Source organism: Zeimonas arvi (assembly GCF_008039575.1).
Classification (GTDB): Bacteria; Pseudomonadota; Gammaproteobacteria; order Burkholderiales; family Burkholderiaceae_E; genus Zeimonas; species Zeimonas arvi.
This window is the reverse complement of record NZ_VDUY01000002.1, coordinates 504,860-559,188: the sequence shown is the minus strand read 5'-3', so window position 1 is coordinate 559,188 and position 54,329 is coordinate 504,860. Positions and strand designations below refer to the sequence as shown.

Here is a 54,329-nt window from a genome sequence, read left to right as displayed (position 1 = left end):
ACTCCGTTGCGCGCCAGTTGCGTGGCGGCGCGCTTCGGCCAGCGGGCCGATGCGAACGGAAGCAGCGAAAGAGGATGCTCAGGTCGGCCGCGAGCGAACCGGCGCTACACGCGCCGGCAATCCACCGGTGAGCGCGCGCCGGAAAACGCCGGGCATGACCCGGGATCGTCGGACGTGGGGTGCGCAGACAAGGGTTCGGGAACCGTACTGGTCGGGGCGTCGGCGGTTGTGGCCGGCGCCCGCTGCTCTCTTTTCTGGATATTCCGCATCGTCCCGCGTTCCTCGCCCGGGGTGGGGCAGGGGAACCGCGGTTTCATGTTCGTTCCGTCGTGTCCGCGACCCGTGGGGTGCCGCTCGTGCCGGCATTCGACCGGTACAATCCGCTCGTTGAGCCGGGACCGTTTCGGTCCGGACCTGGAGAACCCCCGGTGCGTAGGAACTGCGCCCACGGCGGCGATCGGCAAGCCCGGACAGCCGGACGCCGAAAGACAGGACGCTGAAGCGGGCCTGGACAGGGCGCCGGAAGCGGAAGACCGGCTCGACGGCGCGGTTCCGGAAGACCCGGATCGCGCACGACCTTGCGAGTATACCAACGTGGACAGCCCCAGGAAAAGGGCGGACCGGCCCGGCGGGCCCGCGCCTGCCGTCAGGATCGTGGAAATCGACGCCGATCGCGCCGGCCAGCGACTGGACAATTTCGTCGTCGGCCAGTGCAAGGGCGTCCCCAAGAGCCACGTCTACCGGCTGATCCGCAGCGGGCAGCTGCGCGTCAACGGCGGGCGCCGAGGCGCCGATTACCGTCTGGAAACTGGCGACCTCGTCAGGATTCCCCCGGTCCGGGTCGCGGCGCCTGCCTCAGTCCCGCCCGAGGAACCGGATGCCGCCGGGCCCGGCCAGGCGCTGCGGACGCGCGCCGCGCTCGCCAGGCGCCTGCCGGTCCTCCACGAAGACAACTGGATGCTGGTCATCGACAAGCCCGAGGCGGTGGCGGTGCACGGCGGCAGCGGCGTGTCGAGCGGCGTCATCGAGCGGCTGCGCGCCGCGCGCCCCGAGGAACGCTTCCTGGAGCTCGCCCATCGGATCGACCGGGAGACCTCGGGGGTGCTGGTGATCGCCCGCCGGCGGGCCGCGCTGCTGGCGCTGCAGGCGCAGTGGCGCGAGCGCTCGCCGACCAAGCGCTACCTGGCGATCGTTTCGGGCAGCTGGCCGCTGCGCAGCAAGACCCTGGATGCGCCGCTGCGGCGGATGCCCGCGCCAGGCGGCGACCGCCGGGTGGCGGTCCACGCCGAAGGGCAGGACGCGATCACCCGGGTGCGTGGACTCGCGCGCTTCACGCTTGCGGGCCTGGGCGACTTCACGCTGGTCGAGGCCACGATCGAGACCGGCCGGACCCACCAGATCCGCGTGCACCTGAGCCACGCCGGCTATCCGATCGCGGGCGACGACAAGTACGGCGACTATCGCCTCAACCGGGCGCTGGCCGCGCAGGGCTTTCGGCGCATGTATCTTCATGCCGCGTCGCTGTCGCTGCGCCACCCGGAATCCGGCCGCCCGCTCACGCTCACGGCGCCAATGCCCGAGAGCTTCTCCGAGATGCTCAATGCGGGCGGAGTCGATTCCCTGCCCGAAATGGAACGCTGAACTCATGCCCTCTCGACGCTATCGTCTCGTGGTCTTCGACTGGGACGGCACGCTGGTCGACTCCACCGCCGCGATCGTCCATGCGATCCGCGCCTCGGCCGCCGACCTCGGGCTGCCGGTGCCCAGTCGCGAGCAGGCCTCGCACGTGATCGGGCTGGGGCTGCTCGACGCGATCCATCGCGCGGTGCCGTCGATCGCGCGCGAGCAGATGCCCCTGTACGTACAGCGCTACCGCTACCACTACCTGAAGGAAGACGCCGCCCTCGAGGCCTTCCAGGGCGTGCCGGCCCTGCTGGACGAGCTGGCCGGCGCGGGCGCCTGGCTGGCGGTCGCGACCGGCAAGTCGCGGGCCGGGCTGAACCGGGCGCTGGACCAGATGGGCTGGACCGGCCGCTTCCTCACCACTCGCTGCGCGGACGAGGGCATCCCGAAGCCGGATCCGTGGATGCTGCGCGACATCTGCGAGGAGCTCGGCCTGGAGGCCGCCGAGGCGTTGATGATCGGCGACACCACGCACGACCTGGGGATGGCCCGCGCGGCGGGCTCCGATGCGGTGGCGGTGACCTACGGCGCCCACCCGCGCGAGGAGCTGGTGCGCGAGCCCGCGCTCGCTGTCGTCGATTCGGTGGCCGAGCTGCGCGACGTGCTGCTCGGCTGGATACGGTGAGCCCGATGGCGGACCTCGACTCCGGAGCGTCGGCGCTGCCGAGGGCGTCCGGCGAACGCGATGCGCCCCTCGAGGGCTGGATCCGCGTCTGCGCGAGCGAAGCGCTCGCCGAAGGCGGCGATGGCGTGCGCTTCGAGCTGCCTGCTTCGCGCGCCGGGTCGCCCGCGCCGCAGGCCTTCGCGGTGCGCTACGATGGCCGTGTGCACGCGTGGCTGAACCGCTGCGCGCACGTGCCGGTCGAGCTCGACTGGATGCCGGGCAAGTTCTTCGACGAGAGCGGCCTGCTGCTGATCTGCGCCACCCACGGCGCCACCTACGAGCCCGACACCGGCCGTTGCGTCGGCGGACCCTGTCGCGGCAAGGCCCTCGAGCCGGTAACGGTATGCGAGCGCGATGGCATCATCTGGGCCGATCCGGGCCCGCAAGGCCGAAGCAGCTGACGAGCGAACGATGAGCAAGCCCTACGATTTCGACGATCCCGCCGACAACGACCCGTCCGCAGCGAGCGCGCGCCGCGCGCGCGCCGACGCCGAGCAGGCCTGGGAGCGCGGCGTGCTCGAGAAGCTGGTCCTGGAGACGCTGGCCGAGCGCAAGCGCGCGCGTCGCTGGACCATCTTCATGCGGCTGCTCACCCTGGCCTGGATCAGCGTGGTGCTGCTGGCCTTCGGCGGATGGTTCGCAGGCGACGTGGTCAAGACCGCGACCCGGCACACCGCGCTCATCGACGTCGACGGCGTGATCGACGCCGACGGCGAGAATTCGGCCGACAAGATCCTGCCGGCCCTGCAGGCGGCCTTCGAGGACGGCAAGACGGCCGGCGTGGTGCTGCGCATCAACAGCCCGGGCGGCAGCCCGGTGCAGTCGGGCCTGATCTTCGACGAGATCCGCAGGCTGCGCACCAAGCATGCGGACACGCCGCTGTACGCGGTCATCGAGGAGGTCGGCGCGTCGGGCGGCTACTACGTGGCGGCGGCCGCCGACCGGATCTACGTGGACAAGGCCAGCCTGGTGGGTTCCATCGGCGTGCTGATGGGCGGCTTCGGGTTCGTCGACGCCATGGACAAGGTCGGCGTCGAGCGCCGGCTGCTCACGGCGGGCGACAAGAAGGGTTTCCTGGACAGCTTCTCGCCGGTTTCCGAAGCGCAGCGCGCGCACGCGCAGCGGATGCTCGATCAGGTCCACGCCCAGTTCATCGCCAATGTGCGCGAGGGTCGGGCGGACCGGCTCGCCGACGATCCGGACCTCTTCAGCGGGCTCGTCTGGACCGGCGAGCGCAGCGTGGAACTGGGGCTGGCCGACGGCCTGGGTTCGGTCGCATCGGTCGCGCGCGACGTGATCAAGGCCGAGGACATCGTCGACTTCTCGCCGCGCCAGAACCTGGCCGAGAAGCTGGCCAGGCGGGTCGGCGCTAGCGCCGGCGAGACCCTCGCCCGGGTGCTGGGCGTCGAGGCGTCGGGCTGGTCGCTTCGCTGACGGCGCGTCCGGGCGTCCGTCGCGGACCCGTGCCCGGCGGGGCAAGCATCGCGAAAACCGTCGGCTCGCGCGGGAGCTCGGGCGGCGCCGTGCGCCAATCCTGGACCCGGCGGGTGGCTACCGCCTGCTCGCCGAGCGTGAGCTGCGACGCCACGGTGAGCCGCGTCTCCGGCGAAAGCACCGCCAGCGCGGCCTCGAAGACCTGCCGGTTGCGATACGGCGTCTCGATCCACAGGACCGTTTCGTCGCCGTCCCCCGACCGGCGCTCGAGCTCGCGCAGCCGTGCGACGCGGCCGCCCGGTTGCGCGGGCAGGTAGCCGGCGAAGGCAAATCGCTGCCCGTTCAGGCCGGAGGCCATCAGGGCGAGCAGCAGCGAGCTCGGCCCGACCAGCGGCACCACCTCGATGCCGGCCTCGTGGGCGGCTGCGACCAGGGCGGCGCCGGGGTCGGCGACCGCCGGGCAGCCGGCTTCGGAGAGCAGGCCCAGGTCGCGGCCGGCCAGGAGCGGGGCCAGCAGGCCCGGGATCGCCGCGGCCGGCGTGTGCTCGCTGAGCTCCGCCATCTCGAGCGCCTGCAGCGGCTTGTCGGTGCCTGCCGCCTTCAGGAAGGCGCGCGCGGTCTTCGCGTTCTCGACCACGAAGCAGTCCAGCCTCGCCACCGCGGCCAGCGTGTCGGCCGGCAGCACCCCCTGGGGCTCGCTCGCGGCGCCCAGCGGCGTGGGGATCAGGAAAAGGCGCCCGGGGCGCGCGGCGCTGCTCATCGCAGGCCGCCGATCGGGGGCAGGCCGGCCCGGCACAAGGCGCCGGTCAGCGCGATGAGCGGCAGTCCGATCAGCGCGGTCGGGTCGGGCCCGTCCAGCGACGCGAGCAGGGCGATGCCGAGCCCCTCGGCCTTCGCCGAACCGGCGCAGTCGTAGGGGCGCTCGGCCGTCAGGTAGGCCTCGATGGCGGTGTCGGACAGCTCGCGGAAGCGCACCCGGGTCTGCACGAGCTGCTCGTCGACGAGACCGTCCGAGCGGCGCAGCAGCGCCAGCGCCGTGTGGAAGACCATTTCGCGACCCGATGCGGCCCGCAACTGCGCCCGGGCCTGCTCGTGGCCGCCCGGCTTGCCGATGATCCGCCTGCCGTCGAGGGTGGCGGTCTGGTCGGAGCCGATGACGAGCGCGTCCGCCCGGGCGGCGGGCAGCGCCGCCGCCACCGCCTCGGCCTTGGCGCGCGCCAGGCGGCGCGCCGCGGCGGCGGGCGTCTCGCCGGCGATGGGAGTTTCGTCCACCTGCGGGGCCACGGTCTCGAAGGGCAGGCCGAGCCTTCCCAGCAGTTCGCGGCGATAGGGCGAGGTGGAGGCCAGGATCAATGCGGGCATCGGGGTCGACATGCTGAGGAAGGGCGGCCAAAAAGGGAGCGCGCCCATTATCATTGAAGCATGGAGAACACTTCGGACACGCACCGCCTGCCGCTTATCGTCGACAGTCGCGAGCTGGCCCGCACCGGCCGCACCCTCGACGGCGGCTTCGCCGTACGCAGCCTGGAGCGGCTCGCCTCGCTGCTCAGCCGCGACGAGGGGGGCCTCGTCTGGCGGGTCCGCGGCGAGCGCAGGCAGCGCGCCGACGGCGGGCACGACGACTTCCTGCATCTGGGCGTCGACGGCCGCGTGGCGATGCAGTGCGTGCGCTGCCTGGGCGATGCGTCGGTGGCGGTCCACGTCGATCGGGGCTTCCGGCTGGTGGGCAGCGAGGCGCAGGCGGCGCGCGAGGACACCGAGGAGTCGGAGCTCGACGTCCTGGTGGGCGGGGCGCGCTTCGACCTCGGCGAGCTGATCGAAGACGAGGCGATCATGTCGCTCCCGCCGATCGCGCGGCACGAAAACTGCTCGCTGCCGGTGGAGGCCGGCGATCCGGACCCGGGCCAGGCCGCGGTGCCGTCTCAGGACGAGGCGCGAGCCAATCCGTTCGCGGCGCTGACCGAGCTGAAGAAGCGGGACCGTTGACGCGAAGCCAGGCCGATCGAGCGGGGAGGCGCTTGCCCCGGATCCGGGCGCTGTCCGCGATTGCACGCACGCATCGCTTCGGGCCGCAATATGCTGATATAATTGAAGATTAGTCTTTTTCCACAGATTACCTTCTTCTCGGTACAGATCAGGGACCTATCATGGCCGTCCAGCAGAACAAGAAGTCGCCCTCCAAGCGTGGCATGCATCGCGCTCACGACTTCCTCAGCAATCCCCCCCTCGCGGTCGAGCCCACCACCGGCGAGGCTCACCTGCGTCACCACGTGAGCCCGAACGGCTTCTACCGCGGCAAGAAGGTCGTCAAGACCAAGGCCGACGAGTAAGCCCTCCGCATCCGGGTCGCCCGACCGGATCGCCTGAGAGCCGGATGAGCGTTCGCGTCGCGATCGACTGCATGGGGGGCGACCACGGCCTGCCGGTCACGATCCCGGCTGCCTTGTCGTTCCTGCGCCACGCGTCCGATGCAAGGCTCCTGCTGGTGGGCATGTCCGACCGGATCGAGCAGGCGCTGATCGAAGCCGGCGCCCCGGCCTCGTCGCCGCTGCGCAACCGGCTCGAGATCCGCCACGCCTCCGAGGTCGTCGAGATGGACGACTCGCTGCAGGTTGCACTGCGGGGCAAGCGCGACTCGTCGATGCGCGTGGCCGTTGGGCTGCTGCGCGAAGGCCAGGCGGACGTCTGCGTGAGCGCCGGCAACACCGGCGCGCTGATGGCGGTCTCGCGCTTCGTGCTGAAGACCCTCGAAGGGATCGACCGGCCGGCGATCGCCACCCAGATGCCCAACCGCACCGGCGGCACCACCACGGTGCTGGACCTCGGCGCCAACGTCGACTGCGAACCCGAGCACTACCTGCAGTTCGGCATCATGGGCTCGGCCCTGGTGTCCGCGCTGGGCGGCGCCGATCGGCCCACGGTGGGGCTGCTCAACATCGGCGAAGAACTGATCAAGGGCAACGACACGGTCAAGCAGGCGGCCGAGCTGCTGCGCGCCAGCACGCTCAATTTCCGCGGCAATGTCGAGGGCAACGACATCTACGAGGGCACGGTCGACGTCGTGGTCTGCGACGGCTTCGTCGGCAACGTGGCGCTCAAGACCTCCGAGGGCCTCGCGAAGATGCTCGGCGACTTCATCCGCGAGGAATACAAGCGTCACGTCTTCACCCGACTGATGGCGCTGCTGTCGTATCCGGTGCTGCGGCGCTTCCGCAAGCGCCTGGACCATCGCCGCTACAACGGCGCCAGCCTGGTCGGCCTGCGCGGCGTCGTCATCAAGAGTCATGGTTCGGCCGATGCCTACGCCTTCGAAGTTGCGCTGCAGCGCGGCTACGATGCTGCGCGCAACGGCCTGCTGCAGCGGATCGAAGAAACGCTCGCGCGCATGCGCGCCGGCGGGCCGTCCGCGCAGCTTCCCGATCCGGTCGCGGCCGCCGGGCAGAACTGAATGGGGGCCCATCGCTCCATGAAACCCCGCTACGCGAAGATCGTCGGCACCGGCAGCTGCCTGCCCGGCCAGCCGGTCACCAACGCAGAGCTCGTTCGCCGGCTCGCCGAGCGCGGCATCGAGACCTCCGACAGCTGGATCGTCGAGCGCACCGGCATCCGCCAGCGCTACCTGGCCGAAGCGCATGTCGGCAGCAGCCAGCTGGCCACCGAAGCCGCCCGTGCGGCGATCGCCGCAGCCGGAATCCCGGCTGCCGACATCGACCTGATCATCGTCGCCACGTCCACGCCCGACTGGGTGTTCCCGAGCACCGCCTGCCTGGTGCAGAAGGCGATCGGCGCCCCCGGCGGCGCGGCCTTCGACGTGCAGGCGGTCTGCACCGGGTTCGCCTACGCGATGTCGGTGGCCGATTCCATGATCCGCACCGGGGCCGCCAATCGCGCGCTGGTGATCGGCGCCGAGGTCTTCTCGCGCATCCTCGACTGGTCCGACCGGGGCACCTGCGTGCTCTTCGGCGACGGCGCCGGCGCGGTGGTGCTGGCGGCGTCCGAAGAGCCCGGCATTGTCGCCAGCAAGCTGCACGCCGACGGCCGCCACGAGAACATCCTGCGAACGGCCGGCCACGTCAGCGGCGGCGCGATCACCGGCCATCCCTTCCTCACGATGGACGGCCAGGCGGTCTTCAAGCTGGCCGTCTCGGTGCTGGATTCGGTCGCCCGCGAAACGGTCGAGGCCGCCGGCCTCACGCTGGCCGACATCGACTGGCTGATCCCGCACCAGGCCAACGTCCGCATCCTGCACGCCACCGCGCGCAAGCTGGGTCTCGACCCGGACAAGGTCGTGGTCACGGTCGACCGTCATGCCAACACCTCGGCCGCATCGGTGCCGCTCGCGCTCGACGTCGCGATCCGCGACGGGCGCATCTGGCCGGGCCAGAACGTGCTGATGGAAGGCGTGGGCGGCGGCTTCACCTGGGGCGCGGTGCTCGCCCGGATGTGATCCGGCCGCCCCCGCGGGCGGCGCGCTCCGGCGAACGCGCACGAACACCAACGACACATCACGAGAACACGATGACGCTTGCCTTCGTCTTCCCGGGCCAGGGTTCCCAGTCGGTCGGCATGCTCGACGGCTTCGCTGCGTCGCCGGCGGTGCGCGCGCTGCAGGCCGAGGCCGACGCCGCGCTCGGCGAGCCGCTGTCGACGCTGATCGCCGAGGGGCCGGCCGAGGCCTTGTCGCTCACCGTCAACACGCAGCCGGCAATGCTGGTCGCCGGTCTGGCCTGCTACCGGGCCTGGCGCGAGGCCGGCGGCCCTGAGCCCCAGGCGGTGGCCGGTCACAGCCTGGGCGAGTACACCGCGCTGGCCGCCGCCGGTTCGCTGGATGCGGCCGACGCGGTGCGCCTGGTGCGGCTGCGCGCGCAGGCCATGCAGGAGGCGGTGCCGGTCGGTCAGGGCGGCATGGCGGCCATCCTCGGCCTGGGCGACGCCGTGGTGGCGCAGGCCTGCCGCGAGGCGGTCGAAGGCCAGCCCGGCGAAGTGGTCGAGCCGGTCAACTTCAACGCCCCTTCGCAGGTGGTGATCGCCGGTCACAAGTCGGCAGTCGATCGCGCCTGCGAACGGGCCAAGGCCTTGGGCGCCAAGCGCGCGCTGCCGCTGCCGGTATCGGCGCCCTTCCATTCGTCGCTGCTCGAGCCGGCCGGCCGCCGCCTGGCCGATGCGCTGACCGGCATCGCGCTGCGCGCGCCGGCCTTCCAGCTGGTGAACAATGTCGACGTGGCCGTCGAAACCGATCCGGCCCGGATCCGCGACGCGCTGGTCAGGCAGGCTTCGCATGCGGTACGCTGGGTCGAGGTCGTGCAGAAGCTCAAGGCCATGGGCGTGACCCGGGTCATCGAGTTCGGGCCCGGCAAGGTCCTCGCCGGCCTGGTGTCGCGCATCGACAAGTCGCTGGCAGTCTCGGCGGTCCACGATCCCGCCTCGCTCGAAAGCGCGCTCAAGGAACTCGCATGAACGTTTCGACGCCCCCCCCGAACGCAAGCCGCCCGCTGGAAGGCCAGATCGCCCTCGTCACCGGCGCCTCGCGCGGCATCGGCCGCGCGATCGCGCTCGAGCTGGGCGGCCGTGGCGCCTTCGTGATCGGCACCGCCACCAGCGCTGCCGGCGCCGCGTCCATCTCCGAAGGGCTCGCTGCCGCCGGCGTGGCCGGGCGCGGCGAGGCCCTGGACGTGAACGACGCCGCCCGCTGCGAAGCGCTGGTCGAGGCCCTCCAGAAGGAAAAGGGCCCCGTCGCCATCCTGGTCAACAACGCTGGCATCACGCGCGACAACCTCGCGATGCGGATGAAGGACGAGGAATGGCAGTCGGTCATCGACACCAACCTGAGCGCCGTCTTCCGGATGTCGCGGCTGGTCATGCGCGCGATGATGAAGGCCAAGTATGGCCGCATCGTGAACATCACCTCGGTGGTCGGCGCCAGCGGCAATCCCGGCCAGGCCAACTATGCGGCGGCCAAGGCCGGCGTGGCCGGCATGACGCGGGCGCTGGCCCGCGAGCTCGGCAGCCGCAACATCACGGTCAACTGCGTGGCGCCCGGCTTCATCGACACCGACATGACGCGCGCGCTGAACGAGCAGCAGACCACCGCGCTGCTGCAGCAGATCCCGGCCGGCCGGCTCGGCCAGCCCGAGGACATCGCCGACGCGGTCGCCTTCCTGGCGGGCCCGCAGGCCGGTTACGTCACCGGGGTCACGCTGCACGTAAACGGCGGGATGTACATGGAATAAAGGACGTTCGCGGAAGATCGAGAGCGTTCGATCCGGGTTGCCGGGATTTTCCGGTTGCCCAGGATCACCCGGGGGCGCATCGAGCGGCCTAATGACCGACCGAAGTGCTATACAATCGCGCCGCGCCGGCGAGCCTGAAACCGAACAGACAGGCTCGTGACCGCGCGGCCAAAGGAGCAAGGAAATGGAAAACATCGAACAACGCGTCAAGAAGATCGTCGCCGAGCAGCTCGGCGTGAACGAAGCCGACATCAAGAACGAGTCGTCCTTCGTCGACGATCTGGGCGCAGACTCGCTCGACACCGTCGAGCTGGTGATGGCGCTCGAGGACGAGTTCGAGACCGAGATCCCCGACGAGGAAGCCGAGAAGATCACCACGGTCCAGCAGGCGATCGACTACGTGAAGTCGCACTCGAAGGCCTGAGGCCTCGCGAGAGCGTCGCGCGACCGCCGAGATCCCTCGGGTCGCGCCCCCGATTTTCCGGTTCCTCAACCCGATCTGGCCAGGAGCAATGACGTGAGTCGACGCCGAGTCGTGATCACCGGCCTGGGAGTCGTCTCCCCGGTCGGCAACGATGTCCAGTCCGCCTGGCAGAACCTGGTGGCCGGGAAGTCGGGCATCTCCCGGATCACCCGGTTCGACGCATCGGCCTTCCCGACGCAGATCGCGGGCGTGGTCAAGGATTTCGAGGTGTCCGAGTACATGCCTCCGAAGGAGGCGCGTCACTTCGACACCTTCGTGCACTACGGCATCGCCGCCGGCGTGCAGGCGCTGCGCGACAGCGGCCTGCAGGTCGACGAGTCGAACGCCGATCGCGTCGGGGTGATCATCGGCTCGGGCATCGGCGGCCTGCCGCTGATCGAGCACACCCACGACGAGCTGAAGAGCCGCGGCGTGCGCCGCCTGTCGCCGTTCTTCGTTCCCGGTTCGATCATCAACATGATCTCCGGGCAGATGTCGATCATGTACGGGCTCAAGGGCCCGAACTACGCGCTGGTCAGCGCCTGCACCACCGGGCTGCACTGCATCGGCGACGCGGCCCGGCTGATCCAGTACGGCGACGCCGACGCGATCCTGGCCGGGGGCGCCGAGTGCACCGTCTCGCCGCTGGGCCTGGGCGGCTTTTGCGCGGCGCGAGCGCTGTCGACCCGCAACGACGACCCCGAGACGGCCAGCCGGCCCTGGGACCGCGACCGCGACGGCTTCGTGCTGGGCGAGGGCGCCGGCGTGATGATGCTCGAGGAGTACGAGCACGCGAAGGCCCGCGGCGCGAAGATCTACGCCGAGGTCGTCGGTTTCGGGATGAGTGCCGACGCCCACCACATCACCGCTCCCGACATGGACGGCCCGCGCCGCTGCATGCTCAATGCGCTGCGCGACGCGAAGATCGGCACCGACCAGATCGACTACCTGAACGCGCACGGCACGTCCACGCCGCTGGGCGACAGGAACGAGACCGAGGCGATCAAGGCGGCGCTGGGCGTCGACAACGCCCGCAACCTGGTGGTGAACTCCACCAAGTCGATGACCGGTCACCTGCTCGGCGGGGCCGGCGGCATCGAAACGGTCTTCACCGCGCTGGCGATCCACCACCAGGTGTCGCCGCCCACCATCAACCTCTTCAACCAGGATCCGGAGTGCGATCTGGACTACTGCGCCAACGAAGCGCGGCAGCTCGAGATCGACTATGCGATGAAGAACTCGTTCGGCTTCGGCGGCACGAACGGCACGCTGGTTCTCAAGCGGGTGTGAGCGCCGAGCCGGTGCGCGACCCGGTCCGTTCACGGTGAACGACGCCCCGGCGAGCTTCGAAGTGCCGGTGACGCCCTCGCCGGCGGTGCGCGCACTGCGGGCGGCCGTGATCGGCCTGGGCGTGGCCGGCTTCGCGCTGGCCGCCTGGCTTTCCCGGGGCCGCGAGGACGGATGGATCCTGCTGGGCCTCGGCGCCCTGATGCTCTGGGCGGGCTGGCGGCATGCCGGTTTCGGGCTCTCCTGGGGTACCCTGCGGGTTGCAGCGGACGGGCGACCGGCCTGGCGCGGCGATTCGGGCCGCGAAACGGGCGAGTTCGTGGCGGTGGGCGTCGAACGCTGGCATGCCGGCGAGAACCTGGTCTGGTTGCGGCTTCGGAGCGGCGCCGGGCGGCGTCACGAGATCCTGATCGGCCGCGCCGGCCACGACGAGGAAACCTGGCGCAGGCTGGTGAGCTGGCTGGCCTGGCTGCGTCGCGGCCGGCAGGCGGCCGGCTGATCGGCAGCACTTGAATTCCGGCGTCCTGGCTCGCACCTGCTCGGGAATTGCGGGCCGCGGAGCCGGAAAGGTCGGCCGCCGCGGACCGACACCGTTTCGTTGCGCCGCTGCGGCGCCACTTCAACCCTGGACAACGACAGACCGATGAAGAAGCTGATCCTGGCGCTCGCGATGGCGAGCGCGAGCTGGTTCCTCGCTCCCGCCGCGCAGGCGCAGGCGCGGCAGCTGCCCGATTTCGCCGATCTGGTCGAGAAGGCCGGCCCGGCCGTGGTGAACATCCGGACCACGGCCCGCATCAATGGCGATCGCGCCGGCGCGCCGCCCGGCTTTCCCTTCCCGCTGCCCGAGGGCATGGACGAGAACGATCCGCTGTTCGAGTTCTTCCGCCGCTTCTTTCCGCCGCGTCAGCCTGGCCAGCCGAACCCGCAGGGACCGAACAACGGCCAGCGCGGGCCGGGGCAGGAAGTGCCGCGCGGCGTGGGCTCCGGCTTCGTCATCTCCCAGGACGGCTACATCCTGACCAACCACCACGTGGTCGACGGCGCCGACGACATCTACGTGACCCTCACCGACAAGCGCGAGCTGCGCGGCAAGGTGATCGGTTCGGACCGTCGCACCGACGTGGCGCTGGTCAAGATCGAGGCCGATCGCCTGCCCACGCTCAAGGTCGGCGATTCCACGAAGCTGCGGGTCGGCGAATGGGTGATCGCGATCGGCTCGCCCTTCGGGCTCGACAACACGGTGACCGCCGGCATCGTCTCGGCCAAGAGCCGCGACACCGGCGACTACCTCCCCTTCATCCAGACCGATGTGGCGGTGAACCCGGGCAACTCGGGCGGGCCGCTGCTGAACATGTCCGGCGAGGTGGTCGGCATCAACTCGCAGATCTACAGCCGGACCGGCGGGTTCATGGGCATCTCCTTCGCGATCCCGATCGACGAGGCGATGCGCGTGGCCGACCAGCTGCGCGAATCCGGCCGGGTGATCCGCGGCCGGATCGGCGTGGGCATCGCCGAGGTCACCCGCGACGTGGCCGAGCCGCTCGGCCTGCCGCGCGCGGCAGGCGCGCTGGTGCGCAGCGTCGAGCGCGGCGGCCCGGCCGAGAAGGCCGGCGTCGAAGTCGGTGACATCATCCTGCGCTTCGACGGCCGCCAGATCGACCGAGCCAGCGACCTGCCGCGCCTGGTCGGCGGCACCCGGCCCGGCACCAGCGTCACCTTGCAGGTCTGGCGCCGCGGCCAGCAGCGCGACCTGAGCATCACGGTCGACGAGCTCAAGCCCGAGGTCACGGCCCGCGCCGGCGGCCCGGGGCAGGGCGGCGCGCAGCCGCCGGCCCAGCCCGCGATGAACGCGCTGGGCCTGGCGGTCGTCGACGTGCCGGCCGACCGGCTCGCGCAACTGCGTATCAAGGGCGGCGCGCTGGTGCAGGGCGTGGAAGGCGCGGCGGCGCGTGCCGGGCTGCGGGCCGGCGACATCGTGCTGGGGGTGAACAACACCGAGGTGACCGGAGCGAGCCAGTTCAACGAACTGGTCAAGGGGCTGGACCGCTCCCGCACCGTGGTGCTGCTGGTGCGGCGCGGCGACAACGCGCAGTTCGTGCCGATCCGTCCGGAATGAAGCGGAGCGGCCCGGGCCGGCCGCGCTGCTAAAATCCCCGGTTTGTCCCGTGCCGGGCGCGGGGCCGCGTTTCGCGGCCGCGCGCCTGCCGTTCTGCAGTCCCCGCTGTTTTGCAGCCTTCGCCTCGCAGGGCCCGATGTCGTCCTCCATGCAGCACATCCGCAACTTCTCGATCATCGCGCACATCGACCACGGCAAGTCGACCCTGGCCGATCGCCTGATCCAGCGTTGCGGCGGCCTGTCCGACCGTGAAATGGAAGAGCAGGTGCTCGACTCGATGGACCTCGAACGCGAGCGCGGCATCACGATCAAGGCCCAGACCGCCGCGCTGCAGTACAAGGCGCAAGACGGCCAGGTCTACGCGCTGAACCTGATCGACACCCCGGGGCACGTCGACTTCTCCTACGAGGTCAGCCGCTCGCTGTCGGCCTGCGAGGGCGCGCTGCTGGTTGTCGACGCCTCGCAGGGCGTCGAAGCCCAGACGGTGGCCAACTGCTACACCGCGATCGAGCTCGGCGTCGAGGTGGTGCCGGTCCTGAACAAGATGGACCTGCCGCAGGCCGATCCGGACAACGCTGCCGCCGAGATCGAGGACGTGATCGGCATCGACGCCACCGACGCGATCCGCGCCAGCGCCAAGACCGGCGTGGGCATCGACGAGATCCTCGAGGCGGTCGTGGCGCGGATCCCGCCGCCCAAGGGCGATCCGTCCGCGCCGCTGCAGGCGCTCATCATCGACTCGTGGTTCGACAACTACGTCGGCGTGGTGATGCTGGTGCGCGTCTTCAACGGCGTGCTGCGCCCCAAGGACCGCATCCGCCTGATGGCCACCGGCGCGGTGCACGTCTGCGAGCAGGTCGGTTCGTTCACGCCCAAGGCGGTGCAGCGCACCGAGCTGGCCACCGGCATGGTCGGCTACGTGATCACCGGCATCAAGGAGCTGAAGGCGGCCAAGGTCGGCGACACCATCACGCTGGTCAATCCGGCGGCCGAGGCGCCGCTGCCCGGTTTTCGCGAGATCAAGCCGCAGGTCTTCGCCGGACTCTACCCGGTCGAGGCCAACCAGTTCGAGGCGATGCGCGAGGCGCTCGAGAAGCTGCAGCTGAACGACGCGTCGCTGCAGTTCGAGCCCGAGGTGTCGCAGGCGCTGGGCTTCGGCTTCCGCTGCGGCTTCCTGGGCCTGCTGCACATGGACATCGTGCAGGAGCGGCTCGAGCGCGAGTTCGACATGGACCTGATCACGACGGCGCCCACCGTCGTCTACGAGGTCCTGATGCGCGACGGCACCGTGCTGCAGGTCGAGAACCCCTCCAAGATGCCCGATCCGGCGAAGATCGAGGAGATCCGCGAGCCGATCGTCACCGTCACGATCTTCACGCCCCAGGAGTACGTGGGCAACGTGATCACGCTTTGCACCAACAAGCGCGGCGTGCAGACCAACATGAGCTATCACGGCAGGCAGGTGCACCTGACCTACGAGCTGCCGATGAACGAGATCGTGCTCGACTTCTTCGACAAGCTGAAGTCGACCTCGCGCGGCTATGCGTCCATGGACTACGAGTTCAAGGAGTACCGCGCGTCGGATGTCGTCAAGATGGACATCCTGGTCAACGGCGAGAAGGTCGACGCGCTGTCGCTGATCGTGCACCGTTCGGTCTCGCAGAGCCGCGGCCGCGACCTGGCAGCCAAGATGCGCGAACTGATCCCGCGGCAGATGTACGACGTGGCGATCCAGGCCGCGATCGGCAGCAACATCGTCGCGCGCGAGAACGTGAAGGCGATGCGCAAGAACGTGCTGGCCAAGTGCTATGGCGGCGACATCACGCGCAAGAAGAAGCTGCTCGAGAAGCAGAAGGCCGGCAAGAAGCGGATGAAGCAGGTCGGCAGCGTGGAGATCCCCCAGGAGGCCTTCCTGGCGGTGCTGCAGGTCGAAGACCGCTGACCGAATCCCTCGAGAACCCCGACCGATGAACTTCGCGCTGCTGCTCTTCCTGCTCCTGCTCGTCACCTTCGCGGCCTGGGTGGCCGATCGCCTCGTGTTCCGGCCGCGCCGCGCCCGCGCCGCCGAGCTCGCGCTGGCCGGCTTCGACCGCGACGCCGCGCCGGGCCTGCGCGCCTCGGGCGGCGAGCAGGCGGTGGCCGCCGAGCGCGAGGCGCTGCGCGACCGCATGGAGCGGCAGCCGCTCTGGCTGGAGTACACGGCCGGGCTCTTCCCGGTGATCCTGCTCGTGTTCGGCCTGCGCTCCTTCGTGGCCGAACCGTTCAAGATCCCGTCCGAGTCGATGCTGCCCACGCTGGTCGTCGGCGACCTGATCCTGGTGAACAAGTTCAGCTACGGCCTTCGTCTGCCGGTGGTCCACACCAAGATTCTGGACACGGGCGCGCCCGAGCGAGGCGACGTGATGGTCTTCCGCTACCCCAGCGACCCCTCGGTCGACTACATCAAGCGGGTGGTGGGGCTGCCGGGCGACGTGGTGGCCTACCAGGACAAGCGCCTGTCGATCAACGGCCAGCCGGTGCCGCTGGAACGGGCCGGCGAGTTCGAGGACAGGCGGCGTCTCACCCTGGCGCCCCAGTATTCAGAACGATTGGGAGAAACCTCCCATAAGATATTGACAGACTTGGAAAAACCGCCTTTCATACAGCCGATGGAGCGGTTTCCCCATTTCGAGAAGTGCCGCTATGACAGCCGGGGCGTCACCTGCACCGTGCCCGAGGGCCACTACTTCGTGATGGGCGACAACCGCGAGAACAGCCTGGACAGCCGATTCTGGGGCTTCGTTCCGGAAGGCAACATCGTCGGCAGGGCCTTCTTCATCTGGATGAATTTCGGCGACCTTTCCAGGATCGGAAGCTTCGAATGAGCGCAAGCAAGGCAGTCGCAAGCAAGGCAGTCGCAACCCGTACGGCCGTTTCGGCGGCAGGCGCCGCCCGCCTCGCGTCCCGAGCGGCGCTCCGGCGCGCCCAGCGGGGTCTCTCGCTGATCGGCCTGTTGTTCGTCGCGGCGGTGGTCATCGCGATCGCGGTGGTCGCGATGCGGGTGGTGCCTTCGGCACTCGAGTACATGGCGATCAAGGGTGCGGTGGAGAAGGTGGTCACCTCCGGCGCACCCAGCGCGCGCGAGCTCCAGGTGGCCTTCGACCGCTTCGCCGCGGTCGACGACATCAAGTCGATCTCCGGTCGTGACCTGATCATCGAGAAGGTCGATGGCGCCACCGTGGTGTCCTTCGCCTACGAAAAGCGGATCGAGCTGGCCGGCCCGGTATCGCTGGTCATCGCCTATCACGGCAGCAGCCGCCACTGAGCGAGGCTGCCGCCCACCGGCAAGCGCATCGAATGGATCTCGACCGGCTGCAGCAGCTCATCGGCCATCGCTTCGACGATGCCGCGCTGCTGCGCCAGGCGCTGACCCACCGCAGCTTCGGCCAGCCGAACAACGAGCGGCTGGAGTTCCTCGGCGACTCGGTGCTCAACTGCGTCGTGGCCACCATGCTCTACCGCCACTTCGGCCGTCTCGACGAGGGCGACCTGTCGCGGCTGCGCTCCAACCTGGTCAAGCAGCAGGCGCTCTACGAGATCGCCCAGCGCATCGGGCTGTCCGAACACCTGCAGCTCGGCGAGGGCGAGCTGCGCAGCGGCGGGCATCGCCGGCCGTCCATCCTGGCCGACGCGCTCGAGGGCATCTTCGGCGCGATCTTCCTCGACGCCGGCTTTCCCGCCGCCGAGAAGGCGATCGTCGCGCTCTACGAGCCGGTGCTGCGCTCGGTGGACCCGCTCACGCTGGGCAAGGACGCCAAGACGCTGCTGCAGGAGTGGCTGCAGAGCCGCAAGCTGCCGCTGCCGGTCTATTCGGTGGTGGCCACGCACGGCGCCGCGCACAGCCAGATGTTCGAGGTCGAGTGCGCGATCCCCAAGCTGCAGATCAGGGTGCTGGGCAGCGGCGCCAGCCGGCGCGCGGCCGAGCAGGGCGCGGCCCGGCGCGCGCTCGAGGCGGCGCAGGCGGCGATGCCGCCCGAGCGCAAGCGGTCGCGGGCCCGGGCCGACGCGCCGGTCCGGGGCGACGCGCCAGCCGCGGCCTGACCCCGCGCATCACCCATGACCGATTCCGATACGCCCGTCGTCCATCGCAGCGGCCATGTCGCGATCGTGGGCCGTCCCAACGTCGGCAAGTCCACGCTGCTCAACCGGATGGTCGGCCAGAAGCTGTCGATCACCTCCGACCGGCCGCAGACCACCCGCCACCGGATCGCCGGCATCGTGACCCGCCCGGACGCGCAGCTGGTGTTCATCGACAGCCCCGGCTACCAGACCCGAAGCGGTGGTGCGCTCAACCGGGTGCTCAACCGCACCGCGGTGCAGGTGGCCGAGGACGCCGACGTGGTCGTGCTGGTCTGCGATGCGCGCGGCTGGACGCCGGCCGACGAGCGCATCGCGAAGCTGCTGCCGGCCGACCGGCCGGTGCTGCTGGCCATCAACAAGGTCGACGCGGTGCCCGAGAAGGCTCGTCTGATCGAGCTGGTGAACAAGGCGACCGCCTGCCGCGCCTTCGACGAGGTGGTGCCGATCAGCGCGAAGACCGGCCGCCAGGTGCCGCTGTTGCTCGACCTTTGCGCGGCCCGCCTGCCCGAGGGGCCGCCGATGTACGACCCCGACTCGCTGACCGACCGCAGCGAGCGCTTCCTGGCCGCCGAACTGATCCGCGAGAAGCTCTTCCGCCGGCTCGGCGACGAGGTGCCCTACGACAGCACCGTCGAGATCGAGCTGTTCGAGGAACTGCCGAAGCTGCGCCGCGTCCACGCGGCGATCCTGATCGAGCGGGAAGGGCAGAAGCCGATCGTGCTGGGCGCAGGCGGCGAGCGGATCAAGCGCATCGCCACCGAGGCGCGCCAGGATCTGGAGAAGCTCTTTGGCTGCAAGGTCTACCTGGAATTGTTCGTCAAGGTGAAGTCGGGCTGGGCGGCCACCGAGCAGAGCCTGCGGGCCTATGGCTACGAGTAGGACCAGCGCGCCTGCCTTCCTGCTCCATTCGACGCCGTACCGCGAAACCAGCCTCGTCGTCGACCTGTTCACCCGCGAGCACGGCCGGATCGCTGCGGTGGCCAAGGGCGCCAAGCGGCCGCGCTCGGCGTTGCGCGCGGTGCTGCTGCAGTTCCAGCCGCTGCTGGCCACCTGGGCTGGCGCGCGCGAGCTGCGCACGCTGACCGGGGCCGAGTGGACCGGGGGGCTGCCGGCGCCGCAGGGCGACGCGCTGCTCTGCGCCTTCTACCTGAACGAACTGCTGATGCGGCTGCTGCCGCGCGAGGACGCGCACCCTGCGCTCTACGACGCCTACGAGCAGGCGTTGCGCGAGCTTTCCGAGGGCAGCGCACCGGCCGACGAGACCCTGCGCCGCTTCGAGTGGCTGCTGCTGCGCGAGACCGGCTATGCCCCCGACCTGGAGCGCGACGCCGCCGACCGGCCGATCGACGATCGCGGGCTCTACCGATGGAGCCCGGGCGGCGGCTTCGTGGCGGCCGAGCCGGGCGAGGCCTCGGCGGTGGCTGGCAGCACCCTGCGCGAACTGGCCGGCGGGCGCTTCGGCAGCGCGGCGGCCCGCCAGCAGGCAAAATACCTGATGCGCGCCATTCTGGCCCATCACCTGGACGGCGCTCCGCTCAACACCCGGCAGATCCTGATCGACCTGCACAAGCTCTGAAACCGTCATGATCGAACTCGGCGTCAACATCGACCACGTGGCCACCGTGCGCCAGGCGCGCCGCACCTGGGAGCCAGACCCGGTATGGGCCGCCGTCGAAGCCCACCTGGGCGGCGCCGACGGCATCACCGTGCACCTGCGCGAGGATCGCCGCCACATCCAGGACGAGGACGTGCGCCGGCTGCGCGAGCTCACGCACATCAAGCTGAACCTGGAGATGGCGGCCACCGACGAAATGGTCGGCATCGCCTGCGCTCTGAAGCCCGAGATGGCGATGCTGGTGCCCGAGGGGCGCCACGAGGTCACCACCGAGGGCGGTCTCGACATCGTGTCGCAGGAGAGTCGGCTGCGCGGGGTCGTGGCCCGACTGGCCGATTCGGGCATCGTCACCAGCGTGTTCATCGACGCGGAGCTGCCCCAGGTCGAGGCCGCAAGGCGCATCGGCGCGCGCGTCTGCGAGATCCACACCGGGCCCTACGCGCACGCCTTCCACGCGCGCGGGCGCGACGCCGAGAGCCCGCCGGTTGTGGCCGAGCTGGCGCGCATCCGCGCCGCCGGCGAGGCGATCCTGGCCTGCGGCATGCGTTTCAATGCCGGTCACGCGCTGAACTACTTCAACGTGCAAGCGGTGGCCCGGCTGGCCGGTGTGCGCGAGCTCCACATCGGCCACGCGATCGTCTCGCGGGCGATGTTCGTCGGCATGCGCGAGGCGGTGCGCGAAATGAAGCGGCTGATCCGCGAGGCGGCGGCCGCCGGCCCGGCGAAATGATCCACGGCATCGGCACCGACATCGTCCTGGTCGAGCGCATCCGCGACCTGCTCGCGCGCTACGGCGAGCGCTTCGCGCGCCGCGTGCTGGGGCCGGACGAGCTGGCCGAGTACCGGCGCCGGCACGGCCGCGGCGAGCACGGCCCGGCCTACGCGGCGCGCTACCTGGCCAAGCGCTTCGCCGCCAAGGAGGCCTACGGCAAGGCGCTCGGCGTGGGGCTGCGCGCGCCGATGACGCTGCTGTCGCTGCAGGTGCTCAACGACCGCCGCGGCCAGCCGGTGGCGCATCCGCGCAATGCGCTGGCCCACTACATGCGCGAGCGCGGGCTGGTGGCCCACGTGTCGCTGTCCGACGAGGTCGACAGCGCGGTCGCCTTCGTGATCATCGAACGCAAGCAGGAGTCCTGAACGTGCCGAAGACCAGTTCCAAGCTTTCGCGCGGCCCGGTGATCGTCGACATCGAGGGCACCGCGCTGACCGACGCCGAGCGCCTGCGGCTGCGGCACCCGCTGGTCGGCGGCGTCATCATCTTCGCGCGCAACTTCGAGTCGCGCGCGCAGTTGAAGCAGCTGTGCAAGGAGATTCGCCGTCTGCGCAAGCCGCGGCTGCTGATCTGCGTGGACCACGAAGGCGGGCGCGTGCAGCGCTTCCTGAAGGGTTTCACCAGGATCCCCTCCATGCGCGAGCTCGGCCGCCAGTGGGACGAGGACGTGCTGGGCGCCTGCCGGCGCGCCACCGAGATCGGCCGGACCATCGGCGAGGAATTGCGAGCGGTGGGCGTGGACCTGAGCTTCACGCCGGTGCTCGACCTCGACTGGGGGCCGTCGAGCGTGATCGGCGACCGCGCCTTCCACTCCGACCCGCGGGTGGTGGCGATGCTGGCCCGCTGCCTGAACCACGGCCTGCTGCTTGGCGGCATGGGCAACTGCGGCAAGCACTTCCCCGGCCACGGCTTCGCGCACGGCGACTCCCACTTCGAGCTGCCCATCGACGAGCGCGAGCTCGACGCGATCCTGGCCGACGACGCCGCCCCCTACCACTGGCTGGGCGACACGCTGCTGTCGGTCATGCCGGCGCACGTGATCTACCCGAAGGTCGACGAGAAGCCGGCCGGTTTCTCGAAGCGCTGGCTGCAGGAGATCCTGCGCGGCCGGCTCGGCTTCAAGGGCCTGATCTTCAGCGACGACCTCACGATGGAGGGGGCGTCGGGGGCTGGCGACATCGTCGCGCGCGCCTGCGCGGCCTTCGAGGCCGGCTGCGACATGGTGCTGGTCTGCAATCGCCCGGACCTGGCCGACGAGCTGCTCGCGCGCCTGCCCTGGAGCCGCCCGAAGGGCTTCGACAAGCGGCTCGGGGCGCTGTTCCGGGACTGATGGCCGAGCAGCCTGCCTTCGACCTGCGCCAGTTCCTGGCGCAGTTGCCGAGCCTGCCGGGCGTGTACCGGATGATCGGCGCCGACGACGCGCTGCTCTACGTCGGCAAGGCGCGCGACCTGAAGAAGCGGGTCTCCTCGTACTTCAACAAGGGGCCGCACTCGCCGCGCATCGCGCTGATGATCGAGAAGATCGAGCGCGTCGAGATCACGGTCACCGGGTCCGAGGCCGAGGCGCTGCTGCTCGAGAACAACCTGATCAAGACCGGGGCGCCGCGCTACAACATCCTGTTTCGCGACGACAAGTCCTATCCCTACCTGAAGATCTCGGGCCACGCCTTCCCGCGCATCGCCTACTACCGCGGCGCGGTCGACCGGCGCAGCCACTACTTCGGGCCCTTCCCGAGCGCGTGGGCGGTCAAGGAGAGCATCCAGGTGCTGCAGAAGGTGTTCCGCCTGCGCACCTGCGAGGACAGCGTGTTCGCCAACCGCTCGCGTCCCTGCCTGCTGTACCAGATCGAGCGCTGCAGCGGGCCCTGCGTGGGGGCGATCTCGAAGGAGGACTACGCGGCCGACGTGTCGGCGGCCCTGCGCTTCCTGGGCGGCAGCCAGGGCGAGGTGCTCGGCGAGATCGAGGCCCGGATGCACGCGGCGGCCGAAGCGCTGCGCTTCGAGGAGGCCGCGGTGCTGCGCGACCGGATGAGCGCGCTCGGCAAGGTCATGCACCAGCAGGCGATGGAGACCGGCGGCGACACCGATGCCGACATCGTCGCGGCGGTCGCCCGCGGCGGGCGGCTGTGCGTGAACCTGGCCATGGTGCGCGGCGGCCGGCACCTGGGCGACAAGGCCTTCTTCCCGGCCGGTGGCCAGCTGGCCGCGCCGCAGGCGCAGGGGGGGGCAGGCGAGCAAGCGGCTTCGGGCGAGCAAGGGGCTTCCAGCGAGCAAGGGGCTTCCGGCGAGCAGGGGCCGCCCGCCGAGGACCTGCTCGCCGAGGCGCTGGAGGCCTTCGTGGTCCAGCACTACGACGGGGTGTTCGTGCCGCCGGTGCTGATCGTGAACGGCCCGAAACCCGACCCGGCCGTGCTCGAGCTGCTGCAGCAGCGCGCCGGTCGGCAGGTGGCCTGGGTCCGGCAGCCGCAGGGGCATCGGCGCCGGTGGCTGGAGCTGGCGATCCAGAACGCCGAGCTCGCGCTTGCGCGATCGCTGGCGGAAGAGGGCTCGCAGAAGGCCCGCACCCGGGCGCTCGCGCAGCTGCTGGGCCTGGACGACGGCAGCGACCTGGCCGGCCTGCGGATCGAGTGCTTCGACATCAGCCACACGATGGGCGAGGCCACGCAGGCCTCGTGCGTCGTCTACCAGGACCACGCGATGCGGCCGGCCGAGTACCGGCGCTTCAACATCGAGGGCATCGAGCCCGGCGACGACTACGCGGCGATGCGCCAGGCCTTGAGCCGGCGCTACGCGGCGCTGGCGCGCGAGGGACCCGACTCGCCGGAAGCGCCGGAGGGATTCGAGGCGCCGGCGTCGCCGGACACACCCGGCGCGGCCGAATCGCAGGAAGCGCCCGCCGCGCGGAAGGCGTCCGTCACGCGCGGCAAGGCCGCCCGCCTGCCCGACGTCGTCCTGATCGACGGCGGCAAGGGGCAGGTCGAGGTGGCCCGGCAGGTCTTCGACGAGCTCGGCCTGGACACCGGCGTGCTGGTCGGCGTGGCCAAGGGCGAGGGCAGGCGGGTGGGCCTCGAGACGCTGGTGTTCGCCGACGGCCGCGAGGCCGTGGTGCCGGGCCGCGAGTCGGCCGCGCTGATGCTGGTCGCCCAGGTGCGCGACGAGGCCCACCGTTTCGCCATCACCGGCATGCGCGCCCGCCGCGCCAAGGCCAGACAGGCGTCGCGGCTCGACGAGATCGAAGGCGTCGGACCGAAACGCCGGCAGCGCCTGCTGGCGCGCTTCGGCGGCCTGCGTGGCATCATGGCGGCTAGCGTCGACGATCTGGCCTCGGTGGAAGGTGTTTCGCGGTCCCTGGCCGAAGAGATCTACCGTCGACTTCACTGAGCGCGCCGATGCCGCGCCGGGCGCTGTCGGGCGGCCGGGCGGCCTTCCGACCATGCAACCGAACCTTCCGACACTGCTGACCTGGGCCCGGGTGGTCGCCATCCCGCTCCTGGTCGGCGTGTTTTTCCTGCCCCTGCCGGTCGTTGCGCAGAACGCCATCGCCACGGCCTTGTTCGTGGGCGCCGCCATCACCGACTGGCTCGACGGCTGGCTGGCGCGGCGCTGGGGGCAGACTTCGGCCTTCGGCGCCTTCCTCGATCCGGTGGCCGACAAGCTGATCGTCTGCGTGGCCCTGGTCATGCTGGTCGACCTGAACCGGGTCGATGCGATCGTCGCGGCGATCATCGTGGGCCGCGAGCTCACCATCTCCGCGCTGCGCGAGTGGATGGCCCAGATGGGCGCGCGCGCCAGCGTGGCCGTGCATTCGATCGGCAAGCTGAAGACCGTGTCCCAGCTGGTGGCGATCCCGCTGCTGCTCTACGACGGGCGCGTGCTCGGCCTGCACTCGCGCAGCCTGGGCACCTGGCTGGTCTGGATCGCGGCGATCCTCACGGTCTGGTCGATGCTCTACTACCTGCGCCAGGCGTGGCCGGTGCTGCGCGACGGAAAGGCGGCCGTCGGCAGGACCGACGGCGAGGCCTAGGGAAGACGGCCGTGCCGCGGTTGACACCGGTCAACGCAAGGCTCGCCCCAGGGGCCGAAATTGAGGGTTGGCCAAAGTTCTCACGAGAGGTCCGTCATGTCCGCAAAGCGAATCGCGCGAGCCGCGCGCGCACTGTGCGTCGTGCTCCTGGCGGTCGGCGTGCTCGCCGCCTGCAGCAGCAGCGACGACCGCCTGTCCTTCGAGGACCTGAGCGCCAACGAGCTCGACAGCCTCTACGCCATGCGCGAGGAGGAAAAGCTCGCTCGTGACGTCTACCTGGCGCTCTACGCAGTCTGGCGCGACCAGATCTTCGCGAACATCGCAGGCAGCGAGCAGACGCACACCGACGCGGTCAAGGCGCTGATCGACAAGTACAACCTGATCGACCCGGCCATCGCGAACCCGCCCGGCGTGTTCACCGACCCGAAGTTCCAGCAGCTCTACGACCAGCTGGTCGCCTTCGGAAATCAGAGCCGCATCAATGCCCTGACGGTGGGCGTGCAGATCGAGGAGCTGGACATCAAGGACATCGCCAGCTGGCTCGCGGTGGTCGAGCGGGGCGACATCATCTCCGTCTACACGAGCCTGTCGTGCGGCTCGCGCAACCACCTGCGCAGCTACTATCCGGAGCTGGCGGCCTCCGGGGGGAGCTATGTCCCGAAGTACATCACCCAGGCCGAGTTCGACGCGATCGTGGGTTCGCCGATGGAGACCTGCGGCTGAATCGCGAGTCGGGGGCGGCCAGGTGGCAGGCTTCGGCCGGGAAACGCGCGGCGATTTGACAGGCTTTCTTGCTTCGCTATAATCGCGGTCTCAGTTGATGCGGGAGTAGCTCAGTTGGTAGAGCGCAACCTTGCCAAGGTTGAGGTCGCGAGTTCGAGACTCGTCTCCCGCTCCAGTTTCCAAAGGGAAGCCTGATCGCTTCCCTTTTTCTTTCGGGAGCCCGATAGCTTCCGGGTAGAAGCTCAAGAGCTTCCGGGTAGAAGCTCAAGAGCTTCGGAGTCTTTCCGGGTTCCTTTCCCCAGGGATCCATCCGGGTCCGCCGAAACTGTCGGCGGCCCGCGCCCCAGGCGGGGTGGCAGAGTGGTCATGCAGCGGCCTGCAAAGCCGTCTACGCCGGTTCGATTCCGACCTCCGCCTCCATATCTCCCGCAGCGTGGCTATTCGTCGCGAAGAGGCGCCGGCCGCGGCGCGCCGCAGTTCCAGCATTGCTCGAACGGCCCGTCGACCTGTTCCAGGCAGTTTCGGCAGGCCCAATGGCGCCAGGGCGGATTGCGCAGCTCGTGCAACAGGCTCAAGGCCTCGGCATGACGGTCGTCATCCATGACCCAGACTTCCGGAAGCGCCTGATCCGGGGGGATCTCTCCGCTGATGCTTCCTGCCCAGGCTCGCTGCACGGTGGCGGTCATGCCGGCCGCGGTGAGCTGGTCGGCCCACATCGTGGCGAGCACGAGATTCGGTGCGCAGATCAGGCGCTTCATGGCGCCCAGTATGATGGACTCGGGCCGCGGATTCCATCGGGCACGGGAAAGCAGGCGGACTGCAACGATCGAGAGCCGCTACGCGCGCTGGGTGGCCCGTGTATCGTGCCGCCATCGCAACACGAATCGGGAGCCTGAAATGGGCTGGTTCTCCAGGAAGGCCGACAGCTTCTTCCTCGCCACCGTGATCCCCGACGGCAACGCCGCGCGCGTCGAGAACTATCTCGGCGTGGTCAACGGCGAGGCGATCATCGGCGCGAACATCTTCCGCGACATGTTCTCCTCGGTGCGCGACATCGTGGGCGGCCGGGCGGGCGGCTACGAGCGCGCGCTGTCCGGCGCGCGCGACGCGGCGCTCGACGACATGATCGCCGCGGCGCGCGAGCTCGGCGCCGACGGCGTGGTCGGGATCGACTTCGACTACGAGGTGCTGGGCGAGAACAACGGGATGATGATGGTCTCGGTGAGCGGCACCGCGGTGAAAATGGGGTGAGCGCGCCTGCGCGCTCGTGGGGTTGAGCGCCGCTGCGCGCTCGTGGCTCAATAGGTCCTGTACGGCAGGAACTTGCCGCTCAGCACGACCTTGACCCGGTCGCCCTTCGGATCGGGCTGGCGCTCGATGTCCATCGAGAAATCGATCGCGCTCATGATGCCGTCGCCGAACTCCTCGTGGATCAGTTCCTTGATCGTGGTGCCGTACACGCTCACGATCTCGTACCAGCGGTAGATCAGCGGATCGGTGGGCACCGCGGTGGGCAGCGAGCCCTTGTAGGGCACCGTCTGCAGCAGCAGCACCGCGTCCTCGGGCAGGTCGAAGAGCTTGCCGACCGCCTCGGCCTGCTTCTTCGTCATCTGCATCTGCCCCATGCAGGCGGCGGTGACCCATTCCTTCGATTCGCCGACCTTCTTCGCGACGTCGGTCCACTTGACGCCGAGCTTCACGCGGCGGAACAGGATCAGGTCGGTGACGTCTTCGCGCTTCATCGGCATCGCGGCGTCGGACTTCTTCATGGCGTTCGCATCCTCTGTGTCGTGGGGTTGATCGGGGGAGTTCAGCGCAGGTTCGCGACCCTCGCGGCCGCCTGGACGATCGGCTCGGGGGCCGCCGCGTCGTCGAGACCGGGCCTGACGGCCGGCGGGCGCCTCGAGTCGTGCGCGGTGCGCACCGCCGGGTCCTGGCAGGCACGCGAGCGCTTGACCAGGAAGTCGATCAGGTGGTTGCGGATCCGGTAGTACTGCGGGTCATGGTGCATCGATTCGCGGGTGCGGTCGCGCGACATCGTGTTCTCGACGATCTCGGCGATGACCGCGCGCGGGCCGCTGGACATCAGCACGATCCGGTCGGCCAGCAGGATGGCCTCGTCCACGTCGTGCGTGATCATGAACACCGTCTGCTGCGTGGCGCGCACGATCTTCACCAGCTCGTCCTGGATCGTGCCGCGGGTCAGCGCGTCGAGCGCGCCGAAGGGCTCGTCGAGCAACAGCATCTTGGGCCGGATCGCGAAGGCCCGCGCGATCCCGACCCGCTGCTTCATGCCGCCCGACAGCTCGCTCGGCTTCTTGTCCTCGGCGCCGGACAGGCCAACCATCTCGATGTACTCGCGGCAGTGCGCGCGGACCTTCTCGCGCGACCACTGCGGCCAGCGCGAGCGCACGCCGAAGGCCACGTTGCTCGTCACGCTCAGCCAGGGCATCAGCGCATGGCTCTGGAAGACGACGCCGCGGTCCAGGCTGGGGCCCGACACCTCGCGGCCGTCCATCACGATCACGCCGTCCGAGGGCTTCTCCAGCCCGGCCAGCGCGTTGAGGATCGTGGTCTTGCCGCAGCCCGAGTGGCCGATCATGCAGACGAACTGCCCCTTGTCGATCTGGAAGCTCACTTCTTCGAACACCACGGTGTCGGGGCGCGAGCCGGTGCCGGGGAAGACCTTCTTCAGGCCCTGAATCTCCAGGAAAGCCATCGCTTCACTCCACGTAGGTGACCAGCTTCGCGAGGCCCGCGAGCAGCTGGTCGAGGATCATGCCGACGACCCCGATCACCAGGATGCCGGTGACGATGTTGGCGATCGACAGGTTGTTCCACTCGTTCCAGACGAAGTAGCCGATGCCGGTGCCGCCCACCAGCATCTCGGCTGCCACGATCACCAGCCAGGCGATGCCGATCGAGATCCGCATGCCGGTCAGGATCGTGGGCGCCGCCGCCGGGAGGATCACGGTGAAGGCCTTGCGCAGCGGGCTCACCTCGAGCGTGCGGGCCACGTTCAACCAGTCGCGGCGCACCGACGCGATGCCGAAGGCGGTGTTGACCAGCATCGGCCACATCGAGCAGATGAAGATCACGAAGACCGCCGACACGTTCGAGTCCTTCAGCGTGAACAGCGCGAGGGGCATCCAGGCCAGGGGCGAGATCGGCTTGAGCACCTGGATGAAGGGGTCGAGCGCCCGGTAGAGCAGCGGGGACATCCCGATCAGGAAGCCGAGCGGGATCGCCACCAGCGCGGCCAGCGAGAATCCGAGCAGCACCCGGCCGATCGAGTAGGCGAGCTGAAGGCCGATGCCCTTGTCGTTCGGCCCGGCGTCGTAGAACGGGTGCTTCAGGTGCTCGACGATCTTCGCGCCGACTTCGGCCGGCCCGGGCAGGGCGCTCTGCTGTCCGCTGGCCGCGGCGGCGCCGACCAGTTTCGCGTACTCGTCGTCAACGGTCCGGGCGCTGCTGCCGGTGCCGGTGGCCAGCGACCAGATCGCGATGAAGAGCGCGAAGAGCAGCGCCGACAGGGCCAGCGCGCGCAGGCGAGGCGAGGTCGTCATGGTTCAGGTCCTCCGGATCGCGAAGCTGTTCACGTAGTCGTCGGGCTTCGCGGGGTCGAAGGCCTTGCCCATGACCGAAAAGGACTTCGAGGTGATGGCTGGCGGCGTCAACCCGGCTTCCTTCATCAGCCGCGCCGCGTCGGTGGCCAGGAAGACCTCGCTCGCCACTTTCTGGTAGTCGACCTTGCCCTTGAGCTGGCCCCAGCGCTTCATCTGCGTGAGGATCCAGATCGCGAACGAGTGCCAGGGGAAGGGGTCGAAGTCGATCCGGCTCGGGTCCTTCTTCACGTTGCCCAGGCCGTCGGCATACGTGCCGGTGAGCACCTGCTCGACCACGGTCACCGGCTGGTTCAGGTAGCTCGCCGGCGCGATCGCCGCGGCGATCGCCTTGCGGTTCTCCGGCTTGTGCGCGTAGGCCGTCGCGTCGACGATGGCCTTGAGCAGCGCCGTGTAGGTGTTGGGCATGGTGTCCATGAACTCGCGGCTGGCAGCGAAGGCGCAGCAGGGATGGCCGTTCCAGAGCTCCTTGGTCAGCAGGTGGATGAAGCCCACGCCGTCGTAGACGGCCCGCTGGTTGAACGGATCGGGACCGAGGAAACCGTCGAGGTTGTCGGCGCGCAGGTTGGCCACCATCTCGGGGGGCGGCACCGAACGGATCTGGATGTCCTGGTCGGGATCCAGCCCGGCCTCGGCCACGTAATAGCGCAGCAGGTAGGCGTGCATCGAGTAGTCGAAGGGCACGCCGAAGCGAAAGCCCCTCCACTGCCTCGGGTCGCGCTTGCCCTTGTGCTTCATCGAGAGGGTGATCGCCTGGCCGTTGATGTTCTCGACCACGGGCATCGTGTAGGGCGTGGCCGCCGAGCCTACGCCGAGCGAGATCGCCAGGGGCATCGGCGACAGCATGTGCGCGGCGTCGTACTCCTTGTTCAGGGTCTTGTCGCGGATCAGCGCCCAGCCCGCGGTCTTCACCACCTCGACGTCGAGACCGTGCTTCGTGTAGAAGCCCATCGGGTGCGCCATGATGATCGGCGTGGCGCAGGTGATCGGGATGAAGCCGACCGTGAGCTTCGTCTTCTCGAGCTTGCCGGCGCCCTGCGCGAAGGCTTCCTTGGCGGCGCCGAGCGGGAAGAAGGTGGAGATCGCCGCGGCGGCGGTGCCTGCGCCCACCGCGTTCAGGAAGCGGCGGCGCATTTCGTCGTCCGGAAAGAGCGCGCGCATCACTGCCTGCTCGACGACACGCTCGTAGCGGCTGTCGTCCGAGGCAGAGGTCTCGGCGAGTCGCGCGGCGGCCGCCGCCTCCGCGTCGTGCGCCTCGTGCGAGGCGTGCCGGCCACAGTCGCAGCGCGAGCGGAGTCGGATCGAGGAATCGAAGGGGTTGGAGAAGATCGGCATGCTGCTGGCCTCCGTGAGGGGTCTGCAGCAGTCGATGCAGCATTCGTGCCAGCGCGCTGAGCCGGCGCTCGTCAGGGGGGCTCGCCGAGCCCGGATCCTCTCGGCGGCGCCCGGATGCACCATCGAGGCTCGCGAGGGGTTCCGATCGGAAGCCCGGGCGAGGCGAGTGCACCAACGCGGAGCGTGCCGGGCGCGGATTGCCGAAGTTGCCGCGGGCTCGGGGGCGGCGCGCCCCGCGAGAGGCGTGCGCGATCAGAAGCGGTGCGTGTGGTAGGCCGCCGTCCCCGGCACCTGCACGAACTCCAGCGTGCCGTTGACGATTCGCCGGATGCGGCTGTCGCGGCGTTCGCGGAACACGGTGTCGTCGAGGAGGCGCGACAGGTTCAGCGAGATGCCGAGGTAGAGCCGCCGGCTGCGCGCCTCGGGAAAGGCAGGATCCTCGAAGCCGCGGGCGTTGTAACCGATGGCCAGTTCGAGGTATCGCCACGGCTTGCGGTTGCGCAGGCGCGCGATGCCGCTGCCCTTGATCGCGAGGATCCAGGTCTGTCCGCCGTAGTCGGCCAGCGGATCCCAGGCGCTCTTGGTGCTTCCGGTGGTCGAGGGGCGGTACTGCAGCCTGAGGTCCACCAGGTCGTCGAAGCCCGGATGCTTGTCCGACAGGTAGCCGATCCCGGCGCCGGCGAGGTTCATCAGCGCGTCTTCCTTGCTGAAGGCCCAGCCCTTCGCGAAGCCGTCGATGACCTCGACCGCGGTGAAGGTGCCCAGCGTGGTGTAGAAGGCCAGCCGGCGCGCCCGCTCCGGGTCGTGGCCGAGGCCCTCGAAGGTCCAGGTGAGCAACCGGGTGCCGAGGTAGTTCGAGTAGGCGTGGCCCAGCTTGTCGGCGCCGCCGTAGCGGGTGTCCCGCCCGAACCATCCTTCGTACTGGGTGCGGAAGTCGCCGCTCACGCCGTCGCCCCACCACTTGTTCCCGCCGTAGGCGAGCACCGCGATCCCGGCGCCGGCGATGACGGTGTTGGTCAGCAGCCGCCGGCGGCGATCGAGCCTGGCGTCCGCGCGGGGCGCGCTCGCAGCGCCCGCGCCGGCAGTGCCCGTCGCGCCGGTGGCGGCCGCGCCGACTTGCGGGGCGGCGTCGGTCGGCGCGAGGCTCGGAAGCGACGACGCAGGCTCGACGGCCGCACGAGGCCCGACGCTCGCGCATCCGGTGGCGGCCAGGCCGAGGGCGACCGCGCACAGCGTCGCGGCGAGCGGGCGCGAAACGCCGGGCGCCGGCCTTCTTTCGCGCGCCGCGCGGCGTGGCCCGGCTCGCAATGCAGCCTCGATGCCCGGGATTCCGGCTCCGCCCGGGCGGTCCGGATCAGCGCTTGCCGGCCTTGCCCGCGCCGGCCGACTGCGCGAACTGCTGTGCGGCCGCCTGCATCTGTTCGTAGGCCGACTTCGCAGCATTCATGCTCTGGGTGATGAAGTCGTTGGCGTTGGGCATGCCCGCGGGCGCGGTCTTCGCGAGCGCCTCGACCGCGGCGGCCAGCTTGGCGTTGCTGTCGGCGATCTGTTTCTGGACCATGCTCGCGATGTCGGTGCCGGTCTCGCTGGAGATGGCGTAGACCGCCTTCGCATAGGCCGAGAACTGCTCGGGGGAGAGCTTCGCCATGCTGGTCACCAGATCGGCCAGCGTTTTCGCGTCGCGCGCGGACAGCAGCGCCTCGATCTGCTCGGTGGACTGCTCGAGCGCTGTCCGGGCGGTCTGCATGTTCAGCGCGGCGAGCTTCTGGAAGCCTTCCAGGGTCTTGGCAGCGGCCGCGCTCGAGGCGTCGATCGCCTCGCGCTGCATCTTCTGGAATTGCTCGGTTCCGGGGGGCTTGCTGGCCATGGCGGTCTCCTGATCTGCCCCGCGCCGAGGCGCGGAAGGGTTGCACTCGGATCCCTGGCCGTGCGGCGATGCGCGCGGCCCGGTTGCGGCCATCGTGGCCGCGACCGGCCGGGGCGTCAAGCCCGTCAATCCGTGTAGCGCGGCGGATCCGGGTCTTCGGCCCAGTCGGCCTGCGGCTTCGGCACCTTCTCCATCCAGCGGGCGATCAGCGCGACATGCTCGCGCTCCTCGTCCCTCAGTTCGATCGCGGCCGCCCGGATGGCGTCGTCGGCCGCGGTGTCGGCGATGGCCGCGAAGAAGCGCTCCGCGCGCTCTTCCCCGGCCAGCGCCAGCGCCAGCGCATGCCAGGGCCGCATCAGGTAGTGCACCTCGTCGACCGGAACCGTTTCCGGCGCCTCGAACCCGTGCCAGGCGATCGGCTCGGGCGCCGGCGGCGCCGGCCAGCCCATCTGCGTGAGGATCCGGGCCGCGTGGCGCGCCTCCACCTCGGCCATCTTGCGAAACAGCGCCGCGACCTCGCGGTTGTTGTGGGTTTCCATCGCGTCGGCCAGGTCCGTGTAGCGCATGCGCGCATCGATTTCCATCGTGTAGGCCTGGCGCATCAGGGCGTCGAGCGAGGCGGGCGGAACGGGGCGGCTCGGATTCATGGCGCGAACTCCGTTTCGAGGTCGGCCACCGTTGCGCTCGCCGCGCGTGCCGGCGGCGGGTACGCCGGCCGGTCGCCGGCGTAGAGCACGCCCAGGTTGAAGCCGTCGTCGGTCATGATCCGCCGGGCCGCGCGCGCCGGGTCGTCGGTGGCCTCCACCGGCGCGGCGTGCACGCGCTCCTTCCAGCCGCGCTGCTCCGGCCGGAAGGTCACGCAGGGGCTGAGGATCTCGACGAAGGAGAAGCCGGGATGGCGGATCGCCTGCGCCAGGATGTCGGCCGTGCCGTTCGGGTCGCCGGAGAACGCGCGCGCGACGAAGTTCGCGCCCGAGGCCAGCGCGATGACCAGCGGATGGAAGCTGCGCAGCCCGGTGCCGCCGGGCGCCAGCTTCGAGTCCCAGTCGGGCTCGGTCGTCGGCGAGGGCTGGCCCTTGGTCATGCCGTAGACGTGGTTGTCCATCACCACGTAGGTGAGGTCGACGTTGCGCCGGCAGGCGTGCAGGAAGTGGTTGCCGCCGATCGAGTAACCGTCCCCGTCGCCGCTGGCCACCAGCACGGTCAGGTCGGGCCGGGCGACCTTGAGCCCGGTCGCCGCGGCAAGGGAGCGGCCGTGCACGCCGTGGAAGCCGTAGCAGGCGGTGTAGGCCGGTATGCGGGAAGAGCAGCCGATGCCCGAGACCACGGCCACGTTCTCGGGCCGCAGCTGCAGCATGGCCAGGGCCTTGGTGACCGACGACAGCACCGTGTAGTCGCCGCAACCCGGGCACCAGATGGGCTTGTAGTCTGACTTGTAGTCCTGGGCGGTCAGCGGCGCGCAGGGCGCTGCGGCTTCGGCGGTCGCGAGCGGGGTCATCGGTTTCTCCATTCGAGGATGGCGTCGGCGAGCTCGCCGGGCCGGATCGGCAGGGGGCCGGGACGATGGAAGCTCGCCGGCTTGCCCGGCAGGTCGTACATCGCCCTGAGGTAGCGAAAGAGCTGCGCGGAGTGGTTCTGTTCGACCACCAGGACGCTGGAAACGCCTTCCAGGGCCTGCGCGAGGCGCTCGGGCAGCGCCGGCGCGAGCAGGCGCAGCGCGACGAGCCGCAGCGCCATGCCTTGCCCGGCGAGGCGGGCGAGGGCTTCGCGCGCCACGCCGGTCACCGAGCCGAAGGTGAGGATCGCCGCGTCGCCGGCGCCTTCGACATCGGCCCACCAGCGACCGTAGTCGTGACGGCGCAGCTTGCGCTCGCGCTTGTCGAGCTGGATCGCGTGGTCGCGCGCCTGGCTGCTGGGAATGCCTGCCTCGGACTTCTCGAGCCCGTCCGCGGTGTAGACCGTGCCGGGCGTGCCCGGGATCGCCATCGGCGACACGCCGGATTCGGTGTCGCGGTAGCGCTTGAAGCCTGGAGCGTCCGCCTGCGCCACCAGGCGGTGCGCGACGAAGCCGGGATCGGCCGGCCGGTCGACGATCGCACGCGACTGCCCCATGAACTGGTCGGACAGGACGATGGCCGGCGCCTGGGTCGCTTCCGCGAGCGTCACCGCCCACTGGGTCGTCGCCACGCAGTCGGTGATCGAGGTGGGGGCCAGGACCAGGCGCGGGGCGTCGCCGTGCAGGCCACCTACGGCAAAGGAGAGGTCGCTCTGCTCGCTCTTGGCGGGGATGCCGGTGGAGGGCCCGCCGCGCATCACGTCGACGATGACGACCGGCACCTCCGCGCTGACGGCAAGCCCGATGCCTTCGGCCATCAGCGACAGCCCGGGACCCGCGGTGGCGGTCAGCGAGGGCACGCCGCCGAAGGAGGCGCCGATCGCCATGTTGATCGACGCCAGCTCGTCCTCGGCCTGCAGCAGGGTGCCGCCGATCCGCGTCAGCGCAGGCGCCATCCATTCGAGCATCTCGGTCGCGGGGGTGATCGGGTAGGCCGCCACGAACCGGATGCCGCCGCGCAGGGCGCCGAGCCCGGCGCCTTCGTTCCCGCTGAGCAGCCAGCGACCGTTTCGCGCGTGCGCGCCTGCGTCGATGCGCGGCACGCGCTCGCGATCGATCGCATCCGCCGCTTCGATGCCGGCGCGCAGCGCCTCGAGGTTCGCATCCAGCCCCGAGGCCTCGCGCCGCCACGAGGCGCGCACCGCGGCCTCGAGCGCGTCGCGGGGGATGCCGGCCAGCGCACCCGCCACGCCGAGCGCGAGCATGTTGGTCCAGGCGCCGCGGATCGCCTTGGCAGTCTTCTTGAGCGGCAGCGAGACGAAGCGCGCCCCGCCGGCCAGGAAGACCGCCGGCGGCTCGCCCTCGTCGGCATCGCCCAGCAGCAGGCCGGCCGGCCGCATCGGGATCTCGTCGGCGAAGCGATGGATGTTCTGCCAGTCGATCGCGAGCAGCAGGTGGAAGGCGTCGTCGAGCGATTCGGTGGGCGCTTCGGAGAGCCTGAGCAGGGCGGCGGCTTCGCCGCCGCGAATCTGAGGGCCGCTGGTGCGGACCATCAGGCCGTACAGGCCGGCGCGCGCAGCCGCGTCGAGCAGCAGGTTGCCGGCGGTCATCACGCCGCTTCCCCCGCTGCCTGCCAGGGCGATCGACAGGCTGCCTGTCGACCGTGGCGCCGCGCCCGGGGTCGGTTCCGGTCGCGGCGTCGGTCGGTCCTTCGTCGAGGCGGTTTCCATCTGTAGCCCTCCTCCGGGCGGTCGTGTTGCGACGCGGCGCATGCCCCTCCGGATTTGACGCAGATCAAGGTCCGGGACGGGTCTTTGCGTCAGCATCCGATCCACAAATACGTAATTCGGTACCGCAATACTAGAATAATCACGGCAAGCCCCGATGGTCAACACCGAAAGGGCCGGCGCCGGCGGCCGAAGGCGGTCAGGCACGGAGGAAGACACGCGGCGAGCGGCCACGGCCGCAGGACGCGAGCAAATCATGGGAGCATCGTCGATGAACGACCCGCGAAGCGCGCAGCAGATCGTCGATCGCTGCCAGGCCCTGTTCGAGGATCTCGATTTCAATGCGGTGAAGGCGTGGAAGGCCGCCGCGCCGGGGCGCAAGGCCATCGGCTACATGCCGGTGTACGTGCCCCGGGAGCTGGTGCACGCCGCCGGGATGCTCCCGGTGGGCATCCTGGGGGGCGGCGACCAGCTCGAAGTGATCCAGGGCGACGCCTACTACCAGAGCTACATCTGCAGGATTCCCCGCTCGACGATCGAGCTCGGCCTCACCGGCCGGCTGGACTGCCTCGACGGGATGCTGTTCCCGTCGATCTGCGACGTGATCCGCAATCTCTCGGGCATGTGGCAGCTGATGTTCAAGGACAAGTACGTCCGCTACTTCGACGTGCCGCAGAACTACCAGGACGAGGTGGGCGGCAGGTTCTACGTCGAGGAGCTCGAGATCCTGCGGCGCGACCTCGGCGAGCTGCGCGGCGCGCCGGTCACCGACGCCGAGCTCAACGCCTCGATCGCTGTCTACAACGACAACCGGGCGGCCGTGCGCGAGCTCTACGCCTACCGCGCGGCCAAGCCCTGGCAGGCGCCGACCTCCGAGGTGTACCTGGTGCTGCGCGCGGGCATGGTCCTGCCGCCGGAGGAACACACGCGGCTCGTGCGCGAGTACATCGCCGCGACCGACGCCGTGCCCCGGCCGATGCGCGACAACGCCCGCATCGTGATGAACGGCTCGTTCTGCGAGCAGCCGCCGCTCGGCCTGATCAAGTCGATCGAGCTTTCCGGCTGCTACATCGTCGACGACGACTTCATGCTGGTCACGCGCTGGCTGCTCGACGACGTGCCTGTCGACGGCAAGCCGCTCGAGGAGCTGTCGAAGGCCTTCCTGCACCGGTCGGCTTCCACTGCGGCCAAGTACGACGCCCGTCGCGAGGACAAGGGCCAGTACCTGCTCAGGCAGGTGAAGAACGCGGCAGCCGAGGGCGTGGTGTTCGCGGCGCCGTCCTTCTGCGACCCGGCCCTGCTCGAGCGCCCGATGCTGCAGGACGTCCTGGCCAAGCACGGCGTGCCGTCCACCGCCTTCAAGTACGCGGAGAACACGGGACAGATGGCGCCGATCCGGGAGCAGTCCGGGACCTTCGCCGACTCGATCAAACTCTGGAGCGCAGCATGAGCACCGTCGCGATGCCCGCCTCGGGCAAGAAGCAGGAAGTCCAGAAGGAAGACGCGATGTGGCTCCAGAAGGAGCTCATCAACCGCAACTACGCCGAGCTCTCCCGGGCCCACGCCGAGAACCGCAAGGTGTCGGCCACCTTCGTCCCGGGCAACCTCAACGAGCTGCTGATGTGCTTCGACTTCGCGCGCAGCCTGCCCGAGACCAACGCGCTGCAGAACGGCATGCGCAAGAAGTCGGGCAAGTTCATCATGGACGCCGAGCGCGAGGGCCAGTCCGAGGACGTCTGCACCTACGTGAAGGCCGATCTCGGGATGATGCAGGGCGGCGAGATCGGCCCCACCGGCGAGCCGCTGCCCCGGCCCGACGTGCTGCTGCTGTCGTACACCGGCTGCTTCACCTTCATGAAGTGGTTCGAGCTGATCCGGCACAAGTACGGCAGCGAGACCATCATGCTGCACGTGCCCTACCAGGGGGAGGGGAAGATCGCGCCGAACATGCGCGACTACGTGGTGCGGCAGCTCAAGGAGACCGTGATCCCGACGCTCGAGCGGATCTCGGGCGTCAAGTTCGACATCGACCGCCTGCGCCAGTACATGAAGGAGTCGGCCAAGGCCGAGGAAGACCTGGTGGCGGTGCTGCAGTCGGCGAAGAACCGCCCCTCGCCGATCGACGGCTACTTCGGGGCGGTCTACTACATCGGCCCGATCTTCACCGCCTTCCGCGGCACGCCCGAGGCCACCCAGTACTACCGCCAGCTTCGCGCCGAGATCGACGAGCGCGTGCGCCTGGGCAAGGGGCCGGTCACGCCCGACGGCGAGATGGGCGAGGAGAAGTACCGGCTGATCGTCGAGGGCCCGCCCAACTGGACCAGCTTCCGCGAGTTCTGGAAGATGTTCTACGACGAGGGCGCCGTGGTGGTGTCCTCGACCTACGCGAAGGTCGGCGGCCTGTACGACTTCGGCTTCCGCCACGACCCCGACCATCCGCTCGAGTCGCTCGCCGAGTACTGCCTGGGCTGCTACACGAACCTGAACCTGCCCTCGCGCGTGGACATGATCTGCCGCTACATCGAGGAGTACCAGGCAGACGGGTTGCTCATCAACTCGATCAAGAGCTGCAACAGCTTCTCGGCCGGCCAGCTGCTGATCCTGCGCGAGGTCGAGAAGCGCACCGGCAAGCCTGCGGCCTTCATCGAGACCGACCTGGTCGACCCGCGCTACTTCTCGGCGGCCAACGTCAAGAACCGCCTGGAGAGCTACTTCCAGATGGTCCGCCAGAAGCGCAGCGCCGCGCTCGGCACGCACTGAGGGAGGCGCCCATGCGCTGCTTCATCGGAATCGACCTCGGCTCCACGACGACCAAGGCGGTCGTCATCGACGAGCGGCAGAACGTGATCGGCCGCGGGATCACCAACTCGCGCTCGAACTACGACACGGCGGCGGCGATCGCCAAGCAGGAGGCGCTGGTCAACGGGCGCTTCCACCTGTTCCGGCAGGCGCTCGCGCAGGGCGGGGCGCTGAACGGGCAGCTCGAAGGCTTCCTGGCGCAGCTCGAGCGCGACTTCCGCGCCGAGCAATACCAGGAGCAGCTGGCCGACCTCGCCGAGACCTGCCAGCGCAGCCTGGCGAGCGCGCGCTTCGGCGACGATACCCGGGCGGTCGGCGAAGCGCTCGAGGAGGTCTTCCGGCGCATCCTGGCCGAGGCACCCGCGATGTTCGCGCCCGGCGCGCGGCGCAAGTCGGACTTCTTCCGCGACATCGCCGGGAGCCAGTACCTGGCCGCCGGGGAGAGCGTCGCGAAGGAGATGGGCATCCGCTACGACTACCTGCTCAACCTCTTCGACCGGTCGATCATCGAGGTCGAGAACCGCGTGTACGCCGAATCGATCCGGCGCCACCTGCTGGCCGCGCTCGAGCGCACCTTCGCCGCGATGCCCGAAACCGCGGGGCGTCGCGCGCAGGTCGAGGCGCCGGTCAAGGGCATCCTGGACACCGACATGGAGGAGACCTACGTGGTCGGCACCGGCTACGGGCGCGCGCGGCTTCCCTTCTCGAAGGAGCACGTGCGCTCCGAGATCCTGTGCCACGGGCTGGGCGCCCACGTCATGTACCCGCAGACCGCCACGGTGCTGGACATCGGCGGCCAGGACACCAAGGCGATCCAGGTCGACCCGCAGGGCATCGTGGAGAGCTTCCAGATGAACGACCGCTGCGCGGCCGGCTGCGGGCGCTACCTGGGGTACATCGCCGACGAGATGAACATGGGCCTGCACGAGCTCGGCCCGCTCGCGATGAAGTCGACCAAGACGGTCCGGATCAACTCGACCTGCACGGTGTTCGCCGGCGCCGAGCTGCGCGACCGGCTGGCGCTCGGGGACAAGCGCGAGGACATCATGGCCGGCCTGCACCGCTCGATCATCCTGCGGGCGATGTCGATCCTGGCACGCTCGGGCGGCATCCGAAACGAGTTCACCTTCACCGGCGGCGTGGCCAAGAACGAGGCTGCGGTGAAGGCGCTCAAGGAGCTCGTGTTCGAGAACTACGGCGAAATGACGCTGAACATCGACCCGGACTCGATCTACACCGGCGCGCTGGGCGGGGCCACCTTCGCCTGGCGGGCCGTGGTCGAAGAAGGCAAGACGGCCGAGGCCCGGGCCTGAGCCCGCGGTCGGCAACGGAGACGACGATGACCTACACGATCGGAATCGACATCGGCTCGGGCGCGGTCAAGAGCGTGCTCTTCGAGGTCGAGGGAGACAGGCAGAGCTGGCTCGCCAGGCGCTGCGACCGGATCCGGCGCCGCGACCCGATGCAGCTGGCCGAGGAGGGACGCGACGCGGTGCTCGCCGACGCCGGGCTGGACGCCTCGGACGTGGACTACATCGCCACCACCGGCGAGGGCGAGAACGTGTCTTTCGCGACCGGGCACTTCTACTCGATGACCACGCACGCGCGCGGGGGAGTCTTTCTGCATCCGGGCGCGCGGGCGGTGGTCGACATCGGTGCGCTGAACGGCCGGGCGATCTATGTCGACGAGCGCGGCAAGGTGCTCGCCTACAAGATGACCAGCCAGTGCGCGTCGGGCTCGGGGCAGTTCCTCGAGAACATCGCCCGCTATCTCGGCGTGGCGGTCGAGGAGATCGGCCCGCTGTCCCAGCGGTCGGAGAACCCCGAGAAGGTCAGCTCGATCTGCGCGGTGCTGGCGGAGACCGACGTGATCAACATGGTGTCCCGGAGCATCGCGCCGGCCGACATCCTGAAGGGCATCCACCTGTCGATGGCCTCGCGGATCATCAAGCTGCTGAAGGTCACCGGCATCAAGGAGGGCACCGCGCTGATGACCGGCGGGCTGGCGCTCGACACCGGCCTGGTCGCGGCGCTTCGCGAAGAGATTGCCAACGAGAAGACCTCGGTGGAGATCGCCAACCACCCGGACTCGATCTATGCGGGCGCGATCGGCGCCGCGCTGTGGGGCGCGTACCGGCACGGCCGCCTGGCCGCGCTGCAGGCGCGGGCGGCTTGAACGAACAAGGAGGAGCGCGACATGGCACTGACGATCACCGAGAACTGCACGGCCTGCGACGCCTGCAAGCCCGTGTGCCCGAACGAGGCGATCAGCGTCGGCGACCCGATCTACGTGATCGACCCGCTGCGCTGCACCGAATGCGTGGGGGCGGAGGACGAGCCCCAGTGCATGCTGGTCTGCCCGGCCGACTGCATCGAGCCGCACCCGGATTTCCGTGAGACGCCCGAAGAACTGATGGCCAAGTACGAGTCGCTTCACGGCTGACCGGCGCCGCCGGGCCGCGGCGCCCGGCCCGCGCGCCGCTGGCGCGCGCCGAGTGCCACCGCGGCAGCGGTGCCGGCCACGAAGCCGGCCAGCGCCAGCGCGTTCAGCATGCCGCCGGCGCGGACCCAGTCGAAGGCGCCGGATGCCTCGCCCGCCAGCCGCAGCGCGAGCGAGGCGTGCAGCAGCAGGAGCGGCAGGTAGAACCAGCGCCGGTACGGCACCTCCACGCGCAGCACCGCGGGGAAGATGATCGGCGCATGGCCGAACACCATCGAGAAGACGAAGCCCAGCCCCAGTGCGTGCATCGCCGCGCCGTAAGCCGGGCTGCCCGGCGCCAGCCCGCCCGCGGCGGCGACGATGGCCCCGCCGATGGCCAGCCAGAGATAGCCCGACAGCAGGCAGACCGCGATGAAGCGCGTCAGCCCCGTCTTGAGCACGGTGCGGCGCGCGATGTCGTGGCGCAGCAGCCAGGCCGACAGGAACAGCAGGCCCGCGCCCAGCGCCGCCCCGGCCCAGCGCTGCTCACCCGCAGCGAGCGCGGCCAGGATCAGCGCGAGGATGGCGGCGAACGCGTGCCGGGCCGATCGCGAGGGCGGCATGAACCGCGACAGCTCCAGACGCTCGCCAGCGATCGTGAGGATCAGGAAGGCCAGCCACCATCCCGCCGCCGCGTGCACGCCCGCGCCCGCGGCCCACAGCGCCGTGCCGATCGGCCAGCAGGCCGCCGCGATGGCCAGCGTGAGCGTGAACAGCTCCCGCTGTCGGCGCAGCACGTCCAGCGACGCAGCGATCAGCAGGAGGCCGGCCGCGAGGTAGGGCCAGGCCGCCGCGCCGGCGTTGCCGGCCAGCGCGAGCAGGTTGCCGGCGCCGGCCAGCAGCGGGGCGGCGTAGGCCCAGGGCCGCCCGATCGCGACGGCGCGCTCGAGCGAGATCACGACGCCGAAGAACCCGCAGATCATCAGCGGCCCGTGCAGCGCCGCGGACCGTGCGGCGACAGGCGGCAGCCCCCAGCCAAGCCGGGCCAGGCCGGCCCCGACGCCGACGACCAGCGCCGCGAAGCCCAGCGCGAGCATGGGGGCCCGCCATGCGGCCGGGACCCCGCGCGCCCGGACGGTCGGGGCGGGTGGCCGGGCCTGCGTGGGAGGCGGCCGGGTCGGCGTCGGAGGTGGCTGCGCCACGGGGCTACCAGCCGAAGTGCTCGCGCGCGATGCCGGTCATGCGGTCGGGCGTCCAGGGCGGGTCCCAGACCAGCTCGATGTCGATCCGGGTGTCGTCGGGAACGATCCCGGACACAGCGCTGCGCGCCGCTTCGACGATCATGTCGGCCATCGGGCAGGCGGCCGTCGTCATCGTCATCTCGACCTTCACCCAGTCGTCGCCGACATCGACCCCGTAGACCAGCCCCAGGTCGACGATGTTCATCCCCGCCTCGGGGTCGTCGACCTGGCGCAGCGCCTCGCGGACCGCGTCGTCGTCGGGCATCCGGCCGATCATCGCCGCGCCCGCGTGGGGTCGGGCGGCGCGATGCGCCGCTCGAAGGCCAGCCGTTGCGACGGCGCGAATCCCAGGTCGTACAGGAAGCCGAGCAGTGACAGGTCCTGCGGCGCCGCCTGGGTCTCGATGCGCTCGATGCGCAGCGCGGCCAGGTTGAAGAAGAGCTGCGAGAGCAGGGCGTGGCCGACCCCGCGGTGCGCGTACTCCGGGTCGACGCCGATCGTGTCGAGGACCGCCACCGGCTCGGGGCGGCCGAAGTCCCCGAAGTCCGCGCGCGCCATTGCGAAGCCCACCAGCACGCCGTCCAGCCACGCGCCGAGCGAAACGCGCAGCGCGGAGTCGCGCAGCGTTTCGGCGAGCTTGCGCTCGATGTACGCGCGCCGGTCCCGGCCGGTGATTCCCCGGTCGATGCGGGCGATGTCCGGCAGGTCGGCGACCGACAGCGAGCGGATGTCGGCCGCGTCGCGCGCCAGCCGCTCGAAGTCGTTCGACTGCGCGCCGCTGTAGTCCGCCTCGCGCGCGGAGGCCCTCGCGGAAACCTCCATTGCCTGAGCGACCGCGGCGGGAAGCGCGTCGGCGGGCTCCGCATCCGCGGCCTCGCCGCCGGCCGGAATCGCCCGTTCGACGACCTGGCTCGGCGCCAGCGAGAATCCGCTCGCGTCCAGCCAGGTCAGCATGCGGTGCGCGTTCCAGGCCGCCTGCGTGCGCAGTTCGGCGACGCCGTGCCGGGCCGCCCACGCTTCGAGGCCCTCGAACAGCGCGCGTCCCACGCCGCGGCCTCGTGCATCCGCCCGGACGCCGATCGACTCCAGGCGCAGGCTGCGGTCGCGGTGGCCGAACTCGCCCTCGAGCACCCGGGCGAGCAGGTAGCCGGCGAGTCCGCGGCCGTCGCGGACGGCGAACTGGGCGTGAAGCGCCGGCTCGCGCAGTGCGGCCGCCAGCCGGCGCTCGAAGTACACGCGCCGGGAGCGGCCTTCCCAGGCGGCGTCGATCGCGACGACGTCGTCGAGATCGTCGCGGGCGAGGGGGCTTGAGGTGTCGAGCGATGCGCTTGCGTTGTCCATCGGGAGCTTCCTCTCGGGGCAGGCCGGGCCGCTCAGCCGCTCGCGTAGGCGAACGCGAGCTCGCGATCGGTGTCTTCGTCGAGCAGGTCCTCGAGCGCCGGCAACAGGGCCATCGTTTCCTTCTGGATGTGCGCGACCTGCCGCTCGACGATCTCGAGGGCGCCCACCTTCAGTTCGCGCCAGCCGGCGTCGTCCAGCTCGCCGGCGGCGGCGGCCAGCGCCAGGGGCAGCATCGCCCGGGCGGCTTCGCGTATCGCGGCGTGCTCCTCGGCGAACAGCTCCGCGATGTCGCCTTCGCCGGCGTCGGCCAGGCGCGGGAAGAGCACCTGCTCCTCGAAGTCGAAGTGCCGATCGACGTCGTGCTCGAGGTGGCGCGCGAAACCGGCGGCCACTCGCGCCAGCTCCGGATCCTGGCTCGCTCCGCTGCGCGGCATCCGGGCGAAGGCCTGCTCGACCTTGCCGAGCAGGTCCAGGTTGACGCGGTGCTCCTCGTCGAGTGCGTGGGCGACCTGACTCTGGAAGTTCATGCGCCGTCCTAATTCGGTATTGCGATACCGAAATTCTAGGGCTGTCGAGCATGGGCGTCTTGACCCGGGTCAAGGCGCGAGGCGCGAGCCGGGCGGCGCATCCGGTGGACGACCGTCGCGAAGAAGGCCGCGAAAGCGCAGGCGCCGAGCGCACCGAAGCCCGCGGCGACCGACACGAGCGTCGCGTTGTCGGCGACGACTGCCACGCACAGCAATGCCAGTGCGGCGAGATGGCAGTGGAAGTGCACGGCGAGCGGACGGTCGTCGGTCAGCGACGACGGCGTGCGCGGCACCCGGACCCCGGCCGGCTTGTGCATGGCCGCCAGGAATGGCAGGATCCGCTGCAGGATCCCGAACAGGAACCCGAGCAGCCAGCCGACGACCAGCAGCAAGCCGAACAGGGTCGGCGCGCCGGGGATCGGGACGTCGAGCGCGACGGCGAGCCCGGCGGTCAGGCTCGCGCCGAGCAAGGCCCACGAGATCCGGACCAGCGCGAACGAGCGCCCGAGCTCGCGCCGCATGCCTTCCCGAAGCGCGCGCCGCATCAGCGCGAGGTGGACCGCGACGGCGGCCGCCGCGGCCAGCGCCGCGCCCGCGCGGGCCAGCGCCGGCGCGAGGCCCAGCGCCGCCCCCGCCGCGAGTCCCAGCGCCGCGGCCGCCAGCGCGCAGGAGATCAGCGCCGGCCGCGTGTCGGGCACCGGCGCCAGGGCGAACATCGGCACCAGGATGTAGGAGAGCCCGAGCGCGAGCATTCCCATGAAGCCGTAGCCGGCCAGCGCCACGTGAAGCGCGAGCGCGGCCCCCCGGTCGAGCGAAGGCAGGCCGGCGTAGGCCGAGACCAGGGACAGGCCGGTGACCAGCGTCGCGGCGAGCGCCGCCAGCGCGACCCAGCCGTGCGCGACGACTGCCGGCATGCCCCGGGCGCCGATCAGGTTTCGGGCGAGCAGGGCGGCGAAGGCCAGCAGTCCGCCCGCGACCGCCGTCGCGCCGGTGGCGAGCAGCACGACCCTGCCGGTGCCCATGCCCGCGGCGAGCAGGGCCACGCCCGGCGCATAGAGCCACCACAGCAGCGCCGGCAGCCGCGTCGCGCCGATCGGCTGGCGGGTGGCCACCGGCAGCAGTTGCAGGCTCGCGCCGATCGCGGTCATTGCAAGCACGCCGAGCGTGGCCAGGTGCAGCGCGGCCAGCGTCCAGCCGAGGCCTCCGGCGAATCGCGCGGCCTCGCCGCTGCCGGCGAGCAGCGCCAGCCACGCGAGCAGGTGGAAGAAGGTGGCGGCGCCGAAGAAGCGCAGCGGCACCGACGCCGGCAGCAGCCGGCTGGCGGCGCCGGCGACGAATGCGCCGGCGGGCTTCGGGCGGCGCGACGCCGGCGTCTGCCCGGCCATCGGTCAGTCCGGGACCGGCGCGAGCCTGAGCCGGACCTCGCCGGGCTCGCCGTCGATCCGGACCGCCTCCCAGCCGATTTCGGCCAGCTCGGGGTAGAGCATCTTCGGGTCGCGGTCGTGATGGACGATCACCGGGCCGCCGTCGCCGATCGACCTGACCAGCCCGAGGATCGCCACCAGCGGGCCGGGCGGAGCCAGTCCGCGCACGTCGATGTGACGACCCTGTGCGTCCTGCCACTGCCGGGCGGAACCGGCGTTGCCGCTGCCGCAGGCCGCGGGAGCGGCGGGCCGGATCGGGCCGCTCATCGCGGGTCTCCGGACGCGGGCCGGGCGACGTGCGCGCCGGCGAGCTCCGCGAGCAAGCGCCGGGCCGCGACCGCGGCCACCTGCCGGCGGTAGTTCGACTGCGTCACCGTGGTTCGCATCGGGCCGACCTGCTTCTGAACGAGCTTGCCGAGCGCGGCGAGCAGGCCCTCGTCGACCGGGCGGCCGACGAGGGCGTCGGTGTCCTCGAGCAGGAAGGGCCGCGAGTCGGTGCCGGTCAGCGCGACCCGCAGCAGCCTCGGGACGCCGCGGTCGTCGAGCTCGACCGCGCAGGCCACCCCGGCCAGGGGGAAGTCGATCGCGCCGCGCGTGGTCAGCTTCCGGTAGGCCGATCGCCGCGCGCCTGCGCCGGCCGGCACGCGAAGCTGCGCGAGGATCTCCGCGGGTCCGAGGGTCAGGTGCGCCGCGCCGTCGTCGCGAAACAGATCGGCGAGCGGCATGCGGCGCGTGCCGGCCGCGCTGACCAGATCCGCCTCGGCGTCGTGGACCAGCAGCGCCGGTGCCAGGTCTCCGGAGTAGGCAGCGTGGCAGCGTCTGCCCTGCGGCGCCACGTGGCAGGTGTCGCCGCCGCGCTTCAGGCAGTAGCCGTTGGCCGCGCGCCACCACTCGCTCTGGTTGTAGTACACGCAGCGGGTGTCGAGACAGAGATTGCCGCCCAGCGTGGCCACGCTCCGGTGCGCGGGCGCGGCCACCGCCGCGGCGGCCTGCGCGACGGCCGGGCACGCGCGCGCGACGTCGGGGTGGGCGGCGAGTCGCGCGAGGGTCGCGCCGGCCCCGAGGACCAGCGCGTCGGGACCGGCCTCGATGCCGTCGAGCCCGGGCAGGCCGCCCAGGTCGACCAGCACCGGCGGCCGCTCGATGCCGCGGCGCAGGTTGGGCAGCAGCCCGGTCCCGCCGGCGAGCAGACGTGCACCGGGTTCGCCGGCCAGGATCGCGGCGGCTTCGGCAAGGCTCGCCGGGCGCCGCAGGTCGAAGGCGTGCAGGGCTTCCATGTTCAGCGCTTCCCGCTTCGCGCGGCCTCGAGGCGCTCGCGTCTGCGCCGCGCCTGGATCGCGTCCAGGACGCGGTCGGGCGAGGCGGGCAACTCGTCGAGCCGCACGCCGATCGCGTCGAAGATCGCGTTCGTCAGCGCCGGAGGGAAGCCGTGCAGCGCGCCTTCGCTGGCCTCCTTGGCGCCGAACGGCCCCAGCGGATCCATGCTCTCGACCAGCATCACCTCGATGGGCGGCGACTCGGCGATCGTGGGAATCCGGTAGTCCAGCAGGTTCGGCCGCATCGTCAGCCCCTCGTGGTACTGGTTCTCTTCGCAGAGCGCCTGGCCCATGCCCATCCAGACGGCGCCCTGGACCTGCCCCTCGGCGGCCAGCGGATTGATCGCGCGCCCGCAGTCGTGCGCCACCCAGACCCGCTCCACCCTGACCATGCCGGTGTCCTCGTCGACCGACACCTCGACGACCTGCGCGGCGTACGAGAAGCCGGCCGCCGAGCCGACGGCCGCGCCGCGGAAGCTGCCGCCCTGGGTCTCGGGCGGGGTCGACCAGCTTCCCTTGACCGTCAGCGTCCCGTTGTCGCTCAGCGCCGCCTCGGCGATCCGGTGGAAGTCGAGTCCGCGATCCGTTCCGGCGACGCGGCAGTGCTCGCCCGCCCACTCGATTTCGTCGGCCGTGGCGCCCAGCGCCTTCGCCGCGGCCTCGACCAGCGTCCGGCGCAGGGCCTGCGCGGCGCGCAGCGCGGCGTTGCCCACCATGAAGGAGACTCGCGACGAGTACGAGCCGTTGTCCTTCGGCGTGAGCGCGCTGTCGGCGGCGATCACGCGGATCCGGGCCAGGGGCAGCTCGAGCACCTCGGCGACGACCTGCGCGAGCAGGGTCGACGAGCCCTGGCCGATGTCGGCGGCGCCGGTCAGAAGCGTGATGCCGCCGTCGAAGTCGAGCTTCAGGTTGACCACCGCATGCGGCTCGCCGCTCCAGTGCACCGGCTTGGCCGAGCCCGACACGTAGTGCGAACAGGCCATGCCGAGGCCGCGTCCGGGCGGCAGCCGGCCGCGCCTGACGCGCCAGCCGGACGCCTGCTCGACCCGGTCCAGGCATTCGGGAATGCCATAGGAGTTCACCTGCAGGTCGTTGAGCGTTCGGCAGGGCGGCTCGATCAGGTTCGCGCGGCGCACCGCGAACGGATCCAGGCCGAGCTCGGCGGCCATCATGTCGAGCAGCGACTCGAAGGCGTGACGCGCGTCCACCGCGCCGTGGCCGCGCATCGCGCCGCAGGGCGGGGTGTTCGAGTACACGCGGAACCCTTGATAGCGAACCGCCCCGACCCGGTACAGCGCGTGCAGCAGCGCGCCCGCGTACAGGATGGTGACCAGCCCGTAGCCCGCGTAGGCGCCGCCCCGCTGGACGATCTCGCAGTCGACCGCGGTGATCTCGCCGGCCTTCGTCATGCCGATCTTCAGCCGGATGTCGGTCTCGGGACGAGCGCGATGCGTGAGGAAGCTGTCCTCGCGGGACTGTTCGATGCGGACCGTGCCGCCTGCGGCGCGCGCCAGCGCCGCGGTGACCATCTCGAAGTTCAGCGGCTCGACCCGGTGGCCGAAGCCGCCGCCGACGAAGGGCTTGACGATGCGGATCTGCGAGCTGTCCATCCCCAGGCAGCGCGCCAGCGTCAGGTGCAGGTAGAACGGGACCTGGGTCACCGATTGCGAGGTCAGACGGTTTCGTTCCGGCTCGTAGCAGGCCACCGCCGCGTTGAGCTCGATCTGGCCGTGCGAGACCTCGGCGTAGTGGAAGCGGTGCTCGCGCACCAGGTCGGCCTGTTCGAAGCCGGCGTCGACGTCGCCGAAGCAATGGTCGACACTGCGCTCGATGTTGCCCGGCTTGCGCTCGTGCAGCAGCACCGCGTCGGGCGCGCGGGCTTCGCCGGCGCTGAAGTAGGCCGGCAGCGGCGCGATGTCGAGTTCGATCGCGGCCAGGGCCCGGTCCGCGGTGGCGGCGTCGACCGCCGCCACCGCGGCCACGGGTTCGCCCCGGTAGCGGACCTTGTCGCGCGCCAGCGGCCACTCGTTCTGAGCGATCGGGATCACGCCGTAGGGCGCCGCGAAGTCCTCGCCGGTAATGATCGCCCGCACGCCGGGAATCGCCAGCGCGCGGCGTGTGTCGATGCCGCGGATCAGGCCGTGCGCGACCGGGCTGCGCAGGATCCGCCCGACCAGCGTGTCGCCGACGGGCAGGTCGGCGGTGTAGCGCGCGCGTCCGGTCACCTTCTCGATGCCGTCGATCAGCGGCGTGCGCCGGCCCACCGCATGCTCGCGCCGGGTGGCCGCCGCGGCCTCGTCGCGCTCGTCCATCTCCGGCTTCGGCGAATCGCTCCAGTTCATCGCTTCATGCTCCCGCTGCGGCCCTGACCGACTCGATGATCTTCACGTAACCGGTGCAGCGGCACAGGTTTCCGGAGAGCGCCTCGCGGATCTCGACCTCGGAAGGCGCGGGATTGCGACGCAGCAGCGCCTCGGCGGACATGATCATTCCCGGCGTGCAGAATCCGCACTGCGTGCCCAGATGCTCGTGGAAGGCCTGCTGCAGCCGGCTCATCCGTCCGGCCTGCGCCAGCCCCTCGATCGTCTCGATCCGGGCGCCGGCGCAACTCGCGGCGAGCGTCAGGCAGGCGAGCCGGGGGAGCCCGTCGACCAGCACTGTGCAGGCCCCGCATTCCCCGCCGTCGCATCCCTGCTTGGTGCCGGTGAGGCCGGCGCTGTCACGCAGGTAGTCGACCAGCAGCGCCTCGTCGGCCACCGCGTCCTCGCGGTGCCGGCCGTTGACCACGATCGACAGCAGTCTTCTGCTCATCGCATCAGCCTCCCCTGGGTCGAAGGTCGCGGACCCGGACCGCCTTGCCTTCGGATCTCGGAATCTCGCCCGGCGCCTTCAGCACGATCTCGCTGCTCACGCCCAGCGTGGACTTGATCTGCCTGGCCGCGTGGCTGGCGATCGCGGCGTAGTCGCCGGGCGCGACACCAGGCGCGGCCTCGATCTCGACGGTCACGCGGTCGAGGCGGCCGTCGCGCGCGACCACCAGCTGGTAGTGCGGCGCCGTGCCCGCCAGGCCGACCAGGACGGCCTCGATCTGCGACGGATAGACGTTGACGCCTCGGATGATCAGCATGTCGTCGTTGCGCCCGGTGACGCGCAGGATGCGCAGGTGCGTGCGCCCGCAGTCGCAGCGCGCCGTCGTGATGCGGGTGATGTCGCGGGTGCGGTAGCGCAGCATCGGCAGCGCCTGTCTGGTCAGCGTCGTGACGACCAGCTCGCCGGGCTCGCCTTCGGGCACCGGCGCCCCGGTGTCGGGGTCGATGACCTCGAACAGGAAGTGGTCCTCCCAGCCGTGCAGCCCGGCCTGGGCCTCGCACTCGCAGGCCACGCCCGGTCCCATGATCTCCGACAGGCCGTAGACGTCGATTGCGCGCAGCCCCAGCCTGGCCTCGATCTCGGCGCGCATCGCATCGCTCCAGGGTTCGGCGCCGAACATCCCGACCTCCAGCGCGGAGTCGCGGGCGAGATCCACGCCCTGCTGCTCGGCGAGTTCGGCGATCGCCAGTGCGTACGAGGGCGTCGAACACAGCACGCGCGCCTTGAAGTCCATGATCAGCGCGACCTGCCTCGCGGTCGAGCCGCCCGAGGCCGGGACGACGACGGCGCCCAGCCGCTCGGCGCCGTAGTGGGCGCCCAGGCCGCCGGTGAACAGGCCGTAGCCGTAGGCGTTGTGCACGATGTCGCCGCGGCGCACGCCGCCCCCGTGCATCGAGCGCGCCATCACGCCGGCCCACTGCCCGAGGTCGTCGCCGGTGTAGCCGACGACGGTCGGCTTGCCGGTGGTCCCCGAGGACGCGTGCAGGCGGGACAGCTCGCCGGCCGGGCGGGCGAACAGGCCGAAGGGGTAGTTCTCGCGCAGGTCCGCCTTCGTGGTGAAGGGCAGCCGGGCCAGGTCGTCGAGCGAGCGGATGTCTTCCGGTCGCAGGCCCGCGGCGTCCAGCCGGGCCCGGTGCACCGGCACGCGATCGTAGGCGTTGCGAACCGTGGCCGCCAGGCGCTCGAGTTGCAGCGCAGCCAGCGCATCGCGGGACAGCGTCTCGGTGTCCGGGTCCAGGTATCGGGCGCTTGCGGGGGGCGCCCCCGGTTCGGTCGCATTCCAGATCCTCGTTCCCATTCCAGGCTCCGTGGCGTGTGCCGGTGGGGGGTCAGAGCCGCGCGCCGCGCACAGGCATGGCCGTGAGCGCGAAGCCCTGGTTGAAGCCGGCGCGCGTGATCAGCGTGTGCTTGAGGACGGCTCCGGGCCATGCCGCGGCTGCGCCCGCCGCGACGGTCAGCGCGAGGCCGACGGCGCCGTCCGCCAGTCCGATTCCGACCGGTGCGATGAGCGCGAAGGGCAGGTAGGTCCCGATCCGCTGCAACCTGTCCCCGGCCTGGTCGAGCGCCGCGAGCGCCGGGCGGGCCGCCGACGAAGCGAGCCGGCGACGATAGCTGACCCAGTTTGCCCAGCGCGCGGCCAGCAGGCCGGCGAACACCGCCATCAGCACCTGTTCGCCGTGGCCGTGCAGCGGCCGAAGCATCAGGTACAGGCCGCAACCTTCGGCCAGGCCGGTCGCGACGATCAACGGCACGATGCCGGGCTGCCGCCAGGCGGGAATGCCGCGCGCGGCGCGCAGGATCCGCGCCTGGCACCAGAGGAAGGCGAGGGCGAGCAGGCCGGTGGCCCAGGCAGCGGGCGCCAGGCCGGCCGCGCCGGCCACCCCGGCCGGGAAGAGCAGGGCGGCGGTGACGGCCTCCCTGCTCATCCACGAAGTGCGCGGGTTGAAGAAGACGTGCAGCGCGCGCAGCGGGCGGCCGATCTCGAGCCAGACGCAGGTCAGGCCCGCGCCGACCAGCGCCAGGCCGAGCAGCAGCAGCGCGGCGCGCGCGCTGCCGCCGGCGCCGCCGAACGCGGCGAACACCAGCAGCCCGGCGCCGGCGCCGCCGCAGACGAAGTTGCCGGCTGCTCGCCAGTCCCAGTGCGCCTGTTGCCAGGGGTTCGGTCCGAAGCTCATTCGTCCGCCTTGTCCCACAGGTAGTGGAAGCCGGGCCCGGTGCCCAGCTCCTCGTGCATCCGGAAGCTGCGGTTCTCCGCCAGCAGGCGCGACACCTCGCTGTCCGGATCGTCGAGGTTGCCGAAGGCGAGCGCCTTAGCGATGCAGGCGTTCACGCAGGCCGGCGTCGCCTCGGGATCGACGCCGGGCTGCAGCCCCTTCGCGAGTCCGTCGTCGATGCGGTCGACGCAGAAGGTGCACTTCGTGGCCACCGCGAGCCGGGCGTCGTCGTGGCGGGCCGACTCCTGCTCGGTGGGCTTGCCGTAGGCGAAGGTCGCGCGGTCGGTCTTGTAGCGGGCCTGGTAGGGGCATGCGACGGCGCAGTACGCGCAGCCGATGCAGAGGTCGTAGTCGATGGTGACGATGCCGTCGGCGCGCTTCTTCGTGGCCGTGGTCGGGCAGACCTCCATGCACGGCGGGTCGTCGCAGTGCTGGCAGCCGGTCGGCACGAATGCCCGCCGCACGTTCGGGTATTCGCCGAACTCCATGTCGAGCACCCGCCGCCACTGCACGCCCGGGGGCGTGGCATTGGCATGGCGGCACGCCGCCGTGCAGGTCTGGCAGCCTACGCAGCGTCGCAGGTCGGCGACCATTGCCCAGCGGGTCATCGGCCGGCCCTCCCGAGGCTGACGCGCACGATGTCGGCGCTGGAACCGGTGGCGTCGGTCAGTTCCAGCGACATCGGCGCGAGCGTGTTCAGGCTGGGCACGCCGAAGTCCTTGGCGAAGGGCGTGGCCCAGTGCTCGAACTGCCCGATCAGCAGCAGCGTGTCCGGCCGGATCCCCTGCCTGAGCACCGCGCGGCCGCGCACGCTTCGCGCCGGCGTCGCGATCTCGACCTCGTCGCCCTCGGCGATGCCGAGCCGCTCGGCGGTACCGGCGTTGACGATCACGCCGCGGTGGCCCGCGATGTTGTCGGCCACCTCGCGGATCATCTGCACGCCCACGTTGCCGCCCCAGGCGTATTGCATGCTGCGCGCGGTCAGCAGCCAGAACGGGTAGTCCCCGGCCTTGCCGCCGGCGGCCGGGATCGCGGCCTCCCAGATCCCCGGGAAGTCCTTCCACACCGGCAGCGCCTGGTACTCGGCCATCTGCCGGTCCCACCAGTGCATGCCCTTCTCGTGCAGGCGCCGGCCGAGTTCCTCGCCGACCCGTTTCAGGCGCTCCTGGTACGGAAGCTCGAAGCGCAGGCCGCGCTCGACCATCGTCGGGTACAGGTACCAGTCGGAGCGGGGAAACGGCCGGGTGGCGAACCCGTGCTCGCGCCACCAGTCGAGCCCGTGGGCGTGCGCGCCGTCGGAGAGCTCGCTGCTCGCGGCGCGGCAGACCGCGTCCCAGATCCGCTCGCGGTCGTGCACCTCGCCCGGGTCGAGCGAGAAGTCGTGGTGCTCGCCCTTGAGCGGCACGCCGGCGGCGCCCTTGTTGATCGACGCGACGTAGCGGTCGTTCAGCCCGGTGCGCCGCGCCAGCTCGGTCGCGATGTCGGTGAAGTCCCGGGCCTCGCCGCGCGCCTCGATCGCAGGCTGTCGTAGTGCATAGCCTTCGTGGTCCCAGAACTGCTCGACGTACTTGGTCCCGCCGACGCGGATCAGCTGCAGGCTCTCCAGGTCCGTGGCATCGGGCAGCAGGATGTCGGCAAAGTGGTTGGTCTCGTCGCGCGTGTAGGCGAAGCAGACCACGAAGGGGAAGCGGGCCATCTTGTCGGCCAGCGCGTGCGTGTCCCAGAACGAGATCGCCGGGTTGGTGCGGTACACGAACCAGACGTCCGGGAAGGTGACCTCGGGGAGACCCTCGGGCGTTCCGTCGAGGAACATCCACGAGAAGTGGGTGGGACCCAGCGCCTGGCTCCAGGCGCCGTTGCCGGCCAGGGGCACCATGGTCCGGTAGGCGTTGCGGATGTTCGGGCGCGCCGACCAGTGCTCGCGATCGGTCGGATTGAGCGGGTAGTCCATGAACCCGTCGGGCCCGGGCTTCGCGCTGTCCAGTCGCTGGGCCATCGGGCGCGCCAGCCGCACCGTGGTGCCGATCGTGCCGCCGGGAACCTCGAGCGCGCCGACCAGCACGGCGAGCATGGTGCGCGCCCAGCAGCACTCGAACCCGCCCCAGCCGTTGTTGACGGTCTTGCCGAGGGTGACCGCGACCGGCCGGAAAGGCAGCTCGCGGCCGTCGATCTCGATCGTCTGGCCCACGCAGGCGTGATCCAGGTACTCGCCGGCGATGCGCCGGATGTCCGCGGCGGGCACGTCGCAGACCCCGGCGGCCCACTCGGGCGTGTAGGGCGCCATGTGCGCGACCAGCTTGCGAAAGGCGGTCTCGCCGGCCAGCGGGCCCTCGGCCAGCACCTCGCCATCGGCGCCGGCCTCGATCGCGTCGACGGTGACCGACGCATCGAGGTCCTCGCGCAGTCCCGGCGTGTCGTGCGGCACCACGGCGCCGCTCGCGAGGTCGCGCACCAGCGGCTTGCCGCTGCGGCGGTCGCGAAGATAGTAGCCGTGCGGCCCGACCAGGTAGGCCGAGCCGGTGCGCGCCGCGAGGAAGTCCAGGTCGAGCCGATCGCGCGCGGATTCGTGCAGCAGCACGTGGATCAGCGCGTACAGGAAGGCGGCGTCGGTCTTGGGGCGGATGGGCACCCAGCGCGCGGAGCAGGCGCCGGTGACCGACAGGTGCGGCTCGACCTGCACGCGCTTCATTCCGCGGATGCGGGCGTTGGCGTGGCGCCAGATGCCGACCACGCCGCCGGACGCCTCGATGTTGGAGCCGCAGGAGATCAGGTAGTTGCACAGCGGCGTGTCCGCCGAGACGATGAAGGCGCGGTGCCAGAACTCGCCGTACAGGTGCTCGGAGTGATAGCACTTGACGCCCTGGCCGGAGCCGAAGCCCATGTCGACCGGGCCCCACGCCGCCAGGAAGGCGGGGAAGGTGCCCATGTAGGACTGCGGCGT

57 protein-coding genes and 2 tRNA genes (1 of these 59 cut by a window edge) are annotated in these 54,329 nt (G+C 70.7%); 34 read left to right on the top strand and 25 right to left on the bottom strand.

The window, feature by feature from the left end; genetic code table 11:
* Positions 1-654: 654 nt before the first annotated feature.
* Genes FHP08_RS07080 through FHP08_RS07065 form a run of 4 tightly spaced genes read left to right on the top strand, consistent with a single transcriptional unit; the run spans position 655 to position 3,781 of the window.
* Entirely contained in the window at positions 655-1,641 is a 987-nt protein-coding gene (locus tag FHP08_RS07080; RefSeq protein ID WP_225879057.1) for an RluA family pseudouridine synthase, read from the top strand.
* A 4-nt stretch (positions 1,642-1,645) separates the two neighbouring features.
* The gene (locus tag FHP08_RS07075) at positions 1,646-2,308 is read left to right on the top strand and encodes an HAD-IA family hydrolase (protein ID WP_147703652.1); all 663 of its coding nucleotides are present in this window, start codon (positions 1,646-1,648) and stop codon (positions 2,306-2,308) included.
* A 5-nt stretch (positions 2,309-2,313) separates the two neighbouring features.
* Entirely contained in the window at positions 2,314-2,748 is a 435-nt protein-coding gene (locus FHP08_RS07070; RefSeq protein ID WP_147703650.1) for a Rieske (2Fe-2S) protein, read from the top strand.
* Between the two features lie 10 nt (positions 2,749-2,758).
* Positions 2,759-3,781: a S49 family peptidase gene (locus FHP08_RS07065; protein WP_147703648.1), complete on the top strand. Its 1,023-nt coding sequence runs from the start codon at positions 2,759-2,761 to the stop codon at positions 3,779-3,781.
* Here FHP08_RS07065 and FHP08_RS07060 read toward each other — a convergent pair.
* On the bottom strand, positions 3,717-4,541 hold the full coding sequence (locus FHP08_RS07060) for an SAM-dependent methyltransferase (protein ID WP_225879056.1): 825 nt from the start codon (positions 4,539-4,541) through the stop codon (positions 3,717-3,719). The two genes, FHP08_RS07065 and FHP08_RS07060, sit on opposite strands and share 65 nt — an antisense overlap.
* On the bottom strand, positions 4,538-5,143 hold the full coding sequence (locus tag FHP08_RS07055) for a Maf family nucleotide pyrophosphatase (RefSeq protein WP_187272198.1): 606 nt from the start codon (positions 5,141-5,143) through the stop codon (positions 4,538-4,540). The genes FHP08_RS07060 and FHP08_RS07055 overlap by 4 nt, the downstream gene beginning before the upstream one ends.
* 60 nt (positions 5,144-5,203) lie before the next feature.
* Between FHP08_RS07055 and FHP08_RS07050 the strand changes: the two genes are divergently transcribed.
* From FHP08_RS07050 to FHP08_RS06935, 24 genes are all read left to right on the top strand, one after another.
* Positions 5,204-5,767, top strand: coding sequence for a YceD family protein (locus FHP08_RS07050; RefSeq protein ID WP_147703644.1), 564 nt, complete (start codon positions 5,204-5,206; stop codon positions 5,765-5,767).
* A 161-nt stretch (positions 5,768-5,928) separates the two neighbouring features.
* Positions 5,929-6,111, top strand: coding sequence for a 50S ribosomal protein L32 (gene rpmF, locus FHP08_RS07045; protein WP_147703642.1), 183 nt, complete (start codon positions 5,929-5,931; stop codon positions 6,109-6,111).
* 44 nt (positions 6,112-6,155) lie between these two features.
* Complete coding sequence (gene plsX / locus FHP08_RS07040; RefSeq protein WP_147703641.1) at positions 6,156-7,229, top strand: phosphate acyltransferase PlsX; 1,074 nt, start codon at positions 6,156-6,158, stop codon at positions 7,227-7,229.
* 18 nt (positions 7,230-7,247) lie between these two features.
* Positions 7,248-8,228, top strand: a complete 981-nt coding sequence (locus tag FHP08_RS07035) for a beta-ketoacyl-ACP synthase III (protein WP_187272197.1) — start codon at positions 7,248-7,250, stop codon at positions 8,226-8,228.
* A gap of 71 nt (positions 8,229-8,299) precedes the next feature.
* A complete protein-coding gene (gene fabD, locus FHP08_RS07030; RefSeq protein ID WP_147703637.1) occupies positions 8,300-9,238 on the top strand; it encodes an ACP S-malonyltransferase in 939 nt (312 codons plus the stop codon).
* Positions 9,235-10,011: a 3-oxoacyl-ACP reductase FabG gene (gene fabG, locus FHP08_RS07025; RefSeq protein WP_147703636.1), complete on the top strand. Its 777-nt coding sequence runs from the start codon at positions 9,235-9,237 to the stop codon at positions 10,009-10,011. The genes fabD and fabG overlap by 4 nt, the downstream gene beginning before the upstream one ends.
* A gap of 184 nt (positions 10,012-10,195) precedes the next feature.
* Entirely contained in the window at positions 10,196-10,435 is a 240-nt protein-coding gene (gene acpP / locus FHP08_RS07020) for an acyl carrier protein (protein WP_147703634.1), read from the top strand.
* Positions 10,436-10,528: 93 nt separating this feature from the next.
* On the top strand, positions 10,529-11,764 hold the full coding sequence (fabF, locus tag FHP08_RS07015) for a beta-ketoacyl-ACP synthase II (protein WP_147703632.1): 1,236 nt from the start codon (positions 10,529-10,531) through the stop codon (positions 11,762-11,764).
* Between the two features lie 34 nt (positions 11,765-11,798).
* Positions 11,799-12,260 carry a protein YgfX gene (locus FHP08_RS07010; RefSeq protein ID WP_147703630.1) on the top strand — a complete coding sequence of 154 codons (462 nt, stop codon included), beginning with the start codon at positions 11,799-11,801 and terminating at the stop codon, positions 12,258-12,260.
* A gap of 144 nt (positions 12,261-12,404) precedes the next feature.
* Positions 12,405-13,877, top strand: coding sequence for a Do family serine endopeptidase (locus FHP08_RS07005; RefSeq protein WP_147703628.1), 1,473 nt, complete (start codon positions 12,405-12,407; stop codon positions 13,875-13,877).
* A 148-nt stretch (positions 13,878-14,025) separates the two neighbouring features.
* A complete protein-coding gene (lepA, locus tag FHP08_RS07000) occupies positions 14,026-15,819 on the top strand; it encodes a translation elongation factor 4 (protein WP_147703806.1) in 1,794 nt (597 codons plus the stop codon).
* A 25-nt stretch (positions 15,820-15,844) separates the two neighbouring features.
* A complete protein-coding gene (gene lepB / locus FHP08_RS06995) occupies positions 15,845-16,741 on the top strand; it encodes a signal peptidase I (RefSeq protein ID WP_147703626.1) in 897 nt (298 codons plus the stop codon).
* Complete coding sequence (locus tag FHP08_RS06990) at positions 16,738-17,181, top strand: DUF4845 domain-containing protein (protein WP_147703624.1); 444 nt, start codon at positions 16,738-16,740, stop codon at positions 17,179-17,181. The genes lepB and FHP08_RS06990 overlap by 4 nt, the downstream gene beginning before the upstream one ends.
* A gap of 32 nt (positions 17,182-17,213) precedes the next feature.
* Positions 17,214-17,957, top strand: coding sequence for a ribonuclease III (rnc, locus tag FHP08_RS06985; RefSeq protein ID WP_147703622.1), 744 nt, complete (start codon positions 17,214-17,216; stop codon positions 17,955-17,957).
* Between the two features lie 15 nt (positions 17,958-17,972).
* The gene (era, locus tag FHP08_RS06980) at positions 17,973-18,875 is read left to right on the top strand and encodes a GTPase Era (RefSeq protein ID WP_147703621.1); all 903 of its coding nucleotides are present in this window, start codon (positions 17,973-17,975) and stop codon (positions 18,873-18,875) included.
* Positions 18,862-19,572, top strand: coding sequence for a DNA repair protein RecO (recO, locus tag FHP08_RS06975; RefSeq protein ID WP_147703619.1), 711 nt, complete (start codon positions 18,862-18,864; stop codon positions 19,570-19,572). The genes era and recO overlap by 14 nt, the downstream gene beginning before the upstream one ends.
* A gap of 7 nt (positions 19,573-19,579) precedes the next feature.
* Positions 19,580-20,341 carry a pyridoxine 5'-phosphate synthase gene (locus tag FHP08_RS06970; RefSeq protein WP_147703617.1) on the top strand — a complete coding sequence of 254 codons (762 nt, stop codon included), beginning with the start codon at positions 19,580-19,582 and terminating at the stop codon, positions 20,339-20,341.
* Positions 20,338-20,748, top strand: a complete 411-nt coding sequence (gene acpS / locus FHP08_RS06965; protein ID WP_147703615.1) for a holo-ACP synthase — start codon at positions 20,338-20,340, stop codon at positions 20,746-20,748. Before FHP08_RS06970 ends, acpS begins: the two co-directional genes overlap by 4 nt.
* Complete coding sequence (gene nagZ, locus FHP08_RS06960) at positions 20,745-21,713, top strand: beta-N-acetylhexosaminidase (protein ID WP_147703613.1); 969 nt, start codon at positions 20,745-20,747, stop codon at positions 21,711-21,713. Before acpS ends, nagZ begins: the two co-directional genes overlap by 4 nt.
* A complete protein-coding gene (gene uvrC / locus FHP08_RS06955; RefSeq protein ID WP_147703611.1) occupies positions 21,713-23,764 on the top strand; it encodes an excinuclease ABC subunit UvrC in 2,052 nt (683 codons plus the stop codon). The genes nagZ and uvrC overlap by 1 nt, the downstream gene beginning before the upstream one ends.
* 52 nt (positions 23,765-23,816) lie before the next feature.
* A complete protein-coding gene (gene pgsA, locus FHP08_RS06950; RefSeq protein WP_147703609.1) occupies positions 23,817-24,407 on the top strand; it encodes a CDP-diacylglycerol--glycerol-3-phosphate 3-phosphatidyltransferase in 591 nt (196 codons plus the stop codon).
* A gap of 96 nt (positions 24,408-24,503) precedes the next feature.
* On the top strand, positions 24,504-25,130 hold the full coding sequence (locus FHP08_RS06945; protein WP_147703607.1) for a DUF2202 domain-containing protein: 627 nt from the start codon (positions 24,504-24,506) through the stop codon (positions 25,128-25,130).
* Positions 25,131-25,229: 99 nt separating this feature from the next.
* A tRNA-Gly gene (locus FHP08_RS06940) sits at positions 25,230-25,305 on the top strand.
* A 171-nt stretch (positions 25,306-25,476) separates the two neighbouring features.
* A tRNA-Cys gene (locus tag FHP08_RS06935) sits at positions 25,477-25,550 on the top strand.
* Positions 25,551-25,567: 17 nt separating this feature from the next.
* Here FHP08_RS06935 and FHP08_RS06930 read toward each other — a convergent pair.
* On the bottom strand, positions 25,568-25,888 hold the full coding sequence (locus FHP08_RS06930) for a putative signal transducing protein (RefSeq protein WP_147703605.1): 321 nt from the start codon (positions 25,886-25,888) through the stop codon (positions 25,568-25,570).
* Positions 25,889-26,027: 139 nt separating this feature from the next.
* On the opposite strand from FHP08_RS06930, the gene FHP08_RS06925 reads away from it, so the two are divergent.
* Positions 26,028-26,381, top strand: a complete 354-nt coding sequence (locus FHP08_RS06925) for a heavy metal-binding domain-containing protein (protein ID WP_147703603.1) — start codon at positions 26,028-26,030, stop codon at positions 26,379-26,381.
* 47 nt (positions 26,382-26,428) lie between these two features.
* On the opposite strand, the gene cynS is transcribed toward FHP08_RS06925, so the two are convergent.
* From cynS to FHP08_RS06880, 9 genes are all read right to left on the bottom strand, one after another.
* Entirely contained in the window at positions 26,429-26,872 is a 444-nt protein-coding gene (gene cynS / locus FHP08_RS06920) for a cyanase (RefSeq protein ID WP_147703805.1), read from the bottom strand.
* A gap of 68 nt (positions 26,873-26,940) precedes the next feature.
* Positions 26,941-27,849, bottom strand: coding sequence for an ABC transporter ATP-binding protein (locus FHP08_RS06915; protein WP_147703601.1), 909 nt, complete (start codon positions 27,847-27,849; stop codon positions 26,941-26,943).
* 4 nt (positions 27,850-27,853) lie between these two features.
* The gene (gene ntrB, locus FHP08_RS06910) at positions 27,854-28,696 is read right to left on the bottom strand and encodes a nitrate ABC transporter permease (protein ID WP_147703599.1); all 843 of its coding nucleotides are present in this window, start codon (positions 28,694-28,696) and stop codon (positions 27,854-27,856) included.
* Positions 28,697-28,699: 3 nt separating this feature from the next.
* Positions 28,700-30,088 carry a CmpA/NrtA family ABC transporter substrate-binding protein gene (locus FHP08_RS06905; RefSeq protein WP_147703597.1) on the bottom strand — a complete coding sequence of 463 codons (1,389 nt, stop codon included), beginning with the start codon at positions 30,086-30,088 and terminating at the stop codon, positions 28,700-28,702.
* A 252-nt stretch (positions 30,089-30,340) separates the two neighbouring features.
* Positions 30,341-31,396 (bottom strand): DUF2279 domain-containing protein, encoded by a 1,056-nt coding sequence (locus FHP08_RS06900; protein WP_187272196.1) that lies wholly within the window; start codon positions 31,394-31,396, stop codon positions 30,341-30,343.
* 46 nt (positions 31,397-31,442) lie between these two features.
* Entirely contained in the window at positions 31,443-31,955 is a 513-nt protein-coding gene (locus FHP08_RS06895) for a phasin family protein (RefSeq protein ID WP_187272195.1), read from the bottom strand.
* 125 nt (positions 31,956-32,080) lie between these two features.
* A complete protein-coding gene (locus FHP08_RS06890) occupies positions 32,081-32,602 on the bottom strand; it encodes a ferritin-like domain-containing protein (protein ID WP_147703591.1) in 522 nt (173 codons plus the stop codon).
* On the bottom strand, positions 32,599-33,453 hold the full coding sequence (locus FHP08_RS06885) for a 2-oxoacid:ferredoxin oxidoreductase subunit beta (protein WP_147703570.1): 855 nt from the start codon (positions 33,451-33,453) through the stop codon (positions 32,599-32,601). Before FHP08_RS06885 ends, FHP08_RS06890 begins: the two co-directional genes overlap by 4 nt.
* Positions 33,450-35,240: a 2-oxoacid:acceptor oxidoreductase subunit alpha gene (locus tag FHP08_RS06880; RefSeq protein WP_147703569.1), complete on the bottom strand. Its 1,791-nt coding sequence runs from the start codon at positions 35,238-35,240 to the stop codon at positions 33,450-33,452. Before FHP08_RS06880 ends, FHP08_RS06885 begins: the two co-directional genes overlap by 4 nt.
* 268 nt (positions 35,241-35,508) lie before the next feature.
* On the opposite strand from FHP08_RS06880, the gene bcrC reads away from it, so the two are divergent.
* The 5 genes from bcrC to FHP08_RS06855 are packed head-to-tail and all read left to right on the top strand — an operon-like array spanning position 35,509 to position 40,479.
* The gene (gene bcrC / locus FHP08_RS06875; protein WP_147703568.1) at positions 35,509-36,687 is read left to right on the top strand and encodes a benzoyl-CoA reductase subunit C; all 1,179 of its coding nucleotides are present in this window, start codon (positions 35,509-35,511) and stop codon (positions 36,685-36,687) included.
* Positions 36,684-37,997, top strand: coding sequence for a benzoyl-CoA reductase subunit B (gene bcrB, locus FHP08_RS06870; protein ID WP_222707832.1), 1,314 nt, complete (start codon positions 36,684-36,686; stop codon positions 37,995-37,997). Before bcrC ends, bcrB begins: the two co-directional genes overlap by 4 nt.
* A gap of 11 nt (positions 37,998-38,008) precedes the next feature.
* Positions 38,009-39,349, top strand: coding sequence for a benzoyl-CoA reductase subunit A (gene bcrA, locus FHP08_RS06865; protein WP_147703567.1), 1,341 nt, complete (start codon positions 38,009-38,011; stop codon positions 39,347-39,349).
* Between the two features lie 26 nt (positions 39,350-39,375).
* On the top strand, positions 39,376-40,212 hold the full coding sequence (gene bcrD, locus FHP08_RS06860; RefSeq protein ID WP_147703566.1) for a benzoyl-CoA reductase subunit D: 837 nt from the start codon (positions 39,376-39,378) through the stop codon (positions 40,210-40,212).
* A 21-nt stretch (positions 40,213-40,233) separates the two neighbouring features.
* Positions 40,234-40,479, top strand: coding sequence for a YfhL family 4Fe-4S dicluster ferredoxin (locus FHP08_RS06855; RefSeq protein WP_147703565.1), 246 nt, complete (start codon positions 40,234-40,236; stop codon positions 40,477-40,479).
* On the opposite strand, the gene FHP08_RS06850 is transcribed toward FHP08_RS06855, so the two are convergent.
* The 13 genes from FHP08_RS06850 to FHP08_RS06790 form a co-directional block, all read right to left on the bottom strand.
* Positions 40,470-41,552 (bottom strand): hypothetical protein, encoded by a 1,083-nt coding sequence (locus tag FHP08_RS06850; protein ID WP_187272194.1) that lies wholly within the window; start codon positions 41,550-41,552, stop codon positions 40,470-40,472. The two genes, FHP08_RS06855 and FHP08_RS06850, sit on opposite strands and share 10 nt — an antisense overlap.
* A 109-nt stretch (positions 41,553-41,661) precedes the next feature.
* Complete coding sequence (locus tag FHP08_RS06845; RefSeq protein ID WP_147703564.1) at positions 41,662-41,961, bottom strand: metal-sulfur cluster assembly factor; 300 nt, start codon at positions 41,959-41,961, stop codon at positions 41,662-41,664.
* Between the two features lie 8 nt (positions 41,962-41,969).
* Positions 41,970-43,037, bottom strand: a complete 1,068-nt coding sequence (locus tag FHP08_RS06840) for a GNAT family N-acetyltransferase (protein ID WP_147703563.1) — start codon at positions 43,035-43,037, stop codon at positions 41,970-41,972.
* A 32-nt stretch (positions 43,038-43,069) separates the two neighbouring features.
* Positions 43,070-43,564 carry a hemerythrin domain-containing protein gene (locus FHP08_RS06835; protein ID WP_147703562.1) on the bottom strand — a complete coding sequence of 165 codons (495 nt, stop codon included), beginning with the start codon at positions 43,562-43,564 and terminating at the stop codon, positions 43,070-43,072.
* 35 nt (positions 43,565-43,599) lie between these two features.
* Positions 43,600-44,949: a hypothetical protein gene (locus tag FHP08_RS06830; protein WP_147703561.1), complete on the bottom strand. Its 1,350-nt coding sequence runs from the start codon at positions 44,947-44,949 to the stop codon at positions 43,600-43,602.
* 3 nt (positions 44,950-44,952) lie between these two features.
* Positions 44,953-45,255, bottom strand: coding sequence for a DUF2249 domain-containing protein (locus FHP08_RS06825; protein WP_147703560.1), 303 nt, complete (start codon positions 45,253-45,255; stop codon positions 44,953-44,955).
* Entirely contained in the window at positions 45,252-46,265 is a 1,014-nt protein-coding gene (hcrB, locus tag FHP08_RS06820) for a 4-hydroxybenzoyl-CoA reductase subunit beta (RefSeq protein ID WP_147703559.1), read from the bottom strand. The genes FHP08_RS06825 and hcrB overlap by 4 nt, the downstream gene beginning before the upstream one ends.
* Before the next feature lie 2 nt (positions 46,266-46,267).
* A complete protein-coding gene (gene hcrA, locus FHP08_RS06815; RefSeq protein ID WP_222707830.1) occupies positions 46,268-48,646 on the bottom strand; it encodes a 4-hydroxybenzoyl-CoA reductase subunit alpha in 2,379 nt (792 codons plus the stop codon).
* A 4-nt stretch (positions 48,647-48,650) separates the two neighbouring features.
* Positions 48,651-49,115 carry a 4-hydroxybenzoyl-CoA reductase subunit gamma gene (hcrC, locus tag FHP08_RS06810; RefSeq protein ID WP_147703558.1) on the bottom strand — a complete coding sequence of 155 codons (465 nt, stop codon included), beginning with the start codon at positions 49,113-49,115 and terminating at the stop codon, positions 48,651-48,653.
* 4 nt (positions 49,116-49,119) lie between these two features.
* Positions 49,120-50,472, bottom strand: coding sequence for a phenylacetate--CoA ligase family protein (locus tag FHP08_RS06805; RefSeq protein WP_147703557.1), 1,353 nt, complete (start codon positions 50,470-50,472; stop codon positions 49,120-49,122).
* A gap of 31 nt (positions 50,473-50,503) precedes the next feature.
* Positions 50,504-51,349 carry a DmsC/YnfH family molybdoenzyme membrane anchor subunit gene (locus FHP08_RS06800; RefSeq protein WP_147703556.1) on the bottom strand — a complete coding sequence of 282 codons (846 nt, stop codon included), beginning with the start codon at positions 51,347-51,349 and terminating at the stop codon, positions 50,504-50,506.
* Positions 51,346-51,996, bottom strand: coding sequence for a 4Fe-4S dicluster domain-containing protein (locus FHP08_RS06795; protein ID WP_147703555.1), 651 nt, complete (start codon positions 51,994-51,996; stop codon positions 51,346-51,348). Before FHP08_RS06795 ends, FHP08_RS06800 begins: the two co-directional genes overlap by 4 nt.
* Positions 51,993-54,329, bottom strand: partial view of a molybdopterin-dependent oxidoreductase gene (locus FHP08_RS06790; RefSeq protein WP_147703554.1) — the 3' portion only. Its footprint extends 453 nt past the window's final position; 2,337 of the gene's 2,790 nt are visible here — the last part of the coding sequence; its start codon lies beyond the right edge, outside the window; the stop codon is at positions 51,993-51,995. Before FHP08_RS06790 ends, FHP08_RS06795 begins: the two co-directional genes overlap by 4 nt.

Excerpts from the sequence above, each read along its gene's own strand:
- bcrA (WP_147703567.1), top strand. The coding sequence starts at position 38,009 with ATGCGCTGCTTCATCGGAATCGACCTCGGCTCCACGACGACCAAGGCG.
- FHP08_RS06895 (WP_187272195.1), bottom strand. The coding sequence starts at position 31,955 with ATGGCCAGCAAGCCCCCCGGAACCGAGCAATTCCAGAAGATGCAGCGC.
- FHP08_RS06850 (WP_187272194.1), bottom strand. The coding sequence starts at position 41,552 with ATGCTCGCGCTGGGCTTCGCGGCGCTGGTCGTCGGCGTCGGGGCCGGC.
- pgsA (WP_147703609.1), top strand. The coding sequence starts at position 23,817 with ATGCAACCGAACCTTCCGACACTGCTGACCTGGGCCCGGGTGGTCGCC.
- FHP08_RS06825 (WP_147703560.1), bottom strand. The coding sequence starts at position 45,255 with ATGAGCGGCCCGATCCGGCCCGCCGCTCCCGCGGCCTGCGGCAGCGGC.
- FHP08_RS06835 (WP_147703562.1), bottom strand. The coding sequence starts at position 43,564 with ATGAACTTCCAGAGTCAGGTCGCCCACGCACTCGACGAGGAGCACCGC.
- era (WP_147703621.1), top strand. The coding sequence starts at position 17,973 with ATGACCGATTCCGATACGCCCGTCGTCCATCGCAGCGGCCATGTCGCG.
- recO (WP_147703619.1), top strand. The coding sequence starts at position 18,862 with ATGGCTACGAGTAGGACCAGCGCGCCTGCCTTCCTGCTCCATTCGACG.
- bcrC (WP_147703568.1), top strand. The coding sequence starts at position 35,509 with ATGAACGACCCGCGAAGCGCGCAGCAGATCGTCGATCGCTGCCAGGCC.
- FHP08_RS06830 (WP_147703561.1), bottom strand. The coding sequence starts at position 44,949 with ATGGCCGGGCAGACGCCGGCGTCGCGCCGCCCGAAGCCCGCCGGCGCA.
- hcrA (WP_222707830.1), bottom strand. The coding sequence starts at position 48,646 with ATGAACTGGAGCGATTCGCCGAAGCCGGAGATGGACGAGCGCGACGAG.
- FHP08_RS07065 (WP_147703648.1), top strand. The coding sequence starts at position 2,759 with ATGAGCAAGCCCTACGATTTCGACGATCCCGCCGACAACGACCCGTCC.
- bcrB (WP_222707832.1), top strand. The coding sequence starts at position 36,684 with ATGAGCACCGTCGCGATGCCCGCCTCGGGCAAGAAGCAGGAAGTCCAG.
- FHP08_RS06880 (WP_147703569.1), bottom strand. The coding sequence starts at position 35,240 with ATGGAAACCGCCTCGACGAAGGACCGACCGACGCCGCGACCGGAACCG.
- ntrB (WP_147703599.1), bottom strand. The coding sequence starts at position 28,696 with ATGACGACCTCGCCTCGCCTGCGCGCGCTGGCCCTGTCGGCGCTGCTC.
- FHP08_RS06930 (WP_147703605.1), bottom strand. The coding sequence starts at position 25,888 with ATGAAGCGCCTGATCTGCGCACCGAATCTCGTGCTCGCCACGATGTGG.
- FHP08_RS06845 (WP_147703564.1), bottom strand. The coding sequence starts at position 41,961 with ATGCCCGACGACGACGCGGTCCGCGAGGCGCTGCGCCAGGTCGACGAC.
- FHP08_RS06805 (WP_147703557.1), bottom strand. The coding sequence starts at position 50,472 with ATGGGAACGAGGATCTGGAATGCGACCGAACCGGGGGCGCCCCCCGCA.
- acpS (WP_147703615.1), top strand. The coding sequence starts at position 20,338 with ATGATCCACGGCATCGGCACCGACATCGTCCTGGTCGAGCGCATCCGC.
- FHP08_RS07055 (WP_187272198.1), bottom strand. The coding sequence starts at position 5,143 with ATGCCCGCATTGATCCTGGCCTCCACCTCGCCCTATCGCCGCGAACTG.
- FHP08_RS07050 (WP_147703644.1), top strand. The coding sequence starts at position 5,204 with ATGGAGAACACTTCGGACACGCACCGCCTGCCGCTTATCGTCGACAGT.
- FHP08_RS06905 (WP_147703597.1), bottom strand. The coding sequence starts at position 30,088 with ATGCCGATCTTCTCCAACCCCTTCGATTCCTCGATCCGACTCCGCTCG.
- FHP08_RS07060 (WP_225879056.1), bottom strand. The coding sequence starts at position 4,541 with ATGAGCAGCGCCGCGCGCCCCGGGCGCCTTTTCCTGATCCCCACGCCG.
- FHP08_RS06945 (WP_147703607.1), top strand. The coding sequence starts at position 24,504 with ATGTCCGCAAAGCGAATCGCGCGAGCCGCGCGCGCACTGTGCGTCGTG.
- FHP08_RS07070 (WP_147703650.1), top strand. The coding sequence starts at position 2,314 with ATGGCGGACCTCGACTCCGGAGCGTCGGCGCTGCCGAGGGCGTCCGGC.
- FHP08_RS06890 (WP_147703591.1), bottom strand. The coding sequence starts at position 32,602 with ATGAATCCGAGCCGCCCCGTTCCGCCCGCCTCGCTCGACGCCCTGATG.
- FHP08_RS06990 (WP_147703624.1), top strand. The coding sequence starts at position 16,738 with ATGAGCGCAAGCAAGGCAGTCGCAAGCAAGGCAGTCGCAACCCGTACG.
- fabG (WP_147703636.1), top strand. The coding sequence starts at position 9,235 with ATGAACGTTTCGACGCCCCCCCCGAACGCAAGCCGCCCGCTGGAAGGC.
- uvrC (WP_147703611.1), top strand. The coding sequence starts at position 21,713 with ATGGCCGAGCAGCCTGCCTTCGACCTGCGCCAGTTCCTGGCGCAGTTG.
- rnc (WP_147703622.1), top strand. The coding sequence starts at position 17,214 with ATGGATCTCGACCGGCTGCAGCAGCTCATCGGCCATCGCTTCGACGAT.
- FHP08_RS06800 (WP_147703556.1), bottom strand. The coding sequence starts at position 51,349 with ATGAGCTTCGGACCGAACCCCTGGCAACAGGCGCACTGGGACTGGCGA.
- acpP (WP_147703634.1), top strand. The coding sequence starts at position 10,196 with ATGGAAAACATCGAACAACGCGTCAAGAAGATCGTCGCCGAGCAGCTC.
- hcrB (WP_147703559.1), bottom strand. The coding sequence starts at position 46,265 with ATGGAAGCCCTGCACGCCTTCGACCTGCGGCGCCCGGCGAGCCTTGCC.
- FHP08_RS06970 (WP_147703617.1), top strand. The coding sequence starts at position 19,580 with ATGATCGAACTCGGCGTCAACATCGACCACGTGGCCACCGTGCGCCAG.
- FHP08_RS07035 (WP_187272197.1), top strand. The coding sequence starts at position 7,248 with ATGAAACCCCGCTACGCGAAGATCGTCGGCACCGGCAGCTGCCTGCCC.
- rpmF (WP_147703642.1), top strand. The coding sequence starts at position 5,929 with ATGGCCGTCCAGCAGAACAAGAAGTCGCCCTCCAAGCGTGGCATGCAT.
- FHP08_RS06795 (WP_147703555.1), bottom strand. The coding sequence starts at position 51,996 with ATGACCCGCTGGGCAATGGTCGCCGACCTGCGACGCTGCGTAGGCTGC.
- cynS (WP_147703805.1), bottom strand. The coding sequence starts at position 26,872 with ATGAAGCGCGAAGACGTCACCGACCTGATCCTGTTCCGCCGCGTGAAG.
- FHP08_RS06925 (WP_147703603.1), top strand. The coding sequence starts at position 26,028 with ATGGGCTGGTTCTCCAGGAAGGCCGACAGCTTCTTCCTCGCCACCGTG.
- plsX (WP_147703641.1), top strand. The coding sequence starts at position 6,156 with ATGAGCGTTCGCGTCGCGATCGACTGCATGGGGGGCGACCACGGCCTG.
- fabD (WP_147703637.1), top strand. The coding sequence starts at position 8,300 with ATGACGCTTGCCTTCGTCTTCCCGGGCCAGGGTTCCCAGTCGGTCGGC.
- FHP08_RS06915 (WP_147703601.1), bottom strand. The coding sequence starts at position 27,849 with ATGGCTTTCCTGGAGATTCAGGGCCTGAAGAAGGTCTTCCCCGGCACC.
- FHP08_RS06885 (WP_147703570.1), bottom strand. The coding sequence starts at position 33,453 with ATGACCCCGCTCGCGACCGCCGAAGCCGCAGCGCCCTGCGCGCCGCTG.
- FHP08_RS07075 (WP_147703652.1), top strand. The coding sequence starts at position 1,646 with ATGCCCTCTCGACGCTATCGTCTCGTGGTCTTCGACTGGGACGGCACG.
- lepA (WP_147703806.1), top strand. The coding sequence starts at position 14,026 with ATGCAGCACATCCGCAACTTCTCGATCATCGCGCACATCGACCACGGC.
- FHP08_RS06840 (WP_147703563.1), bottom strand. The coding sequence starts at position 43,037 with ATGGACAACGCAAGCGCATCGCTCGACACCTCAAGCCCCCTCGCCCGC.
- lepB (WP_147703626.1), top strand. The coding sequence starts at position 15,845 with ATGAACTTCGCGCTGCTGCTCTTCCTGCTCCTGCTCGTCACCTTCGCG.
- bcrD (WP_147703566.1), top strand. The coding sequence starts at position 39,376 with ATGACCTACACGATCGGAATCGACATCGGCTCGGGCGCGGTCAAGAGC.
- FHP08_RS06855 (WP_147703565.1), top strand. The coding sequence starts at position 40,234 with ATGGCACTGACGATCACCGAGAACTGCACGGCCTGCGACGCCTGCAAG.
- FHP08_RS07005 (WP_147703628.1), top strand. The coding sequence starts at position 12,405 with ATGAAGAAGCTGATCCTGGCGCTCGCGATGGCGAGCGCGAGCTGGTTC.
- hcrC (WP_147703558.1), bottom strand. The coding sequence starts at position 49,115 with ATGAGCAGAAGACTGCTGTCGATCGTGGTCAACGGCCGGCACCGCGAG.